The sequence below is a fragment of the Xanthomonas sp. D-36-1 genome, assembly GCF_017746155.1.
GTDB classification, from domain to species: Bacteria; Pseudomonadota; Gammaproteobacteria; order Xanthomonadales; family Xanthomonadaceae; genus Xanthomonas; species Xanthomonas cissicola.
In genome coordinates, this window is record NZ_JAGHWR010000044.1 from 1 (window position 1) to 55089 (window position 55089).

58 protein-coding genes and 2 pseudogenes (1 of these 60 only partly in view) are annotated in these 55089 nt (G+C 65.0%); 13 read left to right on the forward strand and 47 right to left on the reverse strand.

Annotated features, from left to right (window positions below; genetic code table 11):
- Nucleotides 1-186, reverse strand: a pseudogene (locus J7367_RS13665) (IS5/IS1182 family transposase); the annotation flags it as partial.
- A gap of 2 nt (nt 187-188) precedes the next feature.
- On the opposite strand from J7367_RS13665, the gene J7367_RS13670 reads away from it, so the two are divergent.
- From J7367_RS13670 to cydB, 3 genes are all read left to right on the forward strand, one after another.
- A complete protein-coding gene (locus J7367_RS13670) occupies nt 189-1361 on the forward strand; it encodes a dipeptidase (RefSeq protein ID WP_345776721.1) in 1173 nt (390 codons plus the stop codon).
- A 341-nt stretch (nt 1362-1702) separates the two neighbouring features.
- Nucleotides 1703-3100, forward strand: a complete 1398-nt coding sequence (locus J7367_RS13675; RefSeq protein ID WP_007964320.1) for a cytochrome ubiquinol oxidase subunit I — start codon at nt 1703-1705, stop codon at nt 3098-3100.
- Nucleotides 3100-4116, forward strand: coding sequence for a cytochrome d ubiquinol oxidase subunit II (gene cydB / locus J7367_RS13680; RefSeq protein ID WP_057662252.1), 1017 nt, complete (start codon nt 3100-3102; stop codon nt 4114-4116). Before J7367_RS13675 ends, cydB begins: the two co-directional genes overlap by 1 nt.
- 34 nt (nt 4117-4150) lie before the next feature.
- Here cydB and J7367_RS13685 read toward each other — a convergent pair whose 3' ends face one another.
- The 15 genes from J7367_RS13685 to J7367_RS13755 all read right to left on the reverse strand — a co-directional run bounded on the left by J7367_RS13685 (nt 4151) and on the right by J7367_RS13755 (nt 17432).
- A complete protein-coding gene (locus J7367_RS13685; protein ID WP_211115884.1) occupies nt 4151-4888 on the reverse strand; it encodes a prolyl oligopeptidase family serine peptidase in 738 nt (245 codons plus the stop codon).
- A gap of 201 nt (nt 4889-5089) precedes the next feature.
- Entirely contained in the window at nt 5090-6451 is a 1362-nt protein-coding gene (gene mgtE / locus J7367_RS13690) for a magnesium transporter (RefSeq protein WP_057662404.1), read from the reverse strand.
- 407 nt (nt 6452-6858) lie between these two features.
- On the reverse strand, nt 6859-8589 hold the full coding sequence (gene ptsP / locus J7367_RS13695; RefSeq protein WP_007964329.1) for a phosphoenolpyruvate--protein phosphotransferase: 1731 nt from the start codon (nt 8587-8589) through the stop codon (nt 6859-6861).
- 58 nt (nt 8590-8647) lie between these two features.
- Complete coding sequence (locus J7367_RS13700) at nt 8648-8917, reverse strand: HPr family phosphocarrier protein (RefSeq protein ID WP_005913389.1); 270 nt, start codon at nt 8915-8917, stop codon at nt 8648-8650.
- Nucleotides 8910-9302, reverse strand: a complete 393-nt coding sequence (locus J7367_RS13705) for a PTS fructose IIA component family protein (protein WP_003487850.1) — start codon at nt 9300-9302, stop codon at nt 8910-8912. Before J7367_RS13705 ends, J7367_RS13700 begins: the two co-directional genes overlap by 8 nt.
- A 521-nt stretch (nt 9303-9823) precedes the next feature.
- Entirely contained in the window at nt 9824-10696 is an 873-nt protein-coding gene (gene rapZ, locus J7367_RS13710; protein WP_007971724.1) for an RNase adapter RapZ, read from the reverse strand.
- Nucleotides 10693-11643 (reverse strand): HPr(Ser) kinase/phosphatase, encoded by a 951-nt coding sequence (gene hprK / locus J7367_RS13715; protein ID WP_003487845.1) that lies wholly within the window; start codon nt 11641-11643, stop codon nt 10693-10695. The genes rapZ and hprK overlap by 4 nt, the downstream gene beginning before the upstream one ends.
- Nucleotides 11640-12098 carry a PTS sugar transporter subunit IIA gene (locus J7367_RS13720; RefSeq protein WP_057662260.1) on the reverse strand — a complete coding sequence of 153 codons (459 nt, stop codon included), beginning with the start codon at nt 12096-12098 and terminating at the stop codon, nt 11640-11642. Before J7367_RS13720 ends, hprK begins: the two co-directional genes overlap by 4 nt.
- A 21-nt stretch (nt 12099-12119) precedes the next feature.
- A complete protein-coding gene (gene raiA, locus J7367_RS13725; protein WP_005913379.1) occupies nt 12120-12437 on the reverse strand; it encodes a ribosome-associated translation inhibitor RaiA in 318 nt (105 codons plus the stop codon).
- Nucleotides 12438-12524: 87 nt separating this feature from the next.
- Nucleotides 12525-13964 carry an RNA polymerase factor sigma-54 gene (locus J7367_RS13730; RefSeq protein WP_007964346.1) on the reverse strand — a complete coding sequence of 480 codons (1440 nt, stop codon included), beginning with the start codon at nt 13962-13964 and terminating at the stop codon, nt 12525-12527.
- Nucleotides 13965-14004: 40 nt separating this feature from the next.
- Complete coding sequence (gene lptB / locus J7367_RS13735; protein ID WP_057662263.1) at nt 14005-14724, reverse strand: LPS export ABC transporter ATP-binding protein; 720 nt, start codon at nt 14722-14724, stop codon at nt 14005-14007.
- Complete coding sequence (gene lptA, locus J7367_RS13740) at nt 14724-15284, reverse strand: lipopolysaccharide transport periplasmic protein LptA (RefSeq protein WP_011051948.1); 561 nt, start codon at nt 15282-15284, stop codon at nt 14724-14726. The genes lptB and lptA overlap by 1 nt, the downstream gene beginning before the upstream one ends.
- Nucleotides 15262-15837, reverse strand: a complete 576-nt coding sequence (gene lptC / locus J7367_RS13745) for an LPS export ABC transporter periplasmic protein LptC (protein WP_057662266.1) — start codon at nt 15835-15837, stop codon at nt 15262-15264. The genes lptA and lptC overlap by 23 nt, the downstream gene beginning before the upstream one ends.
- Nucleotides 15834-16382, reverse strand: a complete 549-nt coding sequence (locus tag J7367_RS13750; protein ID WP_057662268.1) for an HAD hydrolase family protein — start codon at nt 16380-16382, stop codon at nt 15834-15836. The genes lptC and J7367_RS13750 overlap by 4 nt, the downstream gene beginning before the upstream one ends.
- Nucleotides 16383-16430: 48 nt before the next feature.
- Nucleotides 16431-17432, reverse strand: coding sequence for a KpsF/GutQ family sugar-phosphate isomerase (locus J7367_RS13755; protein ID WP_022558840.1), 1002 nt, complete (start codon nt 17430-17432; stop codon nt 16431-16433).
- Nucleotides 17433-17485: 53 nt separating this feature from the next.
- Between J7367_RS13755 and J7367_RS13760 the strand changes: the two genes are divergently transcribed.
- From J7367_RS13760 to J7367_RS13770, 3 genes are all read left to right on the forward strand, one after another.
- On the forward strand, nt 17486-17713 hold the full coding sequence (locus J7367_RS13760) for a BolA/IbaG family iron-sulfur metabolism protein (RefSeq protein WP_005913369.1): 228 nt from the start codon (nt 17486-17488) through the stop codon (nt 17711-17713).
- A 243-nt stretch (nt 17714-17956) separates the two neighbouring features.
- A complete protein-coding gene (murA, locus tag J7367_RS13765) occupies nt 17957-19231 on the forward strand; it encodes a UDP-N-acetylglucosamine 1-carboxyvinyltransferase (protein WP_057662270.1) in 1275 nt (424 codons plus the stop codon).
- Nucleotides 19228-19557, forward strand: a complete 330-nt coding sequence (locus J7367_RS13770; protein WP_022558842.1) for a hypothetical protein — start codon at nt 19228-19230, stop codon at nt 19555-19557. The genes murA and J7367_RS13770 overlap by 4 nt, the downstream gene beginning before the upstream one ends.
- A 208-nt stretch (nt 19558-19765) precedes the next feature.
- On the opposite strand, the gene J7367_RS13775 is transcribed toward J7367_RS13770, so the two are convergent.
- The 5 genes and pseudogenes from J7367_RS13775 to purM form a co-directional block, all read right to left on the reverse strand.
- On the reverse strand, nt 19766-20449 hold the full coding sequence (locus J7367_RS13775; RefSeq protein WP_042675742.1) for a DUF3108 domain-containing protein: 684 nt from the start codon (nt 20447-20449) through the stop codon (nt 19766-19768).
- Nucleotides 20450-20452: 3 nt separating this feature from the next.
- Nucleotides 20453-21280 carry a DUF3108 domain-containing protein gene (locus tag J7367_RS13780; RefSeq protein ID WP_057662274.1) on the reverse strand — a complete coding sequence of 276 codons (828 nt, stop codon included), beginning with the start codon at nt 21278-21280 and terminating at the stop codon, nt 20453-20455.
- A 66-nt stretch (nt 21281-21346) separates the two neighbouring features.
- Complete coding sequence (gene purN / locus J7367_RS13785) at nt 21347-22015, reverse strand: phosphoribosylglycinamide formyltransferase (RefSeq protein ID WP_007966107.1); 669 nt, start codon at nt 22013-22015, stop codon at nt 21347-21349.
- 23 nt (nt 22016-22038) lie between these two features.
- A pseudogene (locus J7367_RS13790) lies at nt 22039-22496 on the reverse strand (hypothetical protein).
- A 17-nt stretch (nt 22497-22513) separates the two neighbouring features.
- Nucleotides 22514-23539: a phosphoribosylformylglycinamidine cyclo-ligase gene (gene purM, locus J7367_RS13795; RefSeq protein ID WP_007966111.1), complete on the reverse strand. Its 1026-nt coding sequence runs from the start codon at nt 23537-23539 to the stop codon at nt 22514-22516.
- Between the two features lie 128 nt (nt 23540-23667).
- Here purM and J7367_RS13800 point away from each other — a divergent pair, with 128 nt between their 5' ends.
- Genes J7367_RS13800 through hda form a run of 3 tightly spaced genes read left to right on the forward strand, consistent with a single transcriptional unit; the run spans nt 23668 to nt 26626 of the window.
- Nucleotides 23668-24780: a DUF2066 domain-containing protein gene (locus J7367_RS13800; RefSeq protein WP_007970596.1), complete on the forward strand. Its 1113-nt coding sequence runs from the start codon at nt 23668-23670 to the stop codon at nt 24778-24780.
- On the forward strand, nt 24777-25943 hold the full coding sequence (locus tag J7367_RS13805) for an AI-2E family transporter (protein ID WP_057662277.1): 1167 nt from the start codon (nt 24777-24779) through the stop codon (nt 25941-25943). Before J7367_RS13800 ends, J7367_RS13805 begins: the two co-directional genes overlap by 4 nt.
- Entirely contained in the window at nt 25940-26626 is a 687-nt protein-coding gene (gene hda / locus J7367_RS13810) for a DnaA regulatory inactivator Hda (RefSeq protein ID WP_057662280.1), read from the forward strand. Before J7367_RS13805 ends, hda begins: the two co-directional genes overlap by 4 nt.
- Nucleotides 26627-27340: 714 nt before the next feature.
- Here the strand turns inward: hda and murU are convergent.
- From murU to J7367_RS13830, 4 genes are all read right to left on the reverse strand, one after another.
- Nucleotides 27341-28051 (reverse strand): N-acetylmuramate alpha-1-phosphate uridylyltransferase MurU, encoded by a 711-nt coding sequence (gene murU, locus J7367_RS13815; RefSeq protein WP_007966117.1) that lies wholly within the window; start codon nt 28049-28051, stop codon nt 27341-27343.
- Nucleotides 28048-29067 carry a phosphotransferase gene (locus tag J7367_RS13820; protein WP_057662283.1) on the reverse strand — a complete coding sequence of 340 codons (1020 nt, stop codon included), beginning with the start codon at nt 29065-29067 and terminating at the stop codon, nt 28048-28050. The genes murU and J7367_RS13820 overlap by 4 nt, the downstream gene beginning before the upstream one ends.
- 57 nt (nt 29068-29124) lie before the next feature.
- Nucleotides 29125-29397: a GlsB/YeaQ/YmgE family stress response membrane protein gene (locus J7367_RS13825; RefSeq protein WP_042675747.1), complete on the reverse strand. Its 273-nt coding sequence runs from the start codon at nt 29395-29397 to the stop codon at nt 29125-29127.
- 468 nt (nt 29398-29865) lie between these two features.
- Nucleotides 29866-31359, reverse strand: a complete 1494-nt coding sequence (locus J7367_RS13830) for a M20 family metallopeptidase (protein ID WP_007966124.1) — start codon at nt 31357-31359, stop codon at nt 29866-29868.
- A 157-nt stretch (nt 31360-31516) separates the two neighbouring features.
- On the opposite strand from J7367_RS13830, the gene J7367_RS13835 reads away from it, so the two are divergent.
- Nucleotides 31517-31891 carry a helix-hairpin-helix domain-containing protein gene (locus J7367_RS13835; protein ID WP_008572623.1) on the forward strand — a complete coding sequence of 125 codons (375 nt, stop codon included), beginning with the start codon at nt 31517-31519 and terminating at the stop codon, nt 31889-31891.
- 419 nt (nt 31892-32310) lie between these two features.
- Nucleotides 32311-33192, forward strand: coding sequence for a HutD family protein (locus J7367_RS13840; protein WP_209028939.1), 882 nt, complete (start codon nt 32311-32313; stop codon nt 33190-33192).
- A 248-nt stretch (nt 33193-33440) separates the two neighbouring features.
- On the opposite strand, the gene J7367_RS13845 is transcribed toward J7367_RS13840, so the two are convergent.
- The 15 genes from J7367_RS13845 to J7367_RS13915 form a co-directional block, all read right to left on the reverse strand.
- Nucleotides 33441-35234, reverse strand: coding sequence for a flavodoxin domain-containing protein (locus tag J7367_RS13845; RefSeq protein WP_057662291.1), 1794 nt, complete (start codon nt 35232-35234; stop codon nt 33441-33443).
- Complete coding sequence (locus J7367_RS13850) at nt 35225-36202, reverse strand: FAD:protein FMN transferase (protein ID WP_057662294.1); 978 nt, start codon at nt 36200-36202, stop codon at nt 35225-35227. The genes J7367_RS13845 and J7367_RS13850 overlap by 10 nt, the downstream gene beginning before the upstream one ends.
- A gap of 205 nt (nt 36203-36407) precedes the next feature.
- Nucleotides 36408-37211: a DUF4198 domain-containing protein gene (locus J7367_RS13855; RefSeq protein WP_022558854.1), complete on the reverse strand. Its 804-nt coding sequence runs from the start codon at nt 37209-37211 to the stop codon at nt 36408-36410.
- 176 nt (nt 37212-37387) lie between these two features.
- Nucleotides 37388-37903, reverse strand: a complete 516-nt coding sequence (locus tag J7367_RS13860) for a DUF2271 domain-containing protein (RefSeq protein WP_007966136.1) — start codon at nt 37901-37903, stop codon at nt 37388-37390.
- A gap of 21 nt (nt 37904-37924) precedes the next feature.
- Nucleotides 37925-38566, reverse strand: coding sequence for a PepSY-associated TM helix domain-containing protein (locus J7367_RS13865; protein WP_057662405.1), 642 nt, complete (start codon nt 38564-38566; stop codon nt 37925-37927).
- Between the two features lie 7 nt (nt 38567-38573).
- Complete coding sequence (locus J7367_RS13870) at nt 38574-39332, reverse strand: tetratricopeptide repeat protein (protein ID WP_057662298.1); 759 nt, start codon at nt 39330-39332, stop codon at nt 38574-38576.
- Nucleotides 39325-40011, reverse strand: coding sequence for a Fe2+-dependent dioxygenase (locus J7367_RS13875; protein WP_057662301.1), 687 nt, complete (start codon nt 40009-40011; stop codon nt 39325-39327). Before J7367_RS13875 ends, J7367_RS13870 begins: the two co-directional genes overlap by 8 nt.
- Before the next feature lie 48 nt (nt 40012-40059).
- Complete coding sequence (locus J7367_RS13880) at nt 40060-42378, reverse strand: TonB-dependent siderophore receptor (protein ID WP_057662304.1); 2319 nt, start codon at nt 42376-42378, stop codon at nt 40060-40062.
- A 343-nt stretch (nt 42379-42721) separates the two neighbouring features.
- Nucleotides 42722-43051: a non-heme iron oxygenase ferredoxin subunit gene (locus tag J7367_RS13885; RefSeq protein ID WP_008571843.1), complete on the reverse strand. Its 330-nt coding sequence runs from the start codon at nt 43049-43051 to the stop codon at nt 42722-42724.
- Nucleotides 43048-43587 (reverse strand): GNAT family N-acetyltransferase, encoded by a 540-nt coding sequence (locus J7367_RS13890; RefSeq protein WP_022558859.1) that lies wholly within the window; start codon nt 43585-43587, stop codon nt 43048-43050. Before J7367_RS13890 ends, J7367_RS13885 begins: the two co-directional genes overlap by 4 nt.
- A 141-nt stretch (nt 43588-43728) precedes the next feature.
- Entirely contained in the window at nt 43729-44973 is a 1245-nt protein-coding gene (locus J7367_RS13895) for a cysteine desulfurase (RefSeq protein WP_057662307.1), read from the reverse strand.
- Nucleotides 44970-46232: a Fe-S cluster assembly protein SufD gene (sufD, locus tag J7367_RS13900; RefSeq protein ID WP_022558861.1), complete on the reverse strand. Its 1263-nt coding sequence runs from the start codon at nt 46230-46232 to the stop codon at nt 44970-44972. The genes J7367_RS13895 and sufD overlap by 4 nt, the downstream gene beginning before the upstream one ends.
- A complete protein-coding gene (gene sufC / locus J7367_RS13905; protein ID WP_017158996.1) occupies nt 46232-46996 on the reverse strand; it encodes a Fe-S cluster assembly ATPase SufC in 765 nt (254 codons plus the stop codon). Before sufC ends, sufD begins: the two co-directional genes overlap by 1 nt.
- A gap of 108 nt (nt 46997-47104) precedes the next feature.
- A complete protein-coding gene (gene sufB / locus J7367_RS13910) occupies nt 47105-48562 on the reverse strand; it encodes a Fe-S cluster assembly protein SufB (RefSeq protein WP_057662309.1) in 1458 nt (485 codons plus the stop codon).
- A gap of 15 nt (nt 48563-48577) precedes the next feature.
- Nucleotides 48578-49036 (reverse strand): SUF system Fe-S cluster assembly regulator, encoded by a 459-nt coding sequence (locus tag J7367_RS13915; RefSeq protein ID WP_003487759.1) that lies wholly within the window; start codon nt 49034-49036, stop codon nt 48578-48580.
- Nucleotides 49037-49211: 175 nt separating this feature from the next.
- On the opposite strand from J7367_RS13915, the gene J7367_RS13920 reads away from it, so the two are divergent.
- Complete coding sequence (locus tag J7367_RS13920; protein WP_003487757.1) at nt 49212-49679, forward strand: SET domain-containing protein-lysine N-methyltransferase; 468 nt, start codon at nt 49212-49214, stop codon at nt 49677-49679.
- 102 nt (nt 49680-49781) lie between these two features.
- Nucleotides 49782-50324: a type 1 glutamine amidotransferase domain-containing protein gene (locus J7367_RS13925; protein WP_057662313.1), complete on the forward strand. Its 543-nt coding sequence runs from the start codon at nt 49782-49784 to the stop codon at nt 50322-50324.
- Nucleotides 50325-50436: 112 nt separating this feature from the next.
- Here the strand turns inward: J7367_RS13925 and J7367_RS13930 are convergent, their stop codons facing one another.
- From J7367_RS13930 to J7367_RS13960, 7 genes are all read right to left on the reverse strand, one after another.
- Nucleotides 50437-51033: a DUF1439 domain-containing protein gene (locus J7367_RS13930; RefSeq protein ID WP_005913303.1), complete on the reverse strand. Its 597-nt coding sequence runs from the start codon at nt 51031-51033 to the stop codon at nt 50437-50439.
- Nucleotides 51034-51088: 55 nt separating this feature from the next.
- Entirely contained in the window at nt 51089-51631 is a 543-nt protein-coding gene (locus tag J7367_RS22550; protein WP_057662315.1) for a hypothetical protein, read from the reverse strand.
- Between the two features lie 56 nt (nt 51632-51687).
- Nucleotides 51688-52029 carry a DUF3861 family protein gene (locus J7367_RS13940; protein ID WP_003489901.1) on the reverse strand — a complete coding sequence of 114 codons (342 nt, stop codon included), beginning with the start codon at nt 52027-52029 and terminating at the stop codon, nt 51688-51690.
- Nucleotides 52030-52086: 57 nt separating this feature from the next.
- On the reverse strand, nt 52087-52728 hold the full coding sequence (locus J7367_RS13945; protein WP_007966167.1) for a M23 family metallopeptidase: 642 nt from the start codon (nt 52726-52728) through the stop codon (nt 52087-52089).
- Nucleotides 52729-52830: 102 nt separating this feature from the next.
- Nucleotides 52831-53256 (reverse strand): HU family DNA-binding protein, encoded by a 426-nt coding sequence (locus J7367_RS13950; RefSeq protein WP_008571830.1) that lies wholly within the window; start codon nt 53254-53256, stop codon nt 52831-52833.
- Nucleotides 53257-53820: 564 nt separating this feature from the next.
- Complete coding sequence (gene proC, locus J7367_RS13955) at nt 53821-54675, reverse strand: pyrroline-5-carboxylate reductase (protein ID WP_022558865.1); 855 nt, start codon at nt 54673-54675, stop codon at nt 53821-53823.
- Between the two features lie 43 nt (nt 54676-54718).
- Nucleotides 54719-55089, reverse strand: the 3' portion of a protein-coding gene (locus tag J7367_RS13960) for a YggS family pyridoxal phosphate-dependent enzyme (protein WP_057662318.1). Its footprint extends 322 nt past the window's final position; 371 of the gene's 693 nt are visible here — the last part of the coding sequence; its start codon lies beyond the right edge, outside the window; it ends in the stop codon at nt 54719-54721.

Here is a 55089-nt window from a genome sequence, read left to right on the forward strand (position 1 = left end):
AATCCGCAACATCGTCGCCAGTGCGTACGGCTGCCGACCTGGCCGCCCCGACACTGGATAGTGCGGCGCGATCAGGGCAAGCAGTTGCTGCCACGGAACAACCTGCTCCATCTCGGCAAGAAAGATCTCGCGCCGGGTCTGCTTACGCTTGCCCAAGCCCTCAGCGTCACCGAACGTCAGCTGCATGGATGAATCCTCTACATAAGGCGATAGTGTCGCGCATCTGCGGTGAGTTGATCAGACCTTCCCTAGGTGGCTTCGATTTCTGGAAGGGCGATTGGAAAGCGCATCGGCGTTCTCCGATCCTCTGGTTGATGTCCAAGACCTCACCGAGAGGTCGCAACCAACCGCTGATGTACCACGTGAGCGGCCCGGACTTTCTCGCCGGTGGCTATGGCGGTGCCTGTTTCAGCGCCCACGCACTTTGGGAAAACCTCGTCGCTGTGCCTTTTCTCGACCCCTGGAAGCACTGGGTGGAGCATCGGCGCTATGTCCAGGAGATGGTGGCGGCAAGCGGCGGGCGAATGCGGCTGGCACGCAGCGCCACCGAGCTACGCGCGATTCGCGCAGCAGGTCTGTGCTGCGCCATCCTGTCGTTGGAGGGTGCGCACATGCTTGGACCACGCGGGAGCCGCAGCCAGGCGTTGCGGCTGGCGCGTCTGGAAAGTGCAGCCAGGGCCGGCGCCGCCTATCTGACGCTCAACCATTTCAGCCACACCGACATCTCCCAGGCCGGCTATGCATCGCTCAATCCGTGGCGCGAACGTAAAGGTGCGGGGCTGACGGAGTTTGGCCGGCAGGTGGTGGAGCGCTGCATCGATGTCGGGCTTCTGGTGGATCTTTCGCATACCTCGAGCCAGGGGATACGTGACGCCTGCGGCATCTGCCTCCGTCGCGACGTGCCGGCCTTCGTTTCGCATGGCGCATCGCGCAGCGTCACGCGTGGTGTGGAAACGCGGCCTTCGCATCACCTGGACCGGGCGCTCGACGACGCGGCGATCCGTGCCATCGTGCAGACCGGTGGCTGCATCAGCGTCATCCTGGCGCCGTACTTCTTGCAGCATTCACTTTTGGCAGATGGCACGCCGGATATGGATGCCGATCTTGCCTTTGTCGTCGGCTATTACGAAGCGTTCGCCCGACAGATTGCCGCCATGGGAATCGTCGAAGATCCATGGAAACACTTGAGTTTCGGTAGCGATTTCGATGGCGGCATTTCCAGCCTGCCGACCGGGATGCGCAGCGGTGCGGATCTGCACAAGCTCACGCAGGCGATGCTGGATGCCGGCTGGCCCACGCAACGCATCGTCGATGTGTATAGCGGCAACTTTCTGCGGATCTGGGAGCGGGTGCGGCCATAGCGTTGCGCCAACTTGGTTGGAAGGCAGGGCGTGGCAGGTCCTGCGCCGCCTGGCGACGTGCACTGACCAGCGCCCGGCATTTCGCCGTGACAGCATTCGCGCCATTGGGTCGCCCCCGGCGCACGGCGCACTGCCCAGCGGAGGCAGGTGGTCCGACGCACCGCAGTACAGGGGCGGCAATTTGTCGCGGATGCGACGCCGTGTCGCATCGGGAACGGGCGCGACCATCCCTATCATGATCGTCTAGCGCAGCAGCGAGCTCGCGATCGCCCGATGCAGTGCATCCCGGTGATCAACCTGCGAGCTGCTCGCCAACGATCACTTTTCCTGGAGGGTTCTCCATGGACGCACTGCTGTTATCGCGGATCCAGTTTGGATTCGTCATCGCGTTCCACGTATTGTTTCCGGCATTCACCATCGGGCTTTCCAGTCTGCTGGCGTTTCTGGAATGGCGCTGGTTGCGCACGCGTCTGCCGGTCTGGCGCGAGCTGTATTTCTTCTGGCAGAAGATCTTTGCCGTGTCCTTCGGCATGGGCGTGGTCAGCGGCATCGTGATGGCCTTCCAGTTCGGGGCCAACTGGCCGGAATTGAGCCGCGTGGCCGGTGGCGTGATCGGGCCACTGCTGAGCTATGAAGTGCTCACCGCGTTCTTTCTGGAAGCCAGTTTCCTGGGAGTGATGATGTTCGGCTGGGGGCGCATTTCCGAGCGCCTGCATTTGCTGTCCACCTGCATGGTGGCGCTGGGCACGCTGTTTTCCACGTTCTGGATTCTTTCGTCCAATAGCTGGTTGCAGACCCCGGCCGGCTTTGATGTCATCGGCGGCATCGTCCACCCGGTCGACTGGTTGAAGATCATCTTCAATCCCTCGTTCCCGTACCGGCTTGCGCACATGGCGCTTGGCTCATTCATCACCACCTGCTTCGTGGTGGGTGCAGTGGGCGCGTGGTATCTGCATCGTGGCGTGCATCGCCAAGCCGGGCTGTGCATGCTGAAGCTGGCCGTGGTGTTTGCCGCGATCGCCGTACCACTGCAGATCGTTGTCGGCGACATGCACGGCTTGAACACGCTCAAGCATCAGCCGATGAAGATCGCCGCGATGGAAGCGCACTGGCATGCCGAAAAACCGGGCGAGGGATTCCCGCTGGTGGTGTTTGCGGTGCCCAACGCACAGGCCGAGCGTAACGACTATGAGGTGGCGATTCCGCGCCTGGGCAGCCTGATTCTGACCCACCGCCCGGATGGCAGCATCGCACCGCTGACGTCGGTGCCCGCAAGCGAGCGCCCGCCGGTGACGCCGGTGTTCTTCGCCTTCCGCATCATGGTAGGGATCGGCTCATTGATGCTGCTGGTGGCCTGGGTGTCTGCGTTCGCGTTGTGGCGCGGCAAGCTGGTGCACTGGCGCTGGTTGCTGGCGGTTTGGCGCTGGATGTTGCCGAGCGGCTTCATCGCGCTGATTTCCGGCTGGTTCGTCACCGAAATCGGCCGGCAGCCCTATGCGGTCTACGGCTTGTTGCGCACCGCCGATGCGGTGGGCCCGCAGTCTGCGCTGATGACCGCCATCTCGCTGACGGTGTATGTGGCCGGCTACGCGTTCGTGTTCGGCTGGGGCATCTGGTACCTGGTCAAGATCGGCAAGATCGGACCGACACCGCATGATGCGCCGCAGCTGGACCATGGCGAACACACGCCCGCACGGCCGCTGTCGGCGGCCGACGAATCGATCGACGGAGCTGCATGATGGAGATGACGAGCGTCTTGCCGGTGGCGTGGTTTGCGGTGATCGGCTTCGGGGTGCTGATGTACGTCGTGCTGGACGGCTTCGTGCTCGGCATCGGTATCCTGGCGCCGTTCCGAAAGGACGAAGCGCAGCTGGATCTGATGATGAACACCGCCGCGCCGATCTGGGACGGCAACGAAACCTGGCTGGTGCTCGGCGGGGCAGGGCTGCTGGCCGCATTTCCCAAGGCGTATGCGGTGATCCTGTCGGCGCTGTATCTGCCGGTGCTGTTGATGGTGATGGCCTTGGTGTTCCGCGGCGTGGCGTTCGAATTCCGTTTCAAGGCGCATCGATCGCGGCGCTTGTGGAGTAATGCGTTTGCCGCCGGTTCGATCCTGGCCACCTTCGCGCAGGGCGTGATCCTGGGCGCCCTGGTGCAGGGTCTGCAGATCGAGAACGACCGCTATGTCGGCGGCATCTGGGGCTGGTTCAGCCCGTTCGCGATGCTGACGGGCGCCGCCTTGGTGTTCGGCTATGCGCTGCTCGGCAGTACCTGGCTGATTCTCAAGACAGAAGGCCATGTGCAGCAGTTGGCGCGGCAGTTGAGCCGACCGTTGACCATCAGTGTGTTGATCTTCATCGGCCTGGTCAGTGCCTGGCTGCCTTCGCTGCAGTCGCATGTGATGGAGCGCTGGTTCAGTGGCACGCACTATCCGTGGCTGATGCCGGTGCCGCTGCTGGTGGCCATCGTGGGGGTTGCGCTGTGGCGTGCGAGCGAGGCCGCGCGCTCGGATGCGCTGCCATTCCTGCTGGCGATGGGCCTGTTCGTGCTGGGCTTCTTGGGCTTGGTGCTGGGCATGTGGCCGTATCTGGTGCCGCCGGTCTACACCCTCTGGCAGGCTGCCGCACCGCCGTCTTCGCAGCTGTTCGCGATGGTCGGTCTGGTCGCCTTGCTGCCGCTGATCCTGGGCTACACGGTGTGGTCGTACCGCGTGTTTCGCGGCAAGGTCACTGCGGACAATGGGTATCACCACTGATGGCAGGTGCGGCGTCATGGCGCTGCATCGCCCGTCAGCGCAGGCGCTGCCTGAACATCCATTCCCACATCGTCGGGTCCGCATAGGTCGCGTCCCAGGCGTTGTGGTTGCCTTCCGGGTATTCGCTGTAACGCACATTGGCGCCCACGCCTTTCGCAGCGCGGTACAACGCGCGGTCGTCGTGCGGCGGTACCGAGTCGTCCTTGGCGCCATGGAACATCCAGATCGGTACGTGCTTGAGTTGTGTCACTGCCGCGGTGTACGGGTCCGCTTCCTTCGCCACCAGGCTCACGTACAAGGTGCGGCGCTCATCGCGCGGTGCCTTGAGCGCGCCGCAGATCGGCACGATCGCCGCAAACCGGCGCGGCTGCATCAGCCCGATTTCCCAGGCGCCATAGCCGCCCATCGAAATGCCGGTGAGGTAGGTGCGCTGCGGGTCGGCACCGAACTCGGCGCTGGCCGCATCCAGCGCCGCGATCGCCATGCGCGCATTGATGCCCATCCACTCCTCGTCCTCGGGCACTTGCGGCAGCACGACAAGTGCGGGGAAGTCGGCGGTGTGTTCGCTCAAGTACGGGCCCACGCCGACTTCGGCCTGGTCGCGCCCGTTATCGCCGCGCTCGCCCGAGCCATGCAGGAATAGCACGATGGGCCACGGCTGCGGCACCTTGGACGCCGGCACGAACACTTGATAGCGGTACAGGCGCCCGTCCAGTTTCAACGTGCGGGTGACGAAGTGGCCGCGGCGTTCGTCATGGTGGCGCTCAGCCATGCTGGAACAGCCGGCCAGCAATAGCGCAAAGGCAATGACAACAAGACAACGACGAATCACGCAGCTCTCCCGACCGATCACATGGGTGCAGTATTACCGCATGCCGGTGCGCTGGCGTGTCGAGGCGCGGCGATTCCTGTCGAATATTCATCTGCTTGTCGTCATCGCGTGCATCACACGCGCTAGGCCAGGTACCGCAGGTCAGGGCAGCAGTATCAACGTGGCCAGGCCCAGGAAGCTCAAAAAGCCCATCACGTCGGTCAAGGTGGTCAGGATTACGCCACCGGCCAATGCCGGATCGAAGCCCAACCGTTTCAGCGTCACCGGCACCAGCACTCCGCCGAAGGCGGCAGTGAGCATGTTCACCGTCAACGCGGTGCCGATCACCAGCGACAGCATCGGTTGCCGGAACCAGGCCAGCACGATCAAGCCAAGCCCGATGCCCAGGCACAGCCCGTTGATCAGCGCGACAGTAAGCTCTTTCTTGAGCAAGGTCATCACGTTGGACGAGCCGATCTGGCCCAGTGCCAGACCGCGCACCATCAGTGCCAGCACCTGGGTGCCGGCATTGCCGCCCATGCCGGCAACGATCGGCATCAGCGCCGCAAGCGCCACCAGTTTTTCGATGGTGCCTTCGAACCTGCTGACCACGCTGGACGCCAGAAACGCGGTGCACAGATTGATGCTCAGCCAGATCAGGCGGCGCCGGAAGGCGCGCCGTGCCGGGCTGAACATGTCTTCGTCTTCGTCCAGACCGGCCGCGCTCATGGCCTGGTGCTCGGCCTGCTCGCGGATGATGTCGACCACGTCGTCGATGGTGATGCGGCCGAGCAGGATGTTGTTGTCGTCCACCACCGGCGCGGAGATCCAGTCGTGGTCGGAGAAGCGCCGCGCCACTTCGTCCGAACCGTCGCCGACATCGATGGCCGGTTGCTCGTCGTCGATCAGCCGGTTGACCGGCGTACTGTCTTCGTGGGTGACCAGCGCCGCCAGCGGCACACGGCCCAGGTATTGGTGGCGCCGGCTCACCACGTACAGGTGATCGGTGTGGTCGGGCAGCTCGCCGCGCAGGCGCAGATAGCGCAGCACCACATCCACGTTGACGTCGGCGCGCACGGTGACCACGTCCGGGTTCATCAGACGCCCGGCGGTGTCTTCCGGATACGACAGCACCTGCTCGAGCCGCTCGCGGTTTTCGCGGTCCATCGACTTGAGCACTTCATCGATGACGGTATCGGGCAGGTCTTCGACCAGGTTGGCCAGATCGTCGATGTCCAGGTCTTCGACCGCAGCCACGATCTCGTCCGGGTCCATGTCGGCCAGCAGGCTTTCGCGCACTTCGTCGCCGACGTGCAGCAGCACCTCGCCATCGTCTTCCGGATCGACCAGCCCCCACGCCACTTCGCGCTTGCCGGGCGGCAGCGATTCGAGCAGGTTGCCTATTTCCGCCGGCGCCAGCGTATTGACCAACCGGCGTACCGGCCCGAGGCGTCCGCTATCCAGCGCGTCGGACAGCAGGCGTAGCTGGCGCGCGGTTTTGTCGTGGCGGACGGCTTCGGCCATGCGCGGCTTCCCGGAAGAGTGGACGCGCCAGTAAAGGACGCGGTGCTGGGTCAGCAAGGCATTATCGCTTGCGTATGGTGACGAAACATACAGGGTCGCTGCCGCGCGCTTGCGCAGGGCATGCGCGGTGGACGCAGCCAAGCCGCGAGGGCTGCTGAAGGTGGATGGAGCGGTACGCGATTGACGATGCGGGCGGAATTTTCGATGCGCTTTTCGACCAAGGAGGCGATCAAAGCGGTGCGAGCGGGCGTGACCGGCGCGCAGCAATCGCACTGCCCAAGCGGTGCGTGCCGATTCGCAGCACCGTCTGCCCGCCTCAGGGCTGCGAAATCGTGTCGATCGCCGTTTTGAAGGAAACGCAGGTCTGGAAGCATCGGCCGCGCTGCCGGGCCGGGTGCGCGTCGCAATTACCGCAGCAACCCCTGCGCGTGGCCAGTCAGCCATTTTTCGATGCCCTTGCGATCGCGGGCGCGCAGCAATTTTTCGCCGTGCACGCGCAACTCGCCCAGATGGGTGTCGCGCACCGCGCGGCGCACTTCCAGCAAGGTGGCCGGATGCAGGCTGAACTCGGTGAGCCCCAACGCCAGCAGCATCGGCACGAAGCGCGGATCGCCGGCGATTTCGCCGCACACCGCGACCGGCTTGCCGTAGGCGCGTCCGGTGGCGATGACCTGCGCGATCAGTCGGAGGACGGCGGGATGCAGGGGCGAGTACAGCTCGCCCAACGCCTCGTTGTTGCGATCCACCGCCAGCAGGTACTGCACCAGGTCGTTGGTGCCGATGGACAGGAAATCGATATCGTCGATGAAGCAGTCCAACGCCAATGCCGCCGCCGGCACTTCGATCATCGCGCCCAGCGGAATGTGCTCGGCGATCTCGTGGCCTTCGGCGCGCAGCTGCGCGGTGAGCTTCTTCAACTGCTTGCGCAGTTGCAGGATTTCTTCGCGGCCGCTGACCATCGGCACCAGGATGCGCACCGGCCCGTAGCCGGACGCACGCAGGATCGCGCGCAATTGCGCCTGCGCCACCGCCGGCCGCGCCAGCGACAGGCGCACGCCGCGCAGACCCAGCGCCGGGTTGTCCTCATCGCTCAAGGTCAGACCGGTGCGGTCGGCCTTGTCGGCGCCCAGGTCCAGGGTGCGGATGGTGACCGGGCGGCCGCTCATGCCCAGCACGGTGTCGCGGTAGGTGTGGAACTGTTCGTCTTCGTCCGGCAGCTCGTTGCGCTGCAGGAACAGGAATTCGGTGCGATACAGGCCCAGGCCGCTGGCCCCGAGCGCATGCGCGTTGGCCACGTCTTCCAGCGATTCGGCGTTGGCCAGCAGGGTGATGTCGACGTTGTCGCGCGTGCGCGTGGGCTTGGAGCGTAGCCGGCCCAGCTCGCGCTGTTCCTTGGCCAGTGCACGCAGGCGCTCGCGGTAGTCGCGCAGATGTTCGGGCTTGGGGTCGACGATCACCTGGCCCGAGCCGGCATCGACAATCAGCACATCGCCATCTTCGATGCGCTGCAGCGCGTCGCTGACGCCTACCACCAACGGCAGGTGCAGGCTGCGCGCCAGGATCGCGCTGTGCGACAGCGTGCTGCCGGCCGTGGTGACGATGCCGACCACACCTTGCGCCTGCAGCTGCGCCAGCTCGGAAGGTGCCACGTTGTCGCACACCAGGATCTCGCCGGCCACCCCCTTGAGGTCGGGTGCGCGCTTGTGCAGGAATGCATGGATGCGGCCGATCACGTGATCCAGATCGTCCATGCGGCTCTTGAGGTACGCATCCTCCATCCCGTCGAACACCGCCGCCAGGCGGTCGCGCTGCACACGCAGGGCATAGTCGGCGCTGTAACGGTGGGTGCGGATCAGCTCATCCAGGCCTTGCAGCAGTTCGGGGTCATCGAGCAGCAATGCATGCAGCTCGAGAAATTCGCCGACCTCGCGCGCCAGTGCGCCGTGCAGGCGGTCGCGCAGCTGCTGCATTTCGACCCGTGCCGACGCGATGGCTGCATGCAGGCGCTGCAGCTGCGTTTCCACCTGATTGGCGGGCACGCGTTGTTCGGCCACTTCCAGGGTATGGCTCTGGCGCACGCGCGCGCGGCCAAGTGCATTGCCGCGTGCAGCGCCATGTCCGCGCAGGCGCAGGCTCATGCGCGTCCCTGGCGCAGCGGCGCCGTGTCGGTCGCAACGGCGCCGACGCCGCGCATGCTCAGCTGTCCTCGTCGAAACGACGCTCGAACAGGTCCACCAGCGCCTGCAAGGCCTCGGCTTCGTCTTCGCCATCCAGCCGCACCACCACGCTAGTGCCCTGGCCTGCGGCCAGCAACATCACGCCCATGATGCTCTTGGCATTCACCTCGCGCCCCTTGGCCGCCAGGGTGGCGTTGCTGCGATACGACGACAGCGTCTGCACCAGCTTGGCGGTGGCCCGCGCATGCAGTCCGAGTCGGTTGGAAACTATGAGTTCGCGTTCAAGCATCGTCGATGATCGCTCCGTTGCGGGTACCGGCCGCCGCAGTGGCGGGCAGCTCCTGCAATCCTTGTTCGGGGTAGTTCATCACGCGCAGCAGCATCGGCAGGCTCAGCGCGGACACCCGGCGAACCGGGGTGCCCAGCTTGGCCAGACGGTTGGCGAGATTGCTGGGGCTGGCGCCGTACAGGTCGGTCATGACCAGCACGCCGTCGCCGCTGTCGACCCGGCGCATCGCCGACGATGCCTGGGGCAGCAATGCGTCCAGGTCTGCATCGAACGGCACGTCGAATGCTTCGGTCTTCAACGGCAATTGCCGCAACAGCCCTGTCGCCACGTTCAACAACGCTGCGCCAATGCCGGGATGAGTAATGAGGAGAATGCCACAGGCCATGCCGAAACGTTAACAGGTCAGCATGACTGCGCGATAGCGTTTGCCCGCACAGATGCGTTGCGAACTGAATAGATGTTTAGGACCGCTGCAGCGACGTGGCGGCAGCATGTGTGGCCATCGTGCGCTGCCTACCTGGCGCCGAGCCGTGCCTCATGCAGCGTCAGCAGTGCGACCCGCATCGCAAGCGAGCGCTGCCGTTTTGCCTTCAGCGAGCAGGGGCATGTAGCCATGCGTGGCGGAATACCATCGACGCATTGGGTGTAACGGCGCCAACGCCTTGGTCGTGCAGCGTTGCAGAGCGCGCCGAATGAGAGCGCCAAGCGGTTTTCGGGACGTTGGCGATCCAGTCGCGTCAGCTGCAGCGTTGTCGGGCCTGCGCAGCGTCCGCCAGACGCCAGCCGCCGCAAGCAATCCAACCTAAAAATAGGGCCAGCGAGCGTGCGTCCTCAACGTAGATGCAGCACACGCCGCAGGATGCCGCTGTAACGATTCCCGATTCCCGATTCCCGAATCCGCGCCCCTCAGTCCTGCTCGCGATGAAACGTCGCCACTTCCGGCCAGCCCTGTTCGCGCGCATGTCGGGCCATGCGTTCGGCCATGTACACCGAACGGTGCTTGCCGCCGGTGCAACCGAAGGCGATGGTCACGTAGCTGCGGGTGTCGTTGCGCAGTCGTGGCAGCCAGGTGTCGAGCAGGTCCACGATCTGCGCGCTGTAGCGTTGCACGTCGGCCTCGTTGTCCAGATAGTTGCGCACGCCGGCATCGCGGCCGGTGAGTGGACGCAGCTCCGGATCCCAATGCGGATTGGGCAGCACGCGCGCATCGAACACGAAGTCGGCTTCGGCCGGCACGCCGCGCTTGTAGGCGAACGATTCGAACAGCAGCGACAGCCGATCATGGGAACCAAGCGCGAACTCGGTGACCACGCGGCGCCGCAATTGATGCACGTTGAGCGTGCTGGTGTCGATGACGGCATCGGCCTGCGTACGCAACGGTTCGGTCAACTGGCGCTCGCGGGTGATCGCTTCCGGCAGTGCCAGGCCGAGATGGCTGAGCGGGTGGCGGCGGCGGGTATCGGCATACCGCTTGATCAATGCCTCGTCGCTGGCTTCGAAAAACAGCAATCGCGCCTCGATGCCGTATTCCTGCGCGGCCTGGCGCCACTGCGCCAGCTGGGTCAGGTCGCTGCGGCTGCGCACATCGATGCCCACCGCCAGGCGCTGGTCGCCGACCGGGTTGCCACGCAGGCGGCTTTTGACGAAGTCCGGCAGCAGCTCGACCGGCAGATTGTCCGAGCAGTAGTAGTCCAGATCTTCGAAGGTCTTCAGCGCGACCGATTTGCCCGAGCCGGATAGCCCGCTCACGATCATCAGCGTGGAGGGCGCGATACTCATGGCGTGCGTCGCTCCAGCAGGTTGCTATGGCGGGCGATGAACATCGCTGCCGGATCGATGCCTTTGGTGCGCAGGATATGCAGCCGGGTCGCCGCTTCGGTCAGCACGGCCAGATTGCGGCCGGGCATGACCGGCAGGGTGATCAGCGGGACGTCCAGGTCCAGCACATGGCGGCTGCCCGAATCGCCGGTCAGACGCTCGTAGCCGGACGGCGTCGGCTCGGTCATCGGCCGGGTCAGGTGCACGATCAGGCGCAGGTACTTGTTCTTCTTCACCGCGGTGTCGCCGAACATGTCGCGGACGTTCAGGACGCCCAGGCCGCGTACTTCCAGCAAATCCTGGAGCAATTCGGGGCAGGTGCCGTCGAGCACGTCGGGCGCGATCTGGGTGAACTCGGGGGCATCGTCGGCCACCAGTCGGTGACCGCGGCTGAGCAGTTCCAGCGCCAGCTCGCTCTTGCCCGAGCCGGCTTCGCCGGTGATCAGCACGCCGATCGAGTAGATCTCCATGAACACGCCATGCAACGTGACCCGCGGCGCCAGCGTGCGCGCCAGATGGTAGGAGAGGTGGTTGAGCAGTTCGTGGCCGCGCTTGGACGAGATCCACAGCGGCGTATTGGATTCGTCCGCCGCCGCGCGCAGATCTTCCGGGCATGACTGGTTCTTGCTGATCGCCAGCGCCAGCGGTTGCACCTGGATGATCTTTTCGATGGTCTCCCAGCGCTGCCGCGCATCCAGCGAGTCCAGCCAGGCCAGTTCCTCGGTGCCCAGGATCTGCACCTTGTTGGGATAGATCACATTGAGGTAGCCGGCCAGCGACGGGCGCCGTGCGTTGTTGCTGCCGGCCTGGATCTCGCGGTGCTCGCCCTTGGGGCCGGCGACCCAGCGCAGCGCGAGCTTGTCGCGCTGCTGGTCGAACAGTTCGCGTGCGGTGATGCTGGTATTCATGCCGCGCTCGCCTGCGCGGGCGGCACGTCGGCCAGCAGCGTCATCAGGGCATCGGCGTTGGGTGCGGCGCGCAAGTTCTGACGGAAGTCGGCATCGGAGAACCGTTCGGCCAGCTCAGACAGCAGCATCAGGTGCTGGTGGGTGTAGTGCGCCGGCACGGCCATGGCGAAGACCAGATCCACCGGCTCGTCGCCGCCGAAGGGCACCGGCGTATCCAGCCGCAGCAAGGCCCCGCGTGGCTCGGTGAGGTCGGGGCAGCGCCCATGCGGAATGGCGATGCCATGGCCAATGGCGGTACTGCCCAGGGCCTCGCGTTCGCACAGGTTGGCGTAGAGCTCGTCGGCGCCGGCCTGACGACAGGAGAGCAGGTCGGCGGCGGCATGCAGGACGGTGTCGCGATCGGCGGCCGGCGACACCAGGGTGCGCACGGCCGCCATCAGATCGGTTAAAGGCATGAGGGCATCAGGCGGGAAGCGTCATGCGGGATTGTCGCGCACCTCGCGGGCGTGGTGGTTACATTTCTTCTCTTTGTGCTTGAGGACCAGGCGGTCGAGCTTGTCGACCAGCAGGTCGATGGCCGCATACATGGTGGAACCGCTGGCATCTGCGTGCAGGGTGCGACCGGGAAGGTTGACGGTGGCGACCACGTGGTGGTCCGGCTTGCGGACGGCCAGCTGCGTTCGGACTTCGCAGTGCTGGTCGAAATGGCGCTGCAGTCGCTGCAGCTTGCTTGCCACGTACTCCCGCAGGGCGGGGGTCACTTCAAGCTGGTGGCCATACGTCTCGATACGCATCGGATACCTCCATTGGTCGGTGGGCCAATGAACCGTTCCGGTGATCCGACAAACCCGGCGCAGGCCGGCGTTGCGGTGGTTGCAACGTCAGGCGATGCGCACGCGTTCGTGGGAGGCGGAAATGTTCATGGCCTCACGATACTTCGCAACGGTGCGCCTCGCCACTGGGACGCCGGATGTTTTCAGCAGATCGGCCAGCTTGGCGTCGGAGAGCGGTTTGCGCGGGTTTTCCGCATCGATCAGGCGCCGGATCATGGCCTGGATGGCAGTGCTGGAGGCCTCGCCGCCGCTGTCGGTGTCGATGCCGGAGGCGAAGAACGAGCGCAGCGCGATGGTGCCGCGCGGGGTGCGCACGTACTTGCGGGCGATCGCGCGGGAAATGGTGGACTCGTGAAGGCCGAGCTCGCCTGCGATCTCGCGCAGCGTCAAGGGGCGCAAGGCCTGCGCACCGAACTCCAGGAACCCGGCCTGGTGCTCCAGCAGGCAGCGGACCACCCGCAGCAGGGTTTCGCCACGCGCCTCCAGGCTCTTGAGCAGCCAGCGCGCTTCCTGCAACTGGCCGCGCAGATAGCCGGCATCGGATTCGCCGCAGCTGCGGATCAGGTTTTCGTAGCCGCGGTGAATGGTGACCTTGGGCTGCGCGCGGCCGGCCAGCGCAGCCCGCCAGACCCCGCGCTGGCGCCAGATCACGCAGTCGGGCACGACGTAGGTGTCCTGCGACAGGTCGCCGATCTGTTTGCCCGGGCGCGGGTCCAGCGAGCGCACCAGCTGCACCGCCTGTTCGACATCGGCAGTGGAGCGCTTGAGCTCGTGCGCCAGCCCGGCCACGCCGGCGCGCGGCAGCCGTTCCAGCGGGCCGGCAACGATCTGCAGCGCCAACTCGCGGCCGGGCGTCTGCGCATCGAGTACCCCCAGCTGCAATGCCAGGCATTCGCCCAGCGTGCGCGCGCCCACGCCCACCGGGTCGAAGCGCTGGATCTGGTGCAGGACGGTGAGCACGTCGGCCTCGTCGACCGCTGCGCCCAGCGCCAGGGTTTCGAGAATGGCCGACAGTGGTTCGCGCAGGTAGCCGTCTTCGTCGAGGGCGTCGATCAGCATCGCGCCGATCTGGCGGTCACGCGGCGACAGGGGCGACAGATGCAACTGCCACAAGAGGTGGTCGGCCAATGTTTCGGATTCGGCCACGCGCTCTGCGGCATCGCCGGACTCGTCGTCGTCGAAGCTGCCGCCGCTGCCCGAGCCGGTCCATTGCAGCTCGTCTTGCGACCAATCGTCGTCGCGCTCGGCAGGCGCGACTTCTTCGCGCTGAGGTTCTTCGGTGGACGCGGACGGCGCGGATTCCACCGCAATGTCGCTGGCGGCATGCGCGGCTTCGTCGGCCCATTCCAGCAGCGGATTGGTTTCCACGGCCTCGGCGATTTCCACTTCCAGCTCGGTGGTGGACATCTGCAATAGCTTGATCGCCTGACGCAACTGCGGCGTCATGACCAACTGCTGTCCTAGCGATGTCTGGAGCCGGGCTTTCATGCGGGCACTGACTGGAAAAAACGTTGGCGCGGCGACGCGCTCAAAGGCGGAAAGTTTCCCCCAGATACACGCGACGGACGTCGGGATTGGCTAGCAACGTGTCTGGTGCCCCCTGCGCCAGTACGCCTCCCTCGGCGAGGATATACGCGCGATCGCAGATTCCCAAGGTCTCGCGCACGTTGTGGTCGGTGATCAGCACGCCGATGCCGCGTTCCTTGAGGTGGATGATGATGCGCTGGATCTCGCCGACCGAAATCGGGTCCACGCCGGCGAACGGCTCGTCCAGCAGCATCATGCGCGGCTTGGCCGCCAGCGCACGTGCGATCTCGCAACGTCGCCGTTCGCCGCCGGAGAGGCTGGCGCCGAGCTGATCGGCCACGTGGGTGATCTGCAGTTCTTCCAGCAGCGAGACCAGTTCTTTCTCGCGCCCGGCGTTGTCGAGTTCCTCGCGCAGCTCCAGCACCAGGCGGATGTTGTCGGCCACGGTGAGCTTGCGGAAGATCGACGGTTCCTGCGGCAGGTAGCCGACGCCCAGCTTGGCGCGTGCGTACATCGGCTCGGCAGTGAGGTCGCGGCCATCCAGTTCGATACGGCCGGCATTGGCTTCGACCAGACCCACGATCATGTAGAAGCAGGTGGTCTTGCCGGCCCCATTGGGGCCGAGCAGACCGACCACTTCGCCGGCTTCGAGCGTGAGGCCGAACTCCCTGACCACTTCGCGTTGCTTGTATTTCTTGCGCAGACCGGTGGCGACCAGCATTACTTCTTCCCCTGCGGCTTGGCAGCGGGCTTGGCGGCCGGTGTCGCCGCAGGCGTTGCCGCGGCAGGCGCCGCATTTTTCGGCTGGATGATGGTGCGCACCCGGCTGCCATCGCCGCCGCTCTGCATGTTGCCGGTCTTGGTGTTGTAGACCATGCGCTGGCCGGCGTTGGTGCCCTTGGGCGAATCGACCTTGTAATTGCCGGTCAGGATGATGATCTCATCGGCGACCTTGTATTCGATGTTGTCGGCCTGGCCGTGCATCGTGGCGCCGTCGTCCATCTCCTGCTTGAGCGTGGCCTGCTTGCCGTTGAGCACCACGCGATCGGTCTGGCCGTTCTTCTGGAAGATATCGGCGGTGTCGGCGTGGATTTCCAGCGTGCCCTGGGTGATCACCACATTGCCGCTGAAACGGCACTTGCCGCTGTCGTCGAGCATGTTGCAATCGTTGGCATTGGAGTCGATCGCCATCGGCTGGTTGCGATCGCTGGTCTTGGCCATTGCCAACGCAGGCAGCAGCAGTGCGGCAAACGCCAGTTTAGCGGGCAGCATTCGGTTCATAGCGGGTCTTGACCTGAGAGAGGAGCTTGTACTGGCGTGATTTGAGGTCGGCTTCGAAGCCGACGCCGCTCTGCATGATACCCGGGCGGGTCATGGTCACTGGCGCGTCGGTCTTGGCGATGTTCTGTTGCGGGAACACGTCCAGGCTTTGGGTGCGGAACGTGGTTGGCGGGGTGGCGCCGCCGGTCGGGCTGTCGCCCTCGACATCGCCGCGCAGGCGCAATTGGCTGCCGTCCGGGTTGACCCAGCCGGTCTTGGAACGCAGGGTCCACGGCAGATTGGCGTTGTCGGGCATCAGGAACACCGGCGTGGTGATGTCTGCGGTCTGGTCGGCACGGTTGCGATGCATTTCCGGCGCGCGCAGCGTCATCGACTCCTTGCCGCTCTGCTTGTCCAGGGCAATCAGCTCGAAGTCGCGCAGGATGTAGTCCGCGCCGGACTCCTGCACGGCCGCGGCGGCCGGACGCGCGCGTTGCTTCCAGGCCGACCAGCCGGAAATCACGGCGGCGACGAATAGCACGACGCCCAGGGTGGTGCGCCAGTTCCAATTCATGCCGAGAACCTTTCGATGATGCGTTCGACCTGGCCTTGTGCGGCCAGCACCACATCACAGACTTCGCGCGCGGCACCTTCGCCGCCACGGGCGCGGGTGTGCCACTGCACGCGCTCGGCGATCCATGGGTGCGCGTTGGCCGGCGCCACCGGCAGGCCGACCGCGAGCAGGGCGGGCAGGTCGGGGAGGTCATCGCCCATGAACAGCACCTGGTCCAGCGACAGGCCGTGCTCCTGGCACAGCGCCAGCACCGCCAGGCGCTTGTTCTTGACCCCGATCTGCACATGCAGGCCCAGATCCTGCCCGCGCTTTTCCGCCGACAGGCTGGCGCGCGCCGTAATCAGCGCGACGTGGATGCCGGCGTGGTCGAGCTGCTTGAGGCCCTGGCCGTCGAGCACATTGAACGCTTTGCTCTCGTGACCGGCGTGGTCGTAATACAGGCGGCCGTCGGTCAGCGTGCCGTCGACGTCGAAACAGGCCAGGCGGACGCGCGCGGCGCGCTCGATCAGCTCGGCGGGAAGGTGCTGCAAGGGGGAATAGGGCATCGGCACGAATCGGTGAGAACGGGGTCCGGCGGTTGAAAACTGAACCTGTTAAACCACCTTGGCGCGCAACAGGTCGTGAATGTTCAATGCGCCCACCGCGCGGTGCTGCGCATCCACCACGATCAGGCCGTTGATCTTGTAGTCTTCCATGAGCCGCGCGGCCTCGGCGGCCAGCTGGTCGGCGCCGATGGTGCGCGGGTTGCGCGTCATCACCTGCGCGATGCCGGCGCTGCGCACGTCGATGTCGCTGTCCAGCGCGCGGCGCAGGTCGCCGTCGGTGAACAGCCCGATCAGATGGCCGTCGGCGTCCACCACGGCAGTCATGCCCAGCCGCTTGCGGCTCATTTCCATCAACGCCTCGCTCAGGCTGGCGTCTTCGCGCACACGCGGAAGGTCCTCGCCGGCGTGCATCACGTCGGTGATGTGCAGCAGCAGGCGCCGGCCCAGGCTGCCGGCCGGGTGCGAGCGCGCGAAGTCGTCGGCGGTAAAGCCGCGCGCATCCAGCAGCGCAACCGCCAGCGCATCGCCCATCGCCAGCGAGGCGGTGGTGCTGGAGGTGGGGGCCAGATGCAGCGGGCAGGCTTCGGCCGACACACTGACGTCCAGGTGCACGTCGGCGGCCTGGGCCAGGGTGGAACTGGTGCGGCCGGTCATGGCGATGATCGGGTTGCCCTGGCGCTTGAGCACCGGCAGCAGCATGCGCACTTCGTCCGATTCCCCCGAGTACGACAACGCCAGCACGATGTCGGCCTCGGTGATCATGCCCAGGTCGCCATGTCCGGCTTCGCCCGGGTGCACGAAGAACGCCGGGGTGCCGGTCGAGGCGAGGGTGGCGGCGATCTTGCGCGCCACATGGCCGGACTTGCCCATGCCCGTGGCGACCACCCGTCCGCGCGAGGCCAGCACCAAGCGGCAGGCCGCAGCGAATTCGCCGCCGATGCGCGCGCCCACGCTGGCCAGCGCCTCGCGCTCGATCTCCAGCACACGCTGGCCGCTGGCGACCAGGCTGGCGTCGCTGACGGTGGCGGAGGGCAGGTGCGAGACAGCCATGCAGGACTCGGGTGAAGAGTAGAATGTGCGCTCATTTTATGAGGAAACGCCCTTTGGACGCCGAAACCATCCGTAAACTCATCGAATCCGGCTTGCCCGAAGCCCGCGTCGACGTGCACGGCGACGACGGCGTGCACTTCGAGGCCACCGTGGTCAGCCCCGCATTCATCGGCAAGGCGCCGCTGGCGCGGCACCGCATGGTCTATGCGACCCTGGGCGAGCTGATGGGCGGGGCGATCCACGCGCTGCAACTGAAGACGCTGACGCCCGAAGAAGGCTGAACACAGCCGCCGAGCGGGCTGGGCCGGAGCGGTGCCCAGGGCGGGGCCGGGAAGCGGAATGCACCTGCATCGCCTCGGCCGGCGTCGTCCACGCTCACGCAGTGACTGCGTCCAGCGCGTCTCGGGCCGTACCCGGCGCGGCTCGATCCCCGGTGCCATCGCACGCCGCGTGCACCACGATCGATACGTCCCTCACTTCATTCCCCCGACATCCCTTCTACTTTCGGATTTCTTAAGATTCCCATGTCAAAAATCGTAGTGACCGGCGGCCAAGCGCTGCATGGCGAAGTCAATATTTCCGGCGCCAAGAACGCCGTGCTGCCGATCCTGTGCGCGACCCTGCTGGCCGACGCGCCAGTGGAAATCAGCAACGTGCCGCATCTGCACGACGTGATCACCACGGTGAAATTGCTCAGCGAGCTGGGCGCCGAGGTCACCATCGACGAAGGCACGCTGGCCAAGGGCCGCTCGATCCTGGTCGACCCGCGCTCGGTCACCCATCAGGTTGCGCCGTATGAGCTGGTCAAGACCATGCGTGCCTCGATCCTGGTGTTGGGTCCGCTGCTGGCGCGCTACGGCACTGCAGAAGTCTCGCTGCCCGGCGGTTGCGCGATCGGTTCGCGCCCGGTGGACCAGCACATCAAGGGCCTGCAGGCACTGGGTGCCGAGATCAGCGTGGAAAACGGCTACATCAAGGCCACCAGCAATGGCCGCCTGAAGGGTGCCCGCTACGTATTCGACATGGTCAGCGTCACCGGCACCGAGAACGTGCTGATGGCCGCGGTGCTCGCCGAGGGCACCACGGTGCTGGAAAACGCGGCGATGGAGCCGGAAGTCACCGACCTGGCCGACTGCCTGATCGCACTCGGTGCGCAGATCGAAGGCGCGGGCACGCCGCGCATCGTGGTGCAGGGCGTCGAGCGGCTGGGCGGCGGGCACCATGCGGTGCTGCCGGACCGCATCGAAACCGGCACCTTCCTGGTCGCTGCGGCGATGACCGGCGGCAGCGTCACCGTGCGCCGCGCGCGCCCGGAAACGCTGGACGCAGTGCTGGACAAGCTGACCGAGGCTGGCGCCACGATCACCACCACCGCCGACAGCATCACGCTGGACATGCACGGCAAGCGCCCGCGCGCGGTCAGCCTGACCACCGCGCCGTACCCGGCGTTTCCCACCGACATGCAGGCGCAATTCATGGCGCTCAACTGCGTGGCCGACGGGGTGGGCGTGATCAACGAAACCATCTTCGAAAACCGCTTCATGCACGTCAACGAGCTGCTGCGCCTGGGCGCGGATATCCAGGTCGAAGGCCATACCGCCATCGTGCGCGGTGCCGAACGCCTGAGCGGCGCGCCGGTGATGGCGACTGACCTGCGCGCGTCGGCATCGTTGATCCTGGCCGGCCTGGTCGCCGATGGCGACACCACCATCGATCGCATCTACCACCTGGACCGTGGCTACGAAAACATCGAGGAGAAGCTGGGGGCGCTGGGCGCGACCATCCAGCGCACCGCATGATCCTGCGCGGCCGTTTCACCACCCGGCGCAAGGTCCTGCTGGGTGTGATCGTGCTGATCCTGGCATGGCTGGCCTATGCCTGGAGCGTGGGCATGGCCATCACCCAGGGCGTGGAGTTCAAGGACATGGACTGGAACAACGACGGCACCGCAAGCCGCGAAGAAATCGCGCAATCGTTCTATGCAGTGGCGGTGAAGAAGACTGTCGAAGGCAAACGCCATTGCGACCTGTTTTATTGGCGCAAGAACGACCAGCAGATTCGTGTGGATTGCCGCACGGTGTTCAGCACCGGCGATGAGAAGCCAGCGGCCAAGCCTGAGGGTTGAGCGTGTTTCTGCGTGCTGCGGAGAGTCCGCCGCACGCCTATCGGAATAAAAAAAGCCCGGCTTGCAGCCGGGCTTTTCATCGCTGTCAAAGGCAGTGCGCCCGCCGAGCGAGTCGCATGCTTTGGCAGGAGCGTGCCTGCGCGCGACGGGGCGTTACCGATAAAGACCCGTCGCGCGCGGGCACGCTCCTGCCAAGATCGCCTGGCGTCTAGCGCAACGCCTTGATGGTCAGATCCAGTGCGTCCTGGCCTTTTTCCTTCTGCAGCAGGCGCGCCGGGACCGGCAGGTCCTTGACCACCCACGCGATCAATTCCTTGTCGCCGTCCACGCGCGACACCTTGGTGGCCTGCTCCTGCTTGCCGTTGACGGTGATGGTTTCCTTGCCGACCACCTTGTAGCTCATCGGCTTGATGCGGCCTTCGTCCACCATGCGGTAGTTGAGCGGTTTGCCGGCGGCCAGATCGCGCGTGATGGCCAGGTTGATCAGCAGCGCATCCATGTCGCCCGGCTGCAGTTTGACCGGGCCGCGGCGGTCCGGCTTGATATCCCCGCCCCAGGTGGCCTGACTGGTCTTCCAGTCGTAGTTGGCGGTGACGTTACGGCGCTTGACCATCATCGACGAGGTGTCGTTGCTGCTGACCGGGCGTAGCCGGCCATTGGCTTCTTCGAACACCGTGCTCTGGGTCAGGTTGGCGAGCTGGTTCTGGATGGTCAGCGTATACCGCCACTGATTGGCACCGGCGGCGGCCAGGGTCATGGTGCCGTTGGCTTGCATGCCCATGTAGTTGGCCGAGTAGTCGGCCTGGAATGGCTGCATGGCCAAGGCAGGCAGACTGGCCATCGCCAATGCGGCGGCGGCAATGATGGCGCTGGGACGGGGGAGGGTTTTCATCGGTCAGGCTCCTTGGTATTCGACCAGGCGTAGATCGACCTGATCCTCACCTTTGTCACGTTGGAGGATGCGCACCGGAGTGGGAACTCCGTTGGCGATCCACAGGATGGTTTCGTTGTCGCCACCGTTGACGCGGTACACGCGCAACGCGTCGTAGCTCAGATCGCCCACCTGCACCACCTCGGTGGCATCGGCGGCGCGGTAGTCGTATTTGCGCACCTTGCCCACGTCGACGTAGCGATAGCTCAGGCTGCGCCCGGGTTGCGCGTCGCGCATCAGCGACAGGTTCAGCGACAGCGCGCTCTGGTCGCCGTGCTGCAAGGGGATCGGCTGCTGGCGATCTTCCTTCAGATCACCGTTCCATTGCGCTGTGCCGGCCTGCCAGTTGTAGACGCCGGTGACCTTCTTGCCGAAGAACACCGCCTTGCGTACCGTGCTCTGGCTCAGCGGCACATAGGTGTCGCCATCCACGCGGAACACCGTGCTCTGCTCCAGGTTCAGGCCCAGGATGCTGGCGAAGCCCTTGCGGCCACGCACCGACATGTCGATGCGCCACTGGTTACCCTCGCCGTGGCTGACCTGCATGGTGGCATCGCCTGCTTCCTTGCCACGATAGAACGCTTGGTAGGTCGCCACGAACGGCTCAAGCGGCGGTGGCGTCCAGGTGCCGGCGGGCAGGGCAGCGGGCGGTGTCGGTGCCGCGCCTGGAATCGTGACCGCAGCGGGCGCCGCTGGTTCAGACGCGACGGGCGCCTGCTGTGCACGGCCTGGGCCGGCCTCGGTAAGTAGGGCAACAGTTAACAGCGCGGCGGCGATCGGGATGACGTTCATGCGCTGGTGGCGGGCACGGAGGCCGCAAGGATGTCCGGGACGGGATGAGGGGAATGTCTTCCGCATTCAGGCGAGTGCGGTGTTTGCGGACTCTAGTCGCAGTGGCGTAAACAGGCACTGACCGTCGATAAGCACGGTGTCGCCATGCACCGCGACGCGGCCACTGGCAAGCAGCTCCAGCGTGGCCAGGAGCAGCGGGTGCTCGCGCGCCAGCACCCGCACGGCCAGTTGTTCGGCACTGTCGCCGGGCAGGACCGGAACACGCGCCTGCGCGATCACCGCGCCGGCATCCAGTTCCGGTACCACCAGATGCACGCTGGCACCATGCTCTGCATCGCCGGCTTCCAGCGCGCGTGCGTGCGTGTGCAGGCCACGGTATTTGGGTAGCAGCGAGGGATGGATGTTGAGCATGCGCCCGGCGAAACGGCGCACCAACGGCTCGCCCAGGATGCGCATATAGCCGGCGCAGATCACCCAGTCCGGCTGCGCCGCCGCGATCGCCTCGCCAAGTGCGGCATCGAACGCGGCACGGTCGGCGAAATCGCGCGGGCTGGCACTCCAGCGACGCGCCGGCTCGACGTTCTGCAAGGCTGGCGCCTGCGGGCGATCGGAAAACACCCCGACCACCTCGGCATGCAGACGCCCACTGGCGATCGCATCGACAATGGCCTGCAGATTGCTGCCACGGCCGGAGGCCAGCACGGCCAGGCGCAACGGGGCGTCAGGTGCGGGCACTGGAGAGTAGGCTCACAGACATCTCAAACCGCAGCGTTGCCGGCACCGAACAGAGCCTTCACCTGCGGGCGCAGCAGCGTCACCAGCGTAAAGACGCCAAGCACGGTGCCGAACGGCATGAAGGAACAGGAAATGCCGGCCACGATCAGGCACAGCAGGTGGCGCCTGCGCTGGGCGATGCAGCGGCCGGCATAGGCCATGAAGCCGGCCATGGTGAGTCCACCCAGGATGAGCATCGCTGCAATGATCACGAAGACCCAGCCGAACAGCTGTATCTCCTGTGGCGCCGTCTGCCCGGTGCTGTCCTTCATGGGCAGACGCCCGGTGACGATGGCCAGCCCCATGAACAGGTGGATCAGCGGAATCAGGGAAAACAATCCGGTAAGGCCGGCCAGCACGTAGTGGAAGATCACAGCAGCTTGAGATGCTGCAGATCGTCGGTGCTGGCCGATGCGGTCGTGGCGACTGGGGAAGCGTCCATGCAGGTGTCCTGATCGATCAGCCGATGCGCACGCGCTCGTCGCCATGCGCCGTCACCACCTGGCCGATGCGCCAATGCGCCAGCGACTGCGCATCCAACGCCTGTTCTAGCGCGGCCGCCTGCGCGGGCGCGGCAACCAGCACGAAGCCGATTCCGCAGTTGAAGGTGCGCCACATTTCGGCATCGGCCACCGCACCTTCGCGCTGCAGCCATGCAAATACCGGCGGCAACGTCCAGGCAGTGGCGTCGATGTCCAGACCCAGGCCCTCGGGTATCACGCGGATGATGTTTTCGGTGAGGCCGCCACCGGTGATATGCGCCATGGCGTGGATCGCCTCACCGTGCGACTTCAGCAGCGCCAGCACCGGCTTGACGTACAGCGCAGTCGGCGCCATCAGCGCATCGATCAGCTTGGTGCCGTCGTCCAGCACGTGTTCGGCCGGCGCGCCGGCGCGCTCGTAGATCTTGCGGATCAACGAATAGCCGTTGGAATGCGGGCCGGAGGAGGCGATGCCGATCAGCACGTCGCCGTCGCGCACCTGTGCGCCATCCAGCAACTGCGACTTTTCCACCGCACCCACGGTGAAGCCGGCCAGGTCGTATTCGCCCGGCGGATACATGTCGGGCATTTCAGCCGTCTCGCCGCCGATCAGCGCGCAACCGGAAAGCTCGCAGCCGCGTGCGATGCCGCCCACCACCGCCGCAGCGGTGTCCACGTCCAGCTTGCCGGTGGCGAAGTAATCCAGGAAGAACAACGGCTCGGCGCCCTGCACCAGCACGTCGTTGACGCACATGCCGACCAGATCGATGCCGATGGTGTCGTGCCGCCCCAATTGCTGGGCCAGCTTGAGCTTGGTGCCCACGCCGTCGGTGCCGGACACCAGCACCGGCTCCTTGTACTTGCCGGACAGGTCGAACAGCGCGCCGAAGCCGCCCAGGCCACCCATGACCTCGGGCCGGAAGCTGCGCTTGACCAGCGGCTTGATGCGTTCGACCAATGCATTGCCGGCGTCGATGTCGACCCCCGCGTCGCGGTAGGTCATGGGCGAGGGGCTGGAAGGCGTCTGGCTGGTCACGGGCGGGGGGCTCGGCGGTAAAGGCGGCGATTTTAGCAGCCACGTTGGCGCTAGCGCCCCATTCGGGCAACAATTCACCCGGATACGCTTATGTCATGGAACCGTCGATGCGCCGCAGTCTCGCTTTCTTTCTCGCCCTCGTGGTCGCAATGCCCGTCGCTCCGGCCTTTGCGCAAGCAGATCTGCGCACCGAAGGCGACGTTGCCAAGGCGCAAAGTGCCTACGACGCCGAAGTGCCGGTCAATAGCCAGAGCGAATCCGATCGCCCCGGCGCACTGGCACGCGCGCTCGGCGCGGTGCTGGGCAAGGTCTCCGGCGACCGCGGCGTGATGAGCCGCCCCGGCGTGCCGCAGGCGCTGCGCAATGCGCCCAACTACGTCGAACACTACGACTACCGCCAGGATCAGGGCACCTCGCGCACCGGCGCGCCGACCTTCCGTACGACCCTGGTGGCACGTTTCCGTCAATCGGATGTGGATGGCCTGATCGCTGCGCTGGGTTTGCCGGTGTGGCCCTTGCCCCGGCCCAAGCCGGTGCTGTGGCTTGCCATCGACGACGGCAGCGGCCCACGTCTGGTCGGCGTGGCTCAGGCCAATGCCGCGCGCAGCGTGCTGGACCGTGCGATCGAACGCGGCTACCGGCTCGGTCTGCCGAGCGGCGCCGCCGCCGAGCAGGCACTGGCTGGCGCGATCTGGCGCAAGGACACCGCCGCGGTGTCGCGCGCCTCCGCCAAATACAGCCCGCCGATGCAGTTGATCGGCAAGCTCTACCGCAACGCCGCCGGCTGGACGGCCGACTGGGTATTCGTGGACAACGGCAATGTGCTGTCCAGCTGGACCAGCAGCGACGGCGATGCGCGCCGCGCGATGGCCGCCGGTGCCGACGGCGCTGCCGACGCGCTGGTCAAGCGCTACGCCAAGCGGGTGGATTCGGGCGTGCCCGGCGTCTACCGCGTGGTGATCACCGGCATCAGCAGCGCCGACGATTATCTGCGTGTGTCGGCCGCGTTGCAGGGCGTGTCGGTGGTGCGCAGCATCCGCCCGGTCAGCGCCAATGGCGACCGCATGGAACTGGATCTGGAACTGCTCACGGGCATTTCCGGCCTCAACCGTATGCTCGGCGACAACAGCCCGCTGGTCTCGGTCTCGGTACCGACCGAAGGCCCGATCATTCTCGAAAACGAGCACGCCGAGTACCGCCTGAAATGACTTTGACTCCCGAAGCCGAAATTGCCTTGTTCCTGCGTCGCCTCAAATGGGCGGCGGTGATTGTCGGTGTGTTGTGGGTGGTTTCGCTGCTGGCGCCGATCCTGACCCCGTTCGTGCTGGCGCTGTTGCTGGCATGGCTGGGCGACCCGCTGGTGGACCGCATCGAACGCGCCGGGCGCTCGCGCAATGTGGCGGTGATGCTGGTCTTCGTGCTGGCGACGCTGCTGTTCGTGCTGGCATTGATGATTCTGGTGCCGATGATCGAACGCCAGATCATGACCTTGATCGATGCGCTGCCGCAGATGCGCAACTGGGCAATCGGCACCGCCATCCCCTGGCTGGAAGCCAAGACCGGCATGCAGCTGATGGCCTGGCTGGACCCGGAGCGCTTGATCGACTGGATCCGCAGCCACTGGGAGCAGGCCGGTGGCGCCGCCAAGACGCTCTTCGGCTACGTGTCGCGTTCGGGCTTTGCAATGGTGACCTGGGTGATCAACCTGGCGTTGCTGCCGATCCTGGCGTTCTATTTTCTGCGCGACTGGGATCGCCTGGTCGAACGCGTGGCTGCCGTCATCCCGCGTGCTTACATCGGCACCGCAAGCCGGCTGGCACAGGAATCCAACGACGTGCTCGGTGGCTTTATCCGCGGCCAGTTCCTGGTGATGCTGGCGCTGGGTGCGATCTACGCTACCGGTATGTCCATCATCGGCCTCAATCTGGGCTTGTTGATCGGCATCATCGCCGGCTTGATCAGTTTCATCCCGTACCTGGGCGCGACTACCGGCATCGTGCTCGCATTGCTGGCGGCCATCGTGCAGGCGCAAGGGCTGGATCTGAAATTGCTGATCGGCGTGGGTGTCGTGTTCACGGTGGGCCAGTTGCTGGAAAGCTATGTGCTCACGCCGCGCATCGTCGGCGACAAGATCGGCCTGCATCCGGTGGCGGTGATCTTCGCGGTGATGGCCGGCGGCCAGTTGTTCGGCTTCCTCGGGATGTTGCTGGCATTGCCGGTCGCGGCGGTGGCCAACGTGCTGTTGCGCTATGCGCATGAGCAGTACACGCGCAGCGACCTGTATGCGGGCGAGCGCGCCGGCATCGTGCTGCAGTCCATGCCCGAGCGCAGCGTGATCATCGACCCCAGCAAGGACGCAGATCGGTTGTGAGTGTTCCGCAGTTGCCGCTGGCGTTGCGCGCGCCACCCGATCAGCGTTTCGACAGTTACATCGCCGCGCCCGACGGCCTGCTTGCGCAATTGCAGGCGCTGGCTGCGGGGCAGGTGAGCGATTGGCTGTATCTCTCCGGCCCCGCCGGCACCGGCAAGACGCATCTGGCGCTATCGCTGTGCGCCGCCGCCGAGCAGGCCGGGCGCACGCCGGCGTATCTGCCGCTGCAGGCGGCCGCCGGCCGCTTGCGCGATGCGCTCGAAGCGTTGGAAGGCCGCAGCCTGGTCGCCCTGGATGGCGTGGAAAGCATCGCCGGCCAACGCGACGACGAAGTGGCGTTGTTCGATTTCCACAATCGCGCGCGCGCGGCCGGCATCACGCTGTTGTACACCGCGCGACAGATGCCCGATGGACTGGCGTTGGTGTTGCCGGACCTGCGTTCGCGGTTGTCGCAATGCATCCGGATCGGGTTACCCGTGCTCGACGATGCGGCGCGCGCGGCGGTGCTGCGCGACCGCGCGCAGCGTCGCGGCCTGGCGCTGGACGAAGCGGCGATCGACTGGTTGCTGACCCACAGCGAGCGTGAATTGGCGGCGCTGGTGGCCTTGCTGGATCGTCTGGATCGCGAATCGTTGGCCGCAAAGCGCCGCATCACCGTGCCATTTTTGCGGCGTGTGCTTTAGGATCGCGGGTCGTAAACGACCGATCTGCGGCTTGGTTGCAAGTACCGCTCAAGATGGTCGTGGTGCATGGATTTAAACAAAACAACCAGCCAACTGTCTGACGCGGTGAGAGCACCACGCCCTCGACGCTGCGCGTTTGCTGCAGGGCCCTTGCCCGCCCACCATCGCAGGACACGCTGCAAGTACGTCCCTGTAAGCTCCGTTGCGGCATCCATGCCGCCAAGGGTCCCGCGACGGTGGGCGGGAAACGACCAGTCGGCTTGGTCGGTACTCAGAGTTTTCAACAAGCGATCAGCACTGGCGACACGGCGTATTCGCTCTTCAACAAAACCATCAGCAAACTATCTGGTGCGGTGTCCTCGCCGATTGCGGGACCGTTGGCGGCATGGATGCCGCCATCGAGCCCCCATGGACGGGTTTACGGCGTGTCCCGCGAGCGGTGAGGGCACCGCGCACTCGAGCTCGAGTTCTTCGCGTTCGCTGCAGGGCCCTTCCCCGCCACCATCGCGGGACACGCTGCAAGTGCGTCCTTGTGAGCTCTGTGGCGGCATCCATGCCGCCACGGGTCCCGCGACGGTGAGCGGGCAAGGACCAGTCAAGTTGGTCGGTGCGCAACGTTTTTAATAAGCAACTAGCAATGCGCTGGCGCGGTGCTTCTGTTCTTCAACAAGCAACCGGCCAATGACGACGAGCGTTACGACAGCAAGGCTGCGATCAGGCGCCCTCGCGCAGTAACTGTGCGTCCAGCTCGGCCAGCCGCTGTGGTGTACCGACATCGGTCCAGCGCCCGGCATGGTGGATGCCGTCGATCAGGCCTGCCGCCATCTGCGCGCGCAAGATCGGCGCCAGCGCAAACCGCGGTGCCGTGCCGGTCTGTACTGGCAACGGACCAATCACCGATTGCCAATCGCGCAGCAGTGCAGGTCGATACATGCCGATGCCGGAATAGGTAAGCGTTGCGGGCAGATCTGCGCGCACCTTGCCATCCCCATCCAGCGCAAAGTCTGCGCGCGCTGCATAGACGGGGCGATCGACAAGCACCAGCTGCGCCAGCCCTGCCGGTGCCCGCGACAGCCGGGCAAAGTCGAAATCGGTCCAGATGTCGCCATTGACCAGCAGAAACGGCGCATCGCCCAGCAGCGGCAGCGCATGCAGCATGCCGCCGCCGGTTTCCAGTGGCGTCGCACCTTCATACGAGTAGGTCAGGCGAAGACCGAACGCGCTGCCATCGCCCAACACCTGCGGGAATTGCTCGGCCAGCCATGAGGTATTGATCACCGCCTCGTCCACGCCCAGCGCCGCCAGCTTGCGCAGGTGCCACACGATCAACGGCGCACCACCGGCCGACAGCAGCGGCTTGGGCGTGTGCTCTGTCAGCGGGCGCATGCGCTCGCCGAATCCTGCGGCAAAGATCAGCGCCTTCACATCGGGGCCTGCTGCGCACGCGCAGCCAACGCGGGTTTGATCACCCCGTCAAGCAGGCCGATTAACGGCGCAAGCTCGGCGTAGCGCGGCAGTACTTCGTCCAGATACGCAATGAAACGCGGCACATTGTCCAGATACCAATGCTTGCCATCGCGATGACTCAGACGCGAGAAAATCCCCAGGTTTTTCAGGTGGCGCTGCACGCCCATCCAGTCCGCATCGCGCAGGAAGTGCGCCAGCGGCGGCACCGGCAACCCGGCCGCCGTTGCTCGTGCATGATAGTGCTGCAGCCAGCCGTCTACCCGAGCGATCGGCCAGCTCACCGAGGTGTCCTTGAACAGGCTGATCGGGTCGTAGGCGATCGGGCCGATCACGCAGTCCTGAAAATCCAGCACCGCCGGGCCATCGGGCACGGGCATCAGATTGCGCGGCATGAAATCGCGGTGGGTGAACACGCGCGGCTGGGCCAGCGCGTTGTCCATCAGACGGCGCTGCACCAATTGCAACTGCTCGGCATGGGCGCAGTCCAGCTGCACGCCCAGGTGGCGGCCCAAGAACCATTCTTCGAACAAGCCGGCATCGCGTTGGAGCAGCGCTTCGCCAAACACGCCACTATCGGCAGGTGGGGGGATTTTTTGCAGCAGCAGCAGTTGGGCAATCGCGCCATCCAGCAAGTCGTTGGCGTTGGCGTCGGTGAGCACCTGTGCCAGCGTTGGCACGCCCAGGTCCTCCAATAGCAAAAAACCGTTTTCCAGGTCCTGGGCAAGCACCTGCGGTACGCGTACCCCATGGGCGCCCAATAGCGCATGCATGCGCAGCCACGGCGCAACGTTTTCCAGCTTTGGCGGCGCATCCATCAAGATGCGGTCCACGCCATTCCCGCGCGTGCGCCAATAACTGCGAAACCCCGCATCGACCGATGCGCGCTGCAGCGAGGCCAGTGGATCGTCGAGCGCTTGCTGTGCCCACCGCAGGCGAAGCGCGTCGCGCGCAGGATCCGGATGAAGTGACGTCATGGAGAAAAGAGGCGTAGGGAAGTAATGGATAGACGCAGCAGAAACGCTTTGAAACGCTCAGTGCTTGCTGCCACTGAACAACCGCAACAACGCCAGGATGGCAATCGCTCCGAGCAGCGCGCCAAGGAAACCGGCCGGCTCGCCCGCGCGGTACCACCCCATGTAACGGCCAAACCAGGTCGCGACCACGGCACCGGCAATGCCTAGCACGATCGTCAGCAGGCAGCCCAGACGTTGCGTACCAGGCGTAATGAAACGCGCCAGCAGCCCAACCACAAAACCGACCAGCAGAATGTAGAGCCAGCTGTCGCTACCAAACAGATGATTCATCGCAGCACCGAAGGTGGACGGGATCGGCAGACTAGCATTTCGGATGTCGCTGCCTCACGCAGCGGGCACAGGAGCGCGCAAGCGGATGCACTGCCTTCAGGATGGCATGGTCATCGGCTCCTGCTGCCAGGCGCTCATGGCTTCGGGCAGTTCTTTCCCGGGACGTTGTCTTCCTACAGAGAAGTCGTCTTTCAATAAAGAAATCCCTGCGGGAACCTTGACGATTTAGGTGTGCAAAAGACACCAGTTCTGCGCTGGGCAATGCGCACCAGGCACGTCCCGAAGAAGAGCAACGGCTATCCCCTCTCCCAACGGAAGCGGGGTTGGGGGAGGTGCGGGGCCAGGCAGTGCATGAAGCGGGTTAGCCCGACGACCAAGGTGCACCTGCAGTAGTCCTCATTTAAAAGCGCAGACCGACCTCTCATGACATCGATGCGCGCCAACCGCACGCATCGATGAAGCCACAACTCAACAGCAACCATGCCCACCATGACGGGTGCCGCTATCGGCGGCCACCGGCGAGCCGCTGGTTTCGCCGCGCAGGCAGGCGGCGTGATGGTCGGCAATCACCTTCGAGACGCAGGCAGTCACGCGCTTGCCCATCGGGATGTGCAGGAACTCGTTGGGGCCATGCGCATTGGAATGCGGGCCGAGCACGCCAGTGATCATGAACTGCGCGCCGGGAAACTTCTCGCCAAGCATGCCCATGAACGGGATCGAGCCGCCTTCGCCCATGTACATCGCCGGCTTGTCGAAAAAAGCCCGGCTGGCGTCGTCGATCGCCTTCTCCAGCCATGGCGCCATCGCTGGTGCATTCCAGCCAGACGAGGCCTTTTCCAGATCGAGCGTCACCTGCGCACCATTGGGCGGGTCGCGCAGTAGCGCTGTCTTGAGCAACTCGCCGCACGCCTTCCCGTCGGCCGTTGGCGGCAGTCGCAGCGACAGTTTCACCGCGGTCTGCGGACGCAGTACGTTGCCGGCCGACGCCAGCGGCGGCATGCCGTCCACACCGGTGATCGACAGCGCCGGGCGCCAGGTGCGGTTCAACACCAATTCGGTGAGGTCCTCGTGCATCGGCACCAGGCCATCGACCATCGGGAATTTGTCGAAGATAGCGGTATCCAGTGTGGCAGCGGCGGCCTTCGCTTGGGTCAGCCGCTCGGCCGGCACCTCCACATGCAGGCCATCGAGCAGGATGCGGCCGGTGGTTTCGTCTTCGATGCGCGACAGAAGCTGGCGTAGCAGGCGGAAGCTGGACGGCACCACGCCCGAGGCATCGCCCGAGTGCACGCCTTCTTCCAGCACCTTGACCGTCAGGTTGCCGCCGGTCAGCCCGCGCAGCGACGTCGTGCACCACAGCTGCTCGTAATTGCCGCAGCCCGAGTCCAGGCACACCACCAGCGACGGCTTGCCGATGCGCTCGGCAAGATGGTCCACATAGGCCGGTAGATCGTAGCTGCCGGATTCCTCGCAGGCCTCGATCAACACCACGCAGCGCGCATGCGGCAGGTCCTGGTTGCGCAGCGCCAGGATCGCGGCCAGCGACCCGAAGATGGCGTAGCCGTCGTCGGCGCCACCACGCCCATACAACTTGTCGCCGCGCAACACCGGCTCCCAGGGCCCGAGGTCCGCATCCCAGCCGGTCATCTCCGGCTGCTTGTCCAGGTGACCGTACAGCAGCACGGTGTCGTCCCCCGATTCGGGGCCGGTGGCCGGGATCTCGATGAAGATCAATGGCGTGCGGCCTTCCAGGCGCACCACCTCCACCTGCATGCCGTCGATGGCCTGCGCGCGCGCCCAGGTCTCCATCAACACGACCGCCTGCTCCATATAGCCATGGGCCACCCAATCGGCATCGAACATCGGCGACTTGTTGGGAATACGGATGTAATCGACCAGTTGCGGGACGATCTCGCGGTCCCAGGTGTCGCTGACGAATTGGTCGATCTTGGCGCTGTCCATGGAGGCTCCGAATGCGTGACGTAGCCGGACATTCTACGCCCGCCTTGGGGGGTAGGTATTTCCCTACAAGGCGGCGCGCAGTTCACCGGCTGTGTGAAAAGTTCGTTGGCGATAGGATTGCTGCATGTGGCGCGGGACACTGGCTCCGCTGGCAGGAATGCTGGCTAGGACCATCACCCAAGCCACAAGGAGCGTTGCAATGAAGTCATTTACCGTAGTCCTGAAGTCCCTGCTACTGGCGTTGCTGTTGTCCTCGAATGCGTATGCACTCGATAAGGTCGATATCAACACCGCGTCTGCTGAGGAATTGGACAAGGTGCTGATGAATGTCGGGCGATCAAAAGCCGAGGCAATCGTCGAGCACCGTCAGGCAAACGGTCCCTTCAAAAGTGCCGAGGAACTGGCACTGGTCAAGGGCATCGGACTCAAGACGGTCGAACGGAATCGCGACCTGATCGAAGTTGGAGCCACGATGGCTCCAGCCAAGAAGGCTGCCAAGGGGGCGGCGGTGAAACCGGTGGGACGGCGTTAAGGGGAAGGGATCCGAGATACGGTTCGACGCGAGGATGCGTGGCCGCAACCTAACTGGACAGGATGTCCGGGGGATGGCTGGAAGCCGACAAGGACGTGGAATCGCCCGGTGTTGCACTTGGATGTGCAGCCGGGCGTTTTTCGTTTGGGTCTCTGAAGATCTTGGGATCGCGCATTGCCAGGGTGCTGTCAGGTTGACAGCAAAACCAGCGGGTGGTCTTCAGTCGGATATCGACTGCGCTGCAAAGCCTCGACGTGTTCGAGTGACTCATGCGTAGCGAACACCGGTCGAGCCCGCATCGTGTCGTTAGCCCGCTTCCAGATGTTCAGGTCGCTGGCTATGCGTCTTGCCGATAAAGGCAGACGAAGCGGCAAACTACGGCCTGACCTCGGGGCGCGAGCTTCAGGCACAATGCGCCGATGCAGCTGACAGACCTGAGCAGCCGGGTGATTCCGGCCAATGAATACCGCCGTGAGCGGTGGCGCAATCAGTTGGGTTGGACCCGAGAGATCCTGCGTCTGGGCGATAAGGCGCAGTGGGCATTGCGGCTGTCGATTGCCGAAATCGAGCAGGATGCCGCGTTCTCTGCATTCCCGGGCATCGATCGTGAGTTGGTGCTGCTTCGGGGTAGTGGCATGCGTTTGACGTTCGGCAGTGGCGATGCTGATGTCGAAACCGAAACCGAAACCGAAACCGAAACCGAAGCCGAAGCCGAAGCCGAAGCCGAAGCCGAAGCCGAAGCCGGTACCAGTGCTAGTGCTAGTGGCAGTGCTGGCGCTCGTGCGAACGTCAGCACCGAGAATGCCGAAACCGAAACCGCTGCGGATGCCTGGAAGGGGATGGGTTCAGACGCTAGTGGCGCAGAGAGTGTCGGCGAGCATGCTGCTGTCGATGGATCGCTGAGCGCTGGTGAGCGCGTCGTTGCCAACGCTTCCCGCAGCAGGCGTGTCGACTTAGTGCCGCCCTATCAACGCGTGCGATTTGCCGGCGAAGATGCGGTTGAGGCGGTGCTGCTGGACGGTCCTACCCAGGATTTCAACCTGATGTGGCGGCGCGATTTGCTGCGGACCGAGCTGCTGCATCGTCCGCTGGTCGGCACCATGTTGTTCTTTGCCGACCCGGGTAGCGCCTGGGCGATTCATCTGCTTGCCGGCCAGGCGAGTTTCGGGCGCGATAGCGGTTTGCCGTCGTTGGCCGCTGGCGATACCGCGTGGCTGAGCGCAGCGACGCGCACCCGTTACGTGCTCGACGGTGGCGGCGAGTTGTTGGCGATCCGGGTGAGTCCGTTGCTGGAACCTTGAGCCTGACGGACACCGCTACTTGGTCCTGCCCGCGGCGGATCGGTCAGCGGCGCAAGCCCCTGCTGGTTGTGTGCGGTCCGGATATCTTGGATGTGCGTCTGCCCGCGGTTTGTAGCCCGTGCTTTTGGGTCGCGAGCGGACGGTGTCCTATGTCGCAGGCGTGCTGGACGAAATGCAAACCGTGGCGTCGACGCGTGTCTGGCCGATTAGTGGTATGAAAGGTTCAGCGGCGCGGGTGACGCGGATCATCAGTACACATCGCGTCGGTAGCGGCCGTCGTGTATCAGTTGCTGTCTGACCGATGCACCCAGGATATTGTCTAGCGCATGGTCTACCTCTGGCGCCATGCCGCGAAGGCTGCCGCACACATAGAGGCAGGCACCTTGCTCGACCCATACGCGCACCTCGGCGGCGGCCGCACTCAGTGCGTGCTGCACATAGCGTGCGGGTTGATCCTGATCGCGCGAGTACACGCGGTCCAGACGTTCGAGCCAGCCGGCTTGTTGCCAGTGCTGCAGTTCCTCGGCGTAGAGCGCATCGTGCGCAGCGCTGCGTTCGCCGAACACCAACCAGTTGCGCCGCGCTCCGGCAGCGATACGTGCGCGCAGATGCGCGCGCAGGCCGGCGATGCCGGTACCGTTGCCGATCAGCAGCATGGGCCGATCGGGAGCCGGCGGGTGGAAGCCGGGATTGCTGCGTAGGCGCAATGCAATCGGTGCGCCGATCGGAGCATGCACGCACAGCCAGCCGCTGCCCAGGCCCAGGCTGCCGTCGCTGTGGCGGTGTTCGCGTATCAATAGTTCGATCTGACCTTCTTCGGGGATCGAGGCGAGCGAGTAGTCGCGATGCGGGAGGGCGACCAGATTGCGCACCAGCGTTTCAACGTCCAGTGGCGATGCGGTGCCGATCCCGGAAGCTGTACCCATCGTCGCAGTCGCCTGTGCCTTCGTCTCTTCGGTTGCGTTGCCTGCGGCCAGCGCCACATCCACCCATGCGGCGATTTCCGCGTCTACCGTCGCAGCTGCTTGTTCGGCTGCTTTTCGGGATGGGGCTGCATTTTTCTCCCTGCCGACAGCCAGATCGGCAGGAAGCTGCGCGCCGCTGAGCCAGTCGCGCAGCATGCGGTTGTCGATAGACTGCGCGCCATCGCAGCGATGCCGGCGCAACCAGGCGTCCACCGTGGCAGGTGGATGGTGTGGCGCGATCTCGGCGATGTCGCCTGCTTTCCACGTGGGTAATTGGCCATCGCAAGGCGTCAGCCGCAGCCGATAGATCGGCGCGCCGGCACTGCCGGGATTGACCTGGACGCGCTCGCGCAGTTGCCAGGCTGCGTAGGTCGGTACGCTCCAATGCGGCTGCGTCGCGAGCGCGGGCGCCAGTTCGGCCAGTTGTCGCTGCCATTGGTGCAACGCACGCGGGTCAGCGTTGTCGACCTCGATGCGCGCGAACAAGCGTGTGTCACCGCGCGCCTGCAGGCGATCGTCGAGGCGCCGGCCGAATGCGCAGAACTGCGCGTAACGCCGGTCGCCCAGCGCCAGCACGGCGTAGCGGAGTGCGGCCAGATCCTGGCCATCAGCGGTCAGCCAGCGGTACTCGGCGGCCTGCAGATGGTCGGGTGCATCGCCTTCGCCGGTGGTGCTGACGATGCACAACAACCGCGCCACACGCGCGAGCTGGCTGGCATCCACGGCGTCCATCGGCAGTGCATCAGCGCCCACCCCGGCCGACTGCAAAGCGGCAGCGCTGCGTTCGGCCAGTTCGCGCGCGAATCCGGTCTGGCTTGCCCAGGCGATCAATACGCCATTGCCGTCGCCGTCGCCGTGGCTGTGTTGCGCGGTAACGTAGTTGGATGAGCGCCATGCGACGAGTACGCACAATGCGGCGTACGCCACCGTGCCCAATGCCGCCAATTGCCAGCGGTGCGGCGTCGGTGGGCTCCACCACGCGCCGCCATGCAGGCTTCCGAACCATGCGAGCAGCGCCGCCAATACGAGCATTACCATGCCGTTGCCGACCCAGGCGAGTGACATTGCTAGGCGCATGATGCGCCCAGATGCTGTTCGAAGGCAGGGCTCATCGATTCGTGGAGCGCACCGTTGTTGCGCGACAGGAAGCGCACCGCCAGATGCGCAGTGCGTGCATGGGCGAGTCCGTCATCTACGCCGAGCACCGTCATTGCCGTGGCCCACGCATCTGCATGCATCGCATCGTGTGCGAGCACGGTGACGGCGGCAGGCGCATGCGGCACCGGTACGCCGGTGCGCGGGTCGAACGTGTGCGCATAGCGGATGCCGTCGGCGTCGAAGCGGTGCCAGCGATCGCCGGAGGTAGCCACTGCCAGCCCATCCAGCGCGAGAACGCGTGCCGGCAATGCCGCGCCGGCATCTTCGTCGGGCGCGGATTCCACCAGCACGCGCCACGCGCTGCCGTCGGGTTTACGGCCGTATCCGAACAATTCGCCGCCGACCTCGATCAAAGCGCTCGCGATGCCGGCCTGCACCAGCGCGTGGTGTACGCAGTCCACGCCAAATCCCTTGGCAATTCCCGAAAGATCCAGCGCCACTGCGCCAGGCTGCAGCACGCGCATGCCGTGCAGATCCAGGCGCTGCCAGCCGCAACGCAAGCCGGCCAGCCCGATCTGCTCGCGCGTGGGCACCCGTCGTCGGCCGCCTGAGGCGCCAAAGCCCCACAGCTCCACCATTGGACCGATCGTGGGATCGAAGGCACCGCCGCTGGCCTGGGCGATGTCCAGCGCGGCGCGTAACACCGTATGAAACTCGACAGGCAGCGTCTGCCAATGACCCGCCCTGGCACGGTTGTAGCAACTGATATCCGATTCGGGTTCCCAGGTGCTCATCTGCTGGACGACGCGATCCAATGCGGCCTGGATACATGCGTGCAGCGGATGCAGGTCGCGCCCGCGCGGCGCCACCAGCTTCACGCTCCAGGTGGTGCCCATGCTGCGCCCCCCCAGGGTGGCGATGTCGTGGTCTGAAGGCGCTGCGGGCATGGCGTGATCGGATGGGGGCGGGAAGCGGCAGCATGCAGCAAATGTGCCCTTGCTGCCGTGCGGGACAGCTTGAGGCCAAGAGCGTCACGATCAGCCGTCCGTGCGTGGAACAGCGCAAAAACCAGTGTGTGCGAAAGATACTCCCCGCAGCGCGCGTTGGCCGCGCCCGCCTGGCGGCGAGCGCTGTGGTCTTTGTGCGCTGCGCTTATTGCGGCAGCACTTCCAACGTGGCGACATAGCCCAGGCGACGTTGCTTGGCTTGCGGCAGCGAGGTCTTGGTGTCTTCGCTGGTGGTTTCCAGCCAGTACATGCCCGCTGCCGGCCAGGTGACGCTGAAGCCGCCCTTGGCATCGGTCTTGAGCTTGATCTCGTTCTGCGCATCGCGATAGCGGGTGCCGCCGCGCACGATGTCGATCTCCAGTCCCGCGGCCGGTTTGCCGTCCAGCTGCAGGGTGAACTGCGCGGCTTCGCCGGCGACCAAGTCATTGGGATGGGTGACCGGAATCAGCTCGATGCCCTTGCCGCTGGGCTTGAACACGCTGGTCGTCGGTGCGCCGCGGGTGACGAAGGTTTCCACGCGGCTGAGCGATTGCGAGACCTGCAGTTCCTTGGCGTCTTTCGGCACTTCGGTGGCGAAACTGGCTTCGTTGCCGCGCCAGCGCTTGGGTTTGCCGTCCTCTTTCCAGCTGGCGAACAGGCCAGCGTTGACGATGGCGAGCTTGTAGGTGCCGGGCTGGGCGAGCTGCAGGTCGAACACGCTGCGGTACTTGCCGGTGGCCGGGTTCTCCGGCTTGAGCGCGCTGCCATCGGGGGCGGTGATGCTCAGGTTGTCCAGCCGCAGCGGCACGTGATTGAAGTAGAACAGGTCGTTGGAGACGGCAGCATCCACGGTGATCCACGGCGCGTCGCCAGCGATGACGGTCTGCGATGGCAGCAACCAGGCCTTATGGGCAAGTGCGCTGAGCGGCAGGGTGGCAAGCAGGGCAACCAGGACGAGCGAACGTTTCATGACAACTCCTTGAAAGACGATGACAACGATGGGGCGCATGTAGGATCAGCGCGAGACTGCAACGCTGTCTGGATGCGTGGAAAGCGCCAGGCGTTAGACAAAACGCGTTGCCGCAACGCGAGGTGTGCACTGAAAAATCCACGCGCTGGAGAGCGCTGCGAGCGCCAACGCAGCGGTCAGGGCTTTGCAACCAGACTGACCGCACCGAGCTCGCTGCTGCCGCTGGCTTTGGCCGTCTGCGCGGACGTCGCCGGCCAGGTGAAAGGCAGCTTGACCAGTTCGCGGCCGCCAACTTCGCGTGCGGCTTCCACCACCAGCGTGTATTGCCCCGCCGGCAGCGACTTTAATGCGCCCTTGCTATCGGAAAACGACAGCGCATGCGCGCCGGCCGGCCGGGTGGGACCGGTGACGCCATCGACCGGCACGCTCAGGGTGCGGCCGCTCTTGCGCCACCACTGGCGCAGATCCGGCAGCCATTTGGTGCCGTGGCCTTCGGCGGTGTCCCTGGATTGATACCAGACCGCCAGATTGGCGGCGACCTTCTGATCTGCGCCTTCCAGCCAGACCGCGACATACGGGCGGTGGTATTCGGCGACGTTGAGCTTGGGGATTTCGACGTTGATGTCGAGTGTGGCGGCATACGCCGGCATGGCGAGCAGGCCGCTCAAGGCGATGGTCAATGTGGCGCGCATGATCGTCTCCGGTAGAAAGATTCAGTGGACCAACAGCAGGGCAAGCAACAGCGGAATCAGCAGGCCAAGGCCGACCAGCGGCCAGGTCATGTGCCGCTGCCGTGCATGCAGGTGGAGAAGGAACAGGCCGGTGATGCAGAACACCAGGCAGGCGATCGCAAAGACATCGATAAACCAGCCCCAGGCCGGCCCGGCATTGCGGCCTTTATGCAGATCGTTGAGATAGGCGACCCAGCCGCGCGCAGTGCGTTCGTATTCGATCGCGCCGGTGCGGCGGTCCAGGCTCAGCCAGGCGTCGCCGCCGGGGCGTGGCAGCGCGACATACACCTCGTCCGCCGACCATTCGCCGTTGCGCGTGCCGATGCTGATATCGAGCTCGCGCCCCAGCCATTGCGCCACGCGCGGCGGCAGCGGTGCATTGCCGTCCTGCCGGTTGCCCAGCGTCTGCAGCAGCGCGGGTGGCAGCGTCAGCGTGCGTTGTTCGGTCGATGGGCTGGCTTCGATGCGCGCGGCGTGATTCAAGGTCAGCCCGGTGACGGTGAACAACAGTATGCCAATCAGACACAGCGCCGAGCTGATCCAGTGCCACTGATGCAGCATGCGCAGCCAGAAGCCGCGGCGTTGCTGCGCGCTGGCGAGGCGAGCGTGGTCTGAGGTCGACATGCTGCGCTCAGGCCACATCTTCGGGAACGCGGGGCTGCAGTTGCCGCTGCCGTGCAGCCACCTCGTGCAGCAAGGCGCGCAGGCGCGGATGGCGCGCGCCGGCCAGCAGTGGTGGGAGCTGTTGCAGAAAGCCGGCGTGGCCACCTGCGATGGCGCGGCGCATCCATGTCTCGGCCTGATCCAGCTCGCCGCTGTCGGCAAGCAGGGTGGCGTAACCGGCCTGGCCGCGGAAATCGCCCGCTTCGGCAGAGCGGCGGTACCACACGCATGCGGCCAGAGGGTCTGCAGCGCAGGCCAGGCCCTGGTCGAGATAGCGCGCCAGGAAGTTCATCGACTTGGCATGCCCGGCTTCGGCCGCGCGGCGGTACAGCGCCAATGCCTGCGCGTGGTCCTGCGCCACGCCGCGCCCGGAGGCGTACATGTGCGCCAGGTTGTACATGCCCCATGCCAGGCCGTGTTCGGCGGCGCGGCGATACCACAGCACGGCCAGCACCGCGTTGATGGCGGTGCCGAACCCGAGTTCATGGCAGCGGCCCAGCTGGTTCATCGCCTCCGCACCCCCTGCGTTGGCGGCCACTTCGTACCACAGCATCGCTGCAGCCGGATCTGCGGCAATGCCGCGTCCTTCGGCGTACATCTGCGCGAGCAGCAATTGTGCGCCTACGTCATGGTTCGTAGCGGCTTTGTGCAAGCGCGCACGTGCCTGTTCCGGCTGCGTGCGCAGCAATGCGCTCAGCTGCGCGATGTCCAGCGCCGGCTCAGACATCGGCCCATTGCCGCAGCAGGTTGTGATACACGCCGGTGAGCTGGATCAATGAGGGATGCCCGGGCGTGTCCTGGGTGAGGCGGCGGATCGAAACATCCAGCTCGAACAACAGGCGGCGCTGCGCGGCGTCGCGCAGCATGCTTTGTGTCCAGAAAAAGCACGCCACGCGCGCGCCACGTGTGACCGGCATGACCCTGTGCAGACTCGTGCCCGGATAGATCACCAGATGCCCGGCCGGCAGCTTGACCGACTGCGTGCCATAGGTGTCTTCGATGACCAGCTCGCCACCGTCGTAGCTGTCCGGGTCGCTGAGAAACAGCGTGGCCGAGACATCGGTGCGCACCGCTTCGGCGCCGCCACGACTGCGGTCGTACCGCACCGCATTGTCCACGTGATAGCCGAACGACTGCCCGCCGCTGTAGTGATTGAACAGTGGCGGATAGATCCTGCGCGGCAACACTGCCGAAAAGAACGTGCTGCTGCGTGCGAGTGCCTCCAGCACCAGCGCGCCGGCCTCGCGTGCAACTGCGCTGTCTTCGGGCAACTGCGCATTGTCCTTGGCCTGTGCCGACTGGTGACCGGCGGTGATGCGGCCGTCTGCCCAGTCGGCCACGTCCAGCTGCGTGCGCAGCTGGCTGAGTTGCGCGGGGCTGAGCACATCGGGGATGGGCAACAACATGCGGTGGTCTCCACGTCGCCCGCGCAGCGCGCACGGCGTGCCTGAGGGTTAGAAGCTGAAGGTGGCGTTCAACACTGCCGAGCGGCCGTCACCCGGCAACGCCCAACCGCTGCCCGCCGTGACGGTTCCTGCGGCGTTGACGGTGAGGTTGTTGCGGATGCTGGTGTAGTACTCCTTATCGAACAGGTTGTTGACGTTCAACTGCAGGCTGAGCCACGCATTGACGCGCAGGCCGACCATGGCGCGATGCACCCAATAGGCGTCGGTCTTGCGGTAGACCGCGGTCGAGGTGTTGTTCGGATAGAAGCTGCCCTGATAGTTGACGCCGTAGCCGAAGGTCCATTGGTTGAGCTGGTAGGTGGTCCAGAGATTGCCGGCGTTACGCGGGGTCTGCACCAGTTCGCGCCCGGCGATGGGGTCGCCTGTCAGGCTGGCGGTGCGATTGGACACGCTCTGCAGCACTTCGCTGTCCAGGAAGGTGTAGTTGGCGAAAAGGGACCAGCGCTCGGTCAGGTAGCCGGCCGCGCCCAGCGCAATGCCGTCCACACGTGCCTTGCCGTCCAGTACCTGCTCGGGGACCAGCGGGTCGCCGCTGTTGACCTTGTAGTTCTCGCGTTCGTTGCGGAACACCGCGGCGGTCAGCGCCAGGCGCTCGTCCAACACGTCCCACTTGCCGCCCAGTTCGAGATTGACCGCGGTTTCCGGTTCGACATTGCAGTTGGCACCCACGGTGGAGGTGGCAATCGGCGTGCACGAGCCGTTGACCGAGGCCTTGGATGGCGTCTTCGCATTTGCATAGGACAGATACAGGCTGGCGTTGTCGACCGGCTTGAACACCAGTCCGGCGCGATAGGAAAACAGATCGTCCTTGCTGCCGGCCGGGAAGCCTGCGGCCACGCCGGTGATGCTGCCGGTAGCGTTGACGGTATAGGTGGTGGTGTCGCCTTCGTTGTGCTCGTAGCGGCCGCCCAGGTTGAGCATCCATTGCTCGTTGAACTGCAGCGTGTCGAACAGGTACACCGCCTGGTTGGTCAGGCTGCCCTTGCTGCGGCCAGTGCGGAAATAGTTCTGCGGGCCGGTCCAGATGTTGTAAGGGTTGTCGAACGACTGCAGCGGGTAGGTGATGCCGGTGGTGGAGCCGTCGGCGTTGCGGAAGAGCGAACCGCTATCCAGTTCGAAATCTTCCTTGCTGAAGGCGACGCCGGCGACCACGCGATGTTCGATTGCACCGGTGTGCAGCGTGGTGGTCAGATCGGTTTGGCTATGTGCGATGAAGTTTTCGGTGTCGCGCACCAGTCCGCGTGGCCCGCTGTTCGGGTTCCAGGTCGACGGCGGCTGGCCCACGCACGCGCGGCCGGTGTAAGCATTGGTGTTGTTGGCCAGGCACCAGGTGCCCTCAGGTGCGGTGGCGGTGGTGCTCTGATCCACACGCTGCAAGCGCGCCAGGCTGCGCAGTTTGACGTTGTCGTCGAAGTCCATTTCCAGCACGCCAGTGAGCATGTCCACGTCGATCTCCTGACGCGACACATTGCGATAGCCGTAATAGGTTTCGCGGTCCACGCCCGGCAACGGGCCATCGTTGAACGGGCTGAGCGCGAACGGCACGCCATACTGCGGCAGGTTGTTGTCGTGCTGGTGCAAGTAGCTCAGCGTAAAGCGCGTGTCCGAACCCAGGCCGAAGGCCACCGACGGCGCAACGCCCCAACGGTGACGGAATTCTTCGTCGCGGCCCGGCACGTCCTGGGTGTGGCCCATCGCATTCAAGCGTACGGCGGTGCCGTTTTCGAAGTCGTAATTGCTATCGGCAGTGAGGCGGCCGTAACGGTCGCTGCCGCCGCCGATCATGACGTTGGTGAAGTTGCCCTGGCCGGCGGTCTTGGTGACCAGGTTGATGTTGCCACCGACCGAGCCTGCGCCGGACATGGCCGAGTTGGCGCCGTTGATGAGCTCGACGGATTCGAGGTTGAAGGTGTCGCTGCGGCTGTACTGCGCGCTGTCGCGCACGCCGTCTGTGGTGATGTCGCTGCTGGCGGTGAAGCCGCGCAGGTTGATGCTGTCGCCGTAGCCGCCACCGCCTTCGCCCGCACCGAAGGTGATGCCGGGCAGGGTGCTGAGTACATCGCGCAGCGACAGCAGATTCTGCTGGTCCATGGTCTGCTTGGTGACCACGGTGATGGTCTGCGGCGTGTCGCGCAGGGCTTCTGTGTACTTGGGCGAAGACGGCTTCTGCGCACGTTCCTGCTGCACCCGGATCGCATCCAGATCCACCGCCCCTGGAGGCGCCGACACATCGTCGGGCTGGGCGAAAGCGGGGGCGGACAGCGTCAGCAACACGGCCGAAGCGAGCGGGGAAATGCGAGGCGTCATGGAAGGTCTCAAGGAGGATGCGAGGCTCCCACCTGGCGATGGCTTGGCGGATGCGGGATGGAATGCGTGGATGCTGCGCCGGCTAACCCGAAGCGCTGCGCCGACAGCCGCCCGGGCCAGGCAAGCCGAGGCGCTGCGCAAGGGCGCGCAGGCGAGGCGAACGAGCGGGGCAGGCGTCGAGCGGGGCTGGGTGCATGGGATCGCAGGCAGGCCAGTTGTTAAGAAGGCCTTAAGGATACGATCTTAAATGCAAATCATTCTTCTTTGCAATATCTGCCAGTCGGTGGCAGACGCTGCGATGCGTGGCGCCGTGCATCGGCACCGTCGCTGCAACGCTCCCGCTTCAACGATCGTCGCGGGTCCAGATGCCGTCGTGTTCGCGCTTGACCGGGAATTTGGGCACGGCCGTGTAGGCAGGCGCGCACAGAGGGCGGCCGTCGCGGACATCGAAGCGCGCGCTATGCAACTGACATTCGATGGTGCCGGCTACCGGATCGAAGCTGCCAGGCGACAGCTCGTAGTCTTCGTGGCTGCAGCGGTCTTCCAGCGCGTACAAGGCGCCATCGAGGTTGAACACCACGATCGGCGTATCGGTGACCTCGTCCCAGACGGTCTGCATTTCACCGGGCAGCAGCGCATCGCTGGCACAGACGAAGGTCCAGGTGTCGCTCACGGGCTTGGCCCGTTCAACTGCTTTTCCAGCACTTCAAAACGCAGATCCTGGCGCAGCGGAATGCCGAAGCGCTCGTCGCCATACGGGAAGGGTTTGACGATGCCGGTGCGACGATACCCACGCCGTTCGTAGAAGGCGATGAGTTCATCGCGCACATCGATGACGGTCATGCGTATCACCGGCAGCTGCCATTGGCGATGTGCAAGGCGCTCGGCTTCGGCCAATAGCGTCTTGCCGAGCCCGCTGCCCTGCAGCGAAGGATCCACCGCAAACATCCCGAAATACCCGGCGCCGTGGTCATCGGCAATGTGCGCACAGGCCACCAGACGCCCATCCTGTTCGACCACCAGCACCAGGCTGCGTTCGCGCAGGATATCGTCGCGCAGCACGGCCGGATCGATACGCGCACCCTCGAGAATATCGGCCTCGGTGGTCCAGCCCACGCGGCTGCTGTCGCCGCGATAGGCCGAGGTCACCAGCAGGACGAGGGCGTCGATGTCAACGACGGTGGCGGTGCGGAAAGTGGTGGTCTGCATGGGCACAGTTTAATCGGGAATGGGAAATGCGGAATGGGGGAAGCGCTGCGCTGCCCGATGAGCCGTGTTCCATGCATCGCATGCCACCGGCGTTCGGGAGAACCGCTCTTTCGATTCTCCATTCCCGATTCCCGATTCCCATCAGCCCAACAGTCGACGCACCTTCACCAACGCGGCGACGAAGCGTTCGATTTCGTCGTGCGTGTTGTAGAACGCCAGTGACGCGCGGCAGGTGGCGGCGACGCCGTAGTACTGCAGCAGCGGATGCGCGCAGTGTTGGCCCGAGCGCACCGCGACGCCTTCCAGGTCGAGCAGGGTGGCCAGGTCGTGCGCGTGTGCACCGTCGATCAGGAACGACACCACCGCGGCCTTGTCGGGCGTGGTGCCGAAGATGCGCAGGCCGTCGATGCGTTGCAGTTCTTCGGTGAAGTGGGCGAGCAGTTCGGCTTCGCGTGCTTCCACGTGCGCCAGGCCGATCGATTCCAGGTAATCCACTGCCGCACCCAGGCCGACGAAACCGGCGATGTTGGGCGTGCCGGCTTCGAACTTATGCGGCGCATCGTTGAAGACGGTGTTCTCGAAGCTGACTTCCTTGATCATCTCGCCGCCGCCCAGAAACGGCGGCATCGCCTGCAGATGCTCGCGACGTGCCCACAGTGCGCCGGTGCCGGTGGGGCCGCACATCTTGTGCCCGGTGATGGCGTAGAAATCGCAGCCGATGCTGGCCACGTCGATGCGCCGATGCGGTGCCGCCTGCGAGCCGTCCACCATGGTGACGATGCCGCGCTTGCGCGCTTCGCGGCAGATCTCGCGTACCGGGTTGACCGTTCCCAGCACGTTGGACACGTGGGTGATCGCCAGCAGTTTGACGTCAGGTGTCATCGCCTTGCGCAAGCCATCCAGATCCAACGCGCCATCGGGCGTGATGTCGGCCACGCGGATGGTGGCGCCGGTACGCTGGGCCACCAACTGCCACGGCACGATGTTGGCATGGTGCTCCATGCGCGAAATCAGGATCACATCGCCGGCGCCCAGCCGCGGCAATGCCCACGAATACGCCACCAGATTGATCGCGAAGGTGGTGCCGCTGCACAGCACCAGCTCATCGGCGCGGACGTTGAGAAAACGCGCCAATTTGTTGCGCGCGCCCTCGAACGCGTCGGTCGCCTCGCTGCCGAGCGCATGCACGGCACGGCTTACGTTGGCGTTCTGGCGGCGGTAGAACTCGTCGGTGGCGGCAATCACCTGCAGCGGCTTCTGCCCGGTGTTCGCGTTGTCGAAATAGATCAGCGGCTTGCCATGCACCTGCCGCATCAGCAGCGGGAAATCCAGGCGCACGCGGTCCCAGTCGGGCGTTGCGCTGGGCGGAACGGCGGACACGTTCATGCCACGCCCGCCGAATTCAATGCACGGTCCAGTTGCAGCGCCAGCACGGCGCTCAAGGCGGCCGGCAGCACGCGCAAGGGTTCGTGACAGAACGCGGCACTCAGCAGGCGCTGCGCCTGTTGCTGCGGCAAGCCGCGCGAGCGCAGGTAGAACAAGGCGTTGTCGTCGAGCTGGCCCACCGTGGCGCCATGCGCGGCCTGCACCTCGTCGGCATCGATCACCAGCACCGGCTGGGTATCGATTTCGGCATTGGACGACAGCAGCAGATTCTTGTTGGACAGCCGTGCATCGGTGCCGTCGGCGCCTGCGCGGATGCGGATGCCACCATGGAAGACCACGCGGCTGCGGTCCGCGCCCACACCGCGCCATACCAGTTCGCAGGCGGTGTCGCGCGCGATATGCTCGATGCCCAGCCGCGTGTCCACATGCCGGCGGCCGTTGCCGAGCAGCACGCCATTGGCGGTGAGCTGGGCGTTGTTGCCTTCCAGGCGCACGTTGAGCTCGTGCCGCGACAGGCCGGCACCTAGCTCCAGGTCCACACGCTGGTAGCGCGCGTCGCGCGCCAGCACCGCGTCGGTGCGCAGCAGCGACGTCGCATGTGCGCTGCCGGCCTGCACGCGCGCGTGCGACAGCGCTGCGCCCTGTGCCAGATGCACGTGCATCACGCTGTTCTCCAGATGCGCGGCGTCGCCGACATGCAGGTGATGCTCGATTACCTGCAGCGCAGCGCCGGCACGCAATTCGATCAGATGGCGGTGATGCCACGACAGATCCTGCTCGCCGGCCACGCCGACGAACACCAAATGCAGTGGCAGCTCGATCTGCGCGCCGGCATGCACGCGTACCAGCACGCCTTCGTCGGCAAGCGCGGCATTCAGGCGCGCAAAGACCTCGTCGCTGCCGTCGAAGCGGCGGCCCAGCAACTGCTGCGCCTGGTCGCTTGCAGCCAACGATGCAGACAGGGTGTCCAACTGCACGCCTTCCGGCAACGTGGACAGATCGCTGAGCGCCTCGGACGGGCGGCCATTGACCAAGACCAGGCGTGGCGAAGGGATGTCGTCCAGCGCGGCGGCATCCACCAGCGTCGGGACCAACGGGGCGGGCTGAAAGCTGCGCCGTTCCAGCTGCCGCAACGAGGTGTATTTCCAGGCCTCGGCACGTGGGCCGGGCAGGCCGGTCTGCAGGGCGGCATCGAGCTCGGCGCGGCGTGCATCACTGCCGCTGAACCCGCGCGCCAGGGAGTCGAGCAGGGCACTCATCAGGCGGCAACCTCGGGAACCACGCGGTCTTTCAGGAAGTGATAACCGTGCTTTTCCAGTTCCAGGGCCAGTTCCGGGCCGCCGCTCTGCACGATGCGGCCCTCGGCCAGCACATGCACCACGTCCGGCTTGATGTAGTCGAGCAAGCGCTGGTAATGGGTGATGACCAGGAACGACCGCTCGGGCGAACGCAGCGCGTTGACGCCGTCGGCCACGCTCTTGAGCGCATCGATATCCAGGCCGGAATCGGTCTCGTCCAGAATGGCGAGCTTGGGCTCGAGCACGGCCAGCTGGAAGATCTCGTTGCGCTTCTTTTCGCCGCCAGAGAACCCTTCGTTGACGCCGCGATGCAGCAGCTCGTCCTTCAGATGCAGCACCGCCAGCTTCTGCCGCACCAGCTTGAGGAACTGCATCGAATCCAGCTCGTCTTCGCCACGCGCCTTACGCTGCGCGTTCAGCGCGGCGCGCAGGAAATAGGTGTTGTTGACGCCGGGAATTTCCACCGGGTACTGAAAGGCCAGGAACAAGCCAGCGGCGGCGCGTTCTTCCGGCGGCAGGTCGAGAAGATCCTTGCCGTCGAACTGCACGCTGCCTGCGCTGACCTCATAGCCGTCTCGACCGGCCAATACATTGCCCAGCGTGGATTTGCCGGCGCCATTGGGACCCATGATGGCGTGCACCTGGCCGGGCTGGATGTCCAGCGACAGGCCCTTGAGGATGTCTTTGCCGGCGATGCTGGCGTGGAGGTTGGTGATCTTGAGCATGGGATTGGGGATTCGAAATTTGGGATTGGTAAAAGCGAGTCAGCCGGTCGGCATCGGTGTGGGGTTCTGCGAATTCCCTATCCCCAATGCCGAATCTCTAAGGCAGCGTCAGCCGACGCTGCCTTCCAGCGAGACTTCCAGCAGCTTCTTGGCTTCCACTGCGAACTCCATCGGCAGTTCGCGGAACACCTGCTTGCAGAAGCCGTCGACGATCAACGACACCGCATCTTCCTGGCTGATGCCACGCGCGCGGCAATAGAAGAGCTGGTCGTCGCTGATCTTGGAGGTGGTGGCCTCGTGTTCGACGGTGGCGCCCGGGTTCTTCACCTCGATATAGGGAAAGGTATGAGCGCCACACTGCTTGCCGATCAACAGCGAATCGCACTGCGTATAGTTGCGTGCACCATCGGCATTGCGGTCCACCTTGACCTGGCCGCGATAGGTATTTTGGCCACGCCCGGCGCTGATGCCCTTGCTGACGATCTTGCTCTTGGTGCGCTTGCCGATGTGGATCATCTTGGTGCCGGTGTCGGCCTGCTGACGATGGTGGGTCAACGCGACCGAATGGAACTCGCCCACCGAATCGTCGCCAATCAGCACGCACGACGGGTACTTCCAGGTGATCGCAGAGCCGGTTTCGACCTGGGTCCAGGTCACCTTGCTGCGCGCGCCACGGCATTCGGCACGCTTGGTGACGAAGTTGTAGATGCCGCCGCGCCCTTCCTCATCGCCCGGGTACCAGTTCTGCACGGTCGAGTACTTGATTTCTGCATCTTCCAGCGTCACCAGCTCGACCACCGCCGCATGCAGCTGGTTCTCGTCGCGCATGGGCGCCGTACAGCCTTCCAGATACGAGACGTAGGCCTTGTCTTCGCACACGATCAAGGTGCGCTCGAACTGGCCCGTATGGCCGGCATTGATGCGGAAATACGTGCTCAATTCCATCGGGCAACGCACGTCCTTGGGGATGAACACGAAACTGCCGTCGGAGAACACGGCCGAGTTGAGCGCAGCGAAATAGTTGTCGCCCACCGGCACCACGCTGCCCAGGTACTGCCTGACGATCTCCGGGTGCTCCTTGATGGCCTCGGACATCGAACAGAAGATCACGCCTTTTTCGGCCAGTTCCTTGCGGAAGGTGGTGCCGACCGAGACCGAATCGAACACCGCATCGACGGCGACGCCGGCCAGCTTGGCGCGCTCGTGCAACGGCACGCCCAGCTTGTCGTAGGTGTCCAGCAATTCCTTGGGCACCTCGTCCAGCGAGGCGTATTTCGGGCCCTTGGGCGCGGAGTAATAGCTCAGCGCCTGGAAGTCGATCGGCGAGATCTGCAGCTTCGCCCACTCCGGCATCGGCATCTTTAGCCAATGGCGATAGGCCTCTAGACGCCAGTCGGTCATCCATTGCGGCTCGTCTTTCTTGGCCGACAACGCGCGGATGACGTCTTCGTCCAGGCCGGGCGGGAGCGAGTCCGATTCGATTTCGGTGATGAAGCCGGCGTCGTAGCGTCGACCCAGCCGTTCGAGGATCTGCGCGTTCTGTGGGGGAGCAAGTTCGGTGGCCATTGGGCTGCCTACAGGTCAGGTGGTCGCGACGCGTGCGGCGATGGAACGCCGACGGGTGTCGCCAGGGAGAGAAAGGGGCTGCAACATCTGCGCGAGCGTGACGCGACGCAAGGCATCGCCGACCACGTCGTTGATCAGGCGCCAGTTCGAGCGCACGCCACAGCGCTGCGCGATACCGCACTGGCTGTGGTCCTGGCTGCATTCGGTGATCGCCAACGGACCTTCCATCGCTTCGACGATCTCCACCAGGGTGATGTCGCTGGCGGCGCGCGCAAGTCGGTAGCCGCCGTGCACGCCGCGCAAGCCTTCAACCAGGCCCGCCTGCGACAACGGCTTGAGAATCTTGCTGACAGTCGGCGCTTCCAGACCGGCCTGTTCGGCCAGCTCGCTTGCGCTGAGCACCTGATCGCAGCGTGCCGCCAGGACGGTCAGCACGACGGTGGCGTAATCGGTGAGTTTGGTGACGCGCAACATGGAGGAGAAGACGAAATCCGAAAGCGGACCGAAATTGTACTCTTTCCAGTAAGGCAGGGCCAACGGCGCGGTTCAGCCGCCGGCAAGCGTGGCCCGTTGCGGTGCACGCTGCGCTTGTGCTTGGCGCATTGGCGCGCTGCGGTCACAATGAGCGGCCCCATCACTGGACCCCTACATGTCGCGCAAAGTTGCCGCCCGCAAGTCTCGTATCCACGGCAATGGCATGTTCGCCCTCGCCCCGCTACGCAAGGGCGAGCGCATCATTCAGTACAAGGGACGGCTGCGCACGCATGCCGAAGTGGATGCCGACGACACCGGCGACGTGGAGAGCGGGCATACCTTCTTGTTTACGCTCAGCGACGACTACGTGCTGGATGCCAACTACGAAGGCAATGTCGCGCGCTGGATCAACCATAGCTGCGATCCTAATTGCGAAGCGGTGATCGAAGAAGCCGAGGGCGACGACCGCCGCAAGGACAAGATCTTCATCGAGGCCAAGCGCGACATCAAACCCGGCGAAGAGCTCACCTATAACTACGGCATCACCCTTGCCGAGCGTCACACGCCACGCCTGAAGAAAATTTGGGAATGCCGCTGCGGCTCGAAGAATTGCACCGGAACGATGCTGCAGCCCAAGCGCTGAGCATGAAGGTGGCGTCAGGCGCTGACGCCACGCACACATCGGTTCACAGGTGCGCAACGGCACGCTTTCTAGGTTTGGGCTTCTTTTTATGAGGAGCCCCATATGTCTTATTCGCTTACAGGCAAGACGGTTGCCGTGCTGGCCACCGATGGCTTCGAGCAATCCGAACTGACCGAGCCCAAGCGCCTGCTGGAAAGCTGGGGTGCCAAGGTCGAGGTCATCGCGCCAGGCGACGGTGCACAGATTCGCGCTTGGAATCACACAGATTGGGGCGATTCGGTAACGGTCGATCGGCAGCTAGATCAGGCAACAGCCGAATCCTACGACGCGCTGGTCTTGCCTGGCGGCGTACTCAATCCCGATACGCTGCGCACCGATGAGCAGGCAATCGCATTCATTCGCGCGTTTTCGACCGCACAAAAACCAGTGGCGGCGATCTGCCATGGACCGTGGCTGTTGCTCGAAAGCGACTTGGTCCGCGACCGCCAGATCACCTCATGGCCGTCGGTCAAGACGGACCTGATCAATGCCGGCGCGCGCTTGCAGGATGCCGAAGTGGTGGTCGATGGTCAGCTGATTACCAGCCGCAAACCGGACGACATTCCTGCGTTCGCCGCGGCAGTGGCCGAGGCCTTGGCTGCATAGGCTCCTCACTGGCCAGTGTCAGCTCGAAACAAGAAGGCCCGGCGCAGGTGCGTCGGGCCTTTCAATTTGGAGTGGTGCGTGGGTTGCGCCATCGACGCCAACCCACGCGGGCCTACTTCCCGGACAGCGCTGCCGCGGGCACCAGCTGCTCGATGTTCTGGTTGAAGTTGACCGCCACACGCCCGTTCTGAATGCCGACCGATTCCACCTGCACCGCACCCATCACGGACGCAATCGCCGGATCGATCCGGTAGATCGGTTCCTTGCGCGCGTAGTCGGCCAGCCAGGTATTGAGCAGCTGCCGCGTGCTGTGGTCGAGCTTTGCGCCCGCGTGGGCGGGGCGGAAGTCGTCGATGCTGGGTTGGTCGAGATAGAAGCCCTGCTTGGCCACGTCGTAGCGCAGTGCGCTGGTCAAGGTCACATTGCCGACCGGTGCAGGAGCGCCGCCCGCGGTCGCCACGGCAAGATCGAACGCCATCTTGAGCCGATCGCCTGGCGGCAACGAGAGCGCCGGGTTGCTGACCGTCATTGCGATCAGCCCGCCCAGTGTGTCGTGTGTCTGCGGGAAGCGGCCACCCAGATACTGCTGCAGGTCGCTGGCCTGCACGCTGATCTGTTTTCCCTGGATCTGCGGTGCGGCCCAGGCGCTGGTAATGGGCATTGCCAAGGCGAGGGCGAGCATGGATCCGGCAAGCGAACGCAGTTTCATCGGGTGACTCCGGCAACATGTGACATCACCTTAGTCGGCGCCGGTGAACCACGGGTTAGCGCAACACCGGTTGCAGCGTAGCCGAATAGATTTCCCAGCCATCGCTACCGGCGCGGGGTTGCAGCCGGTATGCGCCGACCAGGCGTTGCGTGCCGGTGGTGGTGCGTACCGTCAATTGCACCGGCACTTCGATACGCTGTGGCGGCTGCGCCTGATCCAGCGCAATGGGCGGGTCGTTGTTGATGCGTATCGATTGGATGTTGGCGATGGCGCGCAAGGCAGCGTCGTCCGGCACCGGGGCAGGGCGGCCGCCGGTCCATAAGGCATCGGCCTGCGCGCGCGCCGTTCCCGGCAACGCGCCGAGGTAACGTTGAACGGTGGCGCTTGCTTGGGCGTAGTTGGCCAGCGCAAGAGCATCGGTGGGATTGGCCGCAGGGGCGGGTGATGCGGTCGTGGTGCCGGCAGTGCCCTTATCGAGAGGGCGCGATGTGCTCGCAGCATGCGTCGCCGACGCGTCGGTTGCCTGCGGATCGCCAGTGCGATGACAGCTGCAACCAGAAAGTGCGGCTGCGACAACGAGTATTCCCATCCAGCGCATGGCGCGTCCCCATCCCCGAGGTGCGCAGTGTAGCGGGTACGTGCGGCGATGCGTCTTCAGGCACCGGTGGCGGGGTGCACGCGCTGCAGGCGTTCCAGCAGTAGCTGCAGTTTGGGACGCAATGCGTCCAGTGCATCGCTGGGCTGCGCGCGTGGGCGGGCCGCCAGGTCTTCCAGCAATTGCGAGCCTACGGTCAGTGCCGCGCATTCGTCGCTGCTCAGATCGCGGCGCAGGTGTAGTTCTTCGAGCAGCCGCATCCAGTCGGCGCGCGAACGTTGTTCGAATTCGATGGTGCAGCGGTCGTCACAAGGGCGGCCGTCGTTTTCGATGGGCGTGACCGTGATGCGATAGCGTTTGCGGGACATATGGGTCGCGTCGTTCTGGGCTGTGCTCACCATAGGCGCAGGACGCAACCGTCTCGATAGGGTGGCCCATGACGCAGTGTTCCAACGTGCTCAGTTTGCTGGCTGTGCGGCGGGTTTGCGCAGGAGCGGCAGCGGATCGTACGCACCGTTGCGTCCATAGACACCATAGTGCAGGTGTGGCGGCGTGCCGCGCGCGTTGCCGGTGGTGCCGACCTTGCCAAGCAGGGTGCCGGGCTCGACCACATCGCCTACTGCTAGGCCGGCAGCCCAGTCGTCAAGATGCGCGTAGTAATGCCGTTCCATCGCCGGACCCAGGAGCCAGACCTGTTTTCCGCCCAGGCCCTGGTCGCGGATGGCGCTGACCACGCCGCGCGTTGCCGCCACCACCGATGTACCGCGTGGCGCGAAGATATCCACGCCCGCGTGTGTGCGGTCGCGGCCACGGGGTGCGCCAAAGGTGTCGGCAATCTGTCGCGCACGCACGCCTTCCACCGGCACATGCAACTGCGCAGGTGGCGGCATTTGCGACAGCTCCCAGCTGGTACGGAGCTGATGGGCGATTGGCAGCTGCCAGGCCCAGCGGGTTGCTACTGCCAGCACGCACAACAGCGCAATGGAGACAACCATGCTGCGCAGCCGACGTGCGGGGCTACGTGTGGAAGCTCGGCGTGGCGACGATGGCAGGGTGTTCGACGGACCGGTCACGGGCACCTGCAGATGGCGAATCAGCATGCAGGGTAGGGCAGTGCCGATGAGCGGTATGTGCTGCACTGTCTGGGACGATAAAAAAAGACGGCCCGCAGGCCGTCTTCGTGATACCGGATGCGTGCTCGATTAGAGCGCCGCGTCCTTCAACTTCTTCAGTGGACGTGACTTGAGCTTGGTGGTCGCAGGCTTGGCGGCGAACATCTGCTCTTCCTTGGTGAACGGGTTGATGCCCTTGCGCTTCGGCTTGGCCGGCACGTGCACGGTGGTCAGCTTGAGCATGCCCGGGATGGTGAAGCTGCCGACGCCCTTCTTGCTCAGCGATGCGTGTGCGGTGGCTTCCAGCGACGCCAGCACGGCGCGGACGTCCTTCGGAGCCAACTGGGTGCTTTCGGCAATGTGCGCGACCAGGCCGGTCTTGCTCAGTGCTTCCTTGATCGGCTTGGGCGCAGCGGACTTGGCGGCAGCGGCCTTGGCCGGCTTTGCGGTCTTGGTCGCGGCGACCTTTTTCACTGCCTTCTTGGGGGCAGCCTTCTTAGCGGCGGTTTTTGCCATGAGTGATGTGTTCCGTATTCGTTGGTGGTGTTGGGTCTGCCGACCCAGTCGGCAACGCGAAATGTAGGGCAACTGCTGCGCGCCGCCAATAGGCAAACGATGAAACAGCACGAAAAAAGCATCTTTCGACGGGGATTCGTTCACCAGCGGCAGAAAAAACGGACAAAACGCATCGGCTTGCCCGTGCCATGCGCACGTTCGCTGCAGGTCTGACGCACAGCAGCAGATCGTTTGCGCGAGCAAAGGCCGCAACGCGCATCCGTGAGGACGATGCAGCCAGCCGATAAGGCCAGCCGTTTTGGGGGATGCACGTAACGGGGGCCACGCGCCGACGAGATGGCTGCCATCGATTGCAAACGTGGACGCGCGTTGCATGTGCGGCAAATAGATCGGTTTTTGGGCGCGATGCAGCCTTCGGCGCCGTATCGCCCTGCATCCACCTTCCGGCGATCCAGGCGCTGGCGCGGCGCTTTGCGCAGATGTTCGAATTCGTTTTCGTCTTGCCATGCGCGCCGCGCAAAGGTGCCACGCGATGCGCTAGATACAGACGCCGCCGCGTTTCAATCAGCCATTGGCAGCGGACAAACTGCGGCCGCGTTCGGTCGCTGCGGCAATGGCCTGGGCGGTGAGGGCTTCAAAGCCGCCGGCCTGGAACGTCTCGATGGCGGCGTGGGTCGTACCGTTTGGCGAGGTCACGCGGCGACGCAGGACCTCCGGTGGTTCGCCCGATTCGGTGAGCATGCGTGCGGCGCCGAGCAGCGTTTGCAGCACCAGGGTGCGCGCGGTTGCGGCGGGCAGGCCCTGCGCTTGCGCGGCAGCTTCCATCGCTTCTGCCAAGAGGAAGACATAGGCCGGTCCGCTGCCGGAGACCGCGGTCACCGCATCCATCTGCGCTTCGTCGTCGATCCAGACGGTGACGCCGGCGCTGCCCAGCAGTTGGGTGGCCTGTTGGCGTTGCGTCGCGGACACACGCGCGTTGGCGTACAGCCCGGTGACGCCGGCGCCGAGCAAGGCGGGTGTGTTGGGCATGGCACGAACCACGGCGATATCGCCGCCCGACCAGCGCTGCAGCTGCGTGGCGGTGATGCCGGCCGCGATGGAAACCAGCAGCGGTTGTTGTGCCTGCGCAAGGTCGGCCAGTTGCGTGCACACCATTGGCAAGATCTGCGGCTTGACCGCCAAAACCCAGGTCGTGGCCGCATCGACAGCGGCGCGCGCATCCTCGACGACCTGCACGCCGAAGTCGCGCGCCAAGGCTTCGCGTAGATCGGCCACCGGCTCGGCCACGCGGATGCTGGCAGCCGGCGCCCCCTGCCGGATCAGCCCGGCGATCAGGCTACGCGCCATGTTGCCGCCGCCGACGAAGGCGATGGACGTCGTAGCGGAAGACGAGGGCGAGGACGAAGCAGGTGTGTTCATTGCAGCACCTTAATAAGACGAGTCGATGTGGGAGGCGATGCGATCAGGCAGAGGCGTCCGGCGCCCGACCGCGCGCGCCGAACAACGCCGTGCCCACCCGCACCATGGTGGCGCCGGCCGCGATCGCTTCGGCGAAATCCGAGCTCATGCCCATCGACAAGGTGTCCACCTGCCGATGACGGGCCTGCAGCTGCTGGAACAGCGCCTGCATGCGCGAAAACGCAGCCTGGCGTCGTGCCTGATCGGGGAACGGGGCAGGGATCGCCATCAGTCCGCGTAGCTGCAAGCGTGGTTGCAGGGCGATCGCTTCGGCCAGGCTGTCGATCGCTTCGGGTGCGCACCCATGCTTGCTGTCCTCGTCGTCGATGTTGACCTGGATCAATACATTCAACGGCGCGCGGTCGTCCGGGCGGT

What these genes read in the sequence shown, in the direction of transcription:
- J7367_RS13670 (WP_345776721.1), top strand. Translation starts at nt 189, where the DNA reads ATGAATCCTCTACATAAGGCGATAGTGTCGCGCATCTGCGGTGAGTTG.
- J7367_RS13675 (WP_007964320.1), top strand. Translation starts at nt 1,703, where the DNA reads ATGGACGCACTGCTGTTATCGCGGATCCAGTTTGGATTCGTCATCGCG.
- cydB (WP_057662252.1), top strand. Translation starts at nt 3,100, where the DNA reads ATGGAGATGACGAGCGTCTTGCCGGTGGCGTGGTTTGCGGTGATCGGC.
- J7367_RS13685 (WP_211115884.1), bottom strand. Translation starts at nt 4,888, where the DNA reads ATGGCTGAGCGCCACCATGACGAACGCCGCGGCCACTTCGTCACCCGC.
- mgtE (WP_057662404.1), bottom strand. Translation starts at nt 6,451, where the DNA reads ATGGCCGAAGCCGTCCGCCACGACAAAACCGCGCGCCAGCTACGCCTG.
- ptsP (WP_007964329.1), bottom strand. Translation starts at nt 8,589, where the DNA reads ATGAGCCTGCGCCTGCGCGGACATGGCGCTGCACGCGGCAATGCACTT.
- J7367_RS13700 (WP_005913389.1), bottom strand. Translation starts at nt 8,917, where the DNA reads ATGCTTGAACGCGAACTCATAGTTTCCAACCGACTCGGACTGCATGCG.
- J7367_RS13705 (WP_003487850.1), bottom strand. Translation starts at nt 9,302, where the DNA reads ATGGCCTGTGGCATTCTCCTCATTACTCATCCCGGCATTGGCGCAGCG.
- rapZ (WP_007971724.1), bottom strand. Translation starts at nt 10,696, where the DNA reads ATGAGTATCGCGCCCTCCACGCTGATGATCGTGAGCGGGCTATCCGGC.
- hprK (WP_003487845.1), bottom strand. Translation starts at nt 11,643, where the DNA reads ATGAATACCAGCATCACCGCACGCGAACTGTTCGACCAGCAGCGCGAC.
- J7367_RS13720 (WP_057662260.1), bottom strand. Translation starts at nt 12,098, where the DNA reads ATGCCTTTAACCGATCTGATGGCGGCCGTGCGCACCCTGGTGTCGCCG.
- raiA (WP_005913379.1), bottom strand. Translation starts at nt 12,437, where the DNA reads ATGCGTATCGAGACGTATGGCCACCAGCTTGAAGTGACCCCCGCCCTG.
- J7367_RS13730 (WP_007964346.1), bottom strand. Translation starts at nt 13,964, where the DNA reads ATGAAAGCCCGGCTCCAGACATCGCTAGGACAGCAGTTGGTCATGACG.
- lptB (WP_057662263.1), bottom strand. Translation starts at nt 14,724, where the DNA reads ATGCTGGTCGCCACCGGTCTGCGCAAGAAATACAAGCAACGCGAAGTG.
- lptA (WP_011051948.1), bottom strand. Translation starts at nt 15,284, where the DNA reads ATGAACCGAATGCTGCCCGCTAAACTGGCGTTTGCCGCACTGCTGCTG.
- lptC (WP_057662266.1), bottom strand. Translation starts at nt 15,837, where the DNA reads ATGAATTGGAACTGGCGCACCACCCTGGGCGTCGTGCTATTCGTCGCC.
- J7367_RS13750 (WP_057662268.1), bottom strand. Translation starts at nt 16,382, where the DNA reads ATGCCCTATTCCCCCTTGCAGCACCTTCCCGCCGAGCTGATCGAGCGC.
- J7367_RS13755 (WP_022558840.1), bottom strand. Translation starts at nt 17,432, where the DNA reads ATGGCTGTCTCGCACCTGCCCTCCGCCACCGTCAGCGACGCCAGCCTG.
- murA (WP_057662270.1), top strand. Translation starts at nt 17,957, where the DNA reads ATGTCAAAAATCGTAGTGACCGGCGGCCAAGCGCTGCATGGCGAAGTC.
- J7367_RS13770 (WP_022558842.1), top strand. Translation starts at nt 19,228, where the DNA reads ATGATCCTGCGCGGCCGTTTCACCACCCGGCGCAAGGTCCTGCTGGGT.
- J7367_RS13775 (WP_042675742.1), bottom strand. Translation starts at nt 20,449, where the DNA reads ATGAAAACCCTCCCCCGTCCCAGCGCCATCATTGCCGCCGCCGCATTG.
- J7367_RS13780 (WP_057662274.1), bottom strand. Translation starts at nt 21,280, where the DNA reads ATGAACGTCATCCCGATCGCCGCCGCGCTGTTAACTGTTGCCCTACTT.
- purM (WP_007966111.1), bottom strand. Translation starts at nt 23,539, where the DNA reads ATGACCTACCGCGACGCGGGGGTCGACATCGACGCCGGCAATGCATTG.
- J7367_RS13800 (WP_007970596.1), top strand. Translation starts at nt 23,668, where the DNA reads ATGGAACCGTCGATGCGCCGCAGTCTCGCTTTCTTTCTCGCCCTCGTG.
- J7367_RS13805 (WP_057662277.1), top strand. Translation starts at nt 24,777, where the DNA reads ATGACTTTGACTCCCGAAGCCGAAATTGCCTTGTTCCTGCGTCGCCTC.
- J7367_RS13820 (WP_057662283.1), bottom strand. Translation starts at nt 29,067, where the DNA reads ATGACGTCACTTCATCCGGATCCTGCGCGCGACGCGCTTCGCCTGCGG.
- J7367_RS13825 (WP_042675747.1), bottom strand. Translation starts at nt 29,397, where the DNA reads ATGAATCATCTGTTTGGTAGCGACAGCTGGCTCTACATTCTGCTGGTC.
- J7367_RS13830 (WP_007966124.1), bottom strand. Translation starts at nt 31,359, where the DNA reads ATGGACAGCGCCAAGATCGACCAATTCGTCAGCGACACCTGGGACCGC.
- J7367_RS13835 (WP_008572623.1), top strand. Translation starts at nt 31,517, where the DNA reads ATGCTGGCTAGGACCATCACCCAAGCCACAAGGAGCGTTGCAATGAAG.
- J7367_RS13840 (WP_209028939.1), top strand. Translation starts at nt 32,311, where the DNA reads ATGCAGCTGACAGACCTGAGCAGCCGGGTGATTCCGGCCAATGAATAC.
- J7367_RS13845 (WP_057662291.1), bottom strand. Translation starts at nt 35,234, where the DNA reads ATGCGCCTAGCAATGTCACTCGCCTGGGTCGGCAACGGCATGGTAATG.
- J7367_RS13850 (WP_057662294.1), bottom strand. Translation starts at nt 36,202, where the DNA reads ATGCCCGCAGCGCCTTCAGACCACGACATCGCCACCCTGGGGGGGCGC.
- J7367_RS13855 (WP_022558854.1), bottom strand. Translation starts at nt 37,211, where the DNA reads ATGAAACGTTCGCTCGTCCTGGTTGCCCTGCTTGCCACCCTGCCGCTC.
- J7367_RS13860 (WP_007966136.1), bottom strand. Translation starts at nt 37,903, where the DNA reads ATGCGCGCCACATTGACCATCGCCTTGAGCGGCCTGCTCGCCATGCCG.
- J7367_RS13865 (WP_057662405.1), bottom strand. Translation starts at nt 38,566, where the DNA reads ATGTCGACCTCAGACCACGCTCGCCTCGCCAGCGCGCAGCAACGCCGC.
- J7367_RS13870 (WP_057662298.1), bottom strand. Translation starts at nt 39,332, where the DNA reads ATGTCTGAGCCGGCGCTGGACATCGCGCAGCTGAGCGCATTGCTGCGC.
- J7367_RS13875 (WP_057662301.1), bottom strand. Translation starts at nt 40,011, where the DNA reads ATGTTGTTGCCCATCCCCGATGTGCTCAGCCCCGCGCAACTCAGCCAG.
- J7367_RS13880 (WP_057662304.1), bottom strand. Translation starts at nt 42,378, where the DNA reads ATGACGCCTCGCATTTCCCCGCTCGCTTCGGCCGTGTTGCTGACGCTG.
- J7367_RS13890 (WP_022558859.1), bottom strand. Translation starts at nt 43,587, where the DNA reads ATGCAGACCACCACTTTCCGCACCGCCACCGTCGTTGACATCGACGCC.
- J7367_RS13895 (WP_057662307.1), bottom strand. Translation starts at nt 44,973, where the DNA reads ATGAACGTGTCCGCCGTTCCGCCCAGCGCAACGCCCGACTGGGACCGC.
- sufD (WP_022558861.1), bottom strand. Translation starts at nt 46,232, where the DNA reads ATGAGTGCCCTGCTCGACTCCCTGGCGCGCGGGTTCAGCGGCAGTGAT.
- sufC (WP_017158996.1), bottom strand. Translation starts at nt 46,996, where the DNA reads ATGCTCAAGATCACCAACCTCCACGCCAGCATCGCCGGCAAAGACATC.
- sufB (WP_057662309.1), bottom strand. Translation starts at nt 48,562, where the DNA reads ATGGCCACCGAACTTGCTCCCCCACAGAACGCGCAGATCCTCGAACGG.
- J7367_RS13915 (WP_003487759.1), bottom strand. Translation starts at nt 49,036, where the DNA reads ATGTTGCGCGTCACCAAACTCACCGATTACGCCACCGTCGTGCTGACC.
- J7367_RS13920 (WP_003487757.1), top strand. Translation starts at nt 49,212, where the DNA reads ATGTCGCGCAAAGTTGCCGCCCGCAAGTCTCGTATCCACGGCAATGGC.
- J7367_RS13925 (WP_057662313.1), top strand. Translation starts at nt 49,782, where the DNA reads ATGTCTTATTCGCTTACAGGCAAGACGGTTGCCGTGCTGGCCACCGAT.
- J7367_RS13930 (WP_005913303.1), bottom strand. Translation starts at nt 51,033, where the DNA reads ATGAAACTGCGTTCGCTTGCCGGATCCATGCTCGCCCTCGCCTTGGCA.
- J7367_RS22550 (WP_057662315.1), bottom strand. Translation starts at nt 51,631, where the DNA reads ATGCGCTGGATGGGAATACTCGTTGTCGCAGCCGCACTTTCTGGTTGC.
- J7367_RS13940 (WP_003489901.1), bottom strand. Translation starts at nt 52,029, where the DNA reads ATGGTGAGCACAGCCCAGAACGACGCGACCCATATGTCCCGCAAACGC.
- J7367_RS13945 (WP_007966167.1), bottom strand. Translation starts at nt 52,728, where the DNA reads ATGCTGATTCGCCATCTGCAGGTGCCCGTGACCGGTCCGTCGAACACC.
- J7367_RS13950 (WP_008571830.1), bottom strand. Translation starts at nt 53,256, where the DNA reads ATGGCAAAAACCGCCGCTAAGAAGGCTGCCCCCAAGAAGGCAGTGAAA.
- proC (WP_022558865.1), bottom strand. Translation starts at nt 54,675, where the DNA reads ATGAACACACCTGCTTCGTCCTCGCCCTCGTCTTCCGCTACGACGTCC.